The 57671-nt window shown below is 59.7% G+C and carries 51 protein-coding genes and 3 pseudogenes (1 of these 54 running past the window's edge); 28 read left to right on the top strand and 26 right to left on the bottom strand.

All coding sequences use genetic code 11. The annotated features are described in order from the left end of the window. From BSG20_RS38865 to lhgO, 3 genes and pseudogenes are all read left to right on the top strand, one after another. A pseudogene (locus BSG20_RS38865) lies at window positions 1-162 on the top strand (IS1182 family transposase); the annotation flags it as partial. 121 nt (window positions 163-283) lie between these two features. Continuing rightward, the gene (locus BSG20_RS18070; RefSeq protein WP_280142197.1) at window positions 284-505 is read left to right on the top strand and encodes an Lrp/AsnC ligand binding domain-containing protein; all 222 of its coding nucleotides are present in this window, start codon (window positions 284-286) and stop codon (window positions 503-505) included. A gap of 130 nt (window positions 506-635) precedes the next feature. Then, window positions 636-1868 (top strand): L-2-hydroxyglutarate oxidase, encoded by a 1233-nt coding sequence (gene lhgO, locus BSG20_RS18075; protein WP_072377554.1) that lies wholly within the window; start codon window positions 636-638, stop codon window positions 1866-1868. A 75-nt stretch (window positions 1869-1943) separates the two neighbouring features. On the opposite strand, the pseudogene BSG20_RS18080 reads toward lhgO, so the two are convergent. Beyond that, window positions 1944-2668, bottom strand: a pseudogene (locus BSG20_RS18080) (SDR family oxidoreductase). Between the two features lie 232 nt (window positions 2669-2900). Here BSG20_RS18080 and BSG20_RS18085 point away from each other — a divergent pair. From BSG20_RS18085 to BSG20_RS18115, 7 genes are all read left to right on the top strand, one after another. Beyond that, window positions 2901-3797, top strand: a complete 897-nt coding sequence (locus BSG20_RS18085) for a helix-turn-helix domain-containing protein (protein ID WP_072377556.1) — start codon at window positions 2901-2903, stop codon at window positions 3795-3797. Window positions 3798-4027: 230 nt separating this feature from the next. Continuing rightward, window positions 4028-5113 carry an ABC transporter substrate-binding protein gene (locus tag BSG20_RS18090; protein WP_072377558.1) on the top strand — a complete coding sequence of 362 codons (1086 nt, stop codon included), beginning with the start codon at window positions 4028-4030 and terminating at the stop codon, window positions 5111-5113. An 84-nt stretch (window positions 5114-5197) separates the two neighbouring features. Next, the gene (locus BSG20_RS18095; protein WP_072377560.1) at window positions 5198-6019 is read left to right on the top strand and encodes an ATP-binding cassette domain-containing protein; all 822 of its coding nucleotides are present in this window, start codon (window positions 5198-5200) and stop codon (window positions 6017-6019) included. Beyond that, the gene (locus tag BSG20_RS18100) at window positions 6016-7275 is read left to right on the top strand and encodes a sugar ABC transporter permease (RefSeq protein WP_072377562.1); all 1260 of its coding nucleotides are present in this window, start codon (window positions 6016-6018) and stop codon (window positions 7273-7275) included. The genes BSG20_RS18095 and BSG20_RS18100 overlap by 4 nt, the downstream gene beginning before the upstream one ends. 26 nt (window positions 7276-7301) lie before the next feature. Further along, window positions 7302-8030, top strand: a complete 729-nt coding sequence (locus tag BSG20_RS18105; protein WP_072377564.1) for an SDR family oxidoreductase — start codon at window positions 7302-7304, stop codon at window positions 8028-8030. A gap of 2 nt (window positions 8031-8032) precedes the next feature. Next, window positions 8033-9652, top strand: coding sequence for an FGGY-family carbohydrate kinase (locus tag BSG20_RS18110; RefSeq protein WP_072377566.1), 1620 nt, complete (start codon window positions 8033-8035; stop codon window positions 9650-9652). A 309-nt stretch (window positions 9653-9961) separates the two neighbouring features. Continuing rightward, entirely contained in the window at window positions 9962-10450 is a 489-nt protein-coding gene (locus BSG20_RS18115) for an RrF2 family transcriptional regulator (RefSeq protein ID WP_024314638.1), read from the top strand. On the opposite strand, the gene BSG20_RS18120 is transcribed toward BSG20_RS18115, so the two are convergent. From BSG20_RS18120 to BSG20_RS18135, 4 genes are all read right to left on the bottom strand, one after another. After that, complete coding sequence (locus tag BSG20_RS18120) at window positions 10433-11443, bottom strand: mechanosensitive ion channel family protein (RefSeq protein WP_072377568.1); 1011 nt, start codon at window positions 11441-11443, stop codon at window positions 10433-10435. The genes BSG20_RS18115 and BSG20_RS18120 overlap by 18 nt on opposite strands. Before the next feature lie 75 nt (window positions 11444-11518). Next, window positions 11519-11938: a cupin domain-containing protein gene (locus BSG20_RS18125; RefSeq protein WP_072377570.1), complete on the bottom strand. Its 420-nt coding sequence runs from the start codon at window positions 11936-11938 to the stop codon at window positions 11519-11521. A 62-nt stretch (window positions 11939-12000) separates the two neighbouring features. Continuing rightward, on the bottom strand, window positions 12001-12753 hold the full coding sequence (locus BSG20_RS18130; protein ID WP_072377572.1) for an SDR family oxidoreductase: 753 nt from the start codon (window positions 12751-12753) through the stop codon (window positions 12001-12003). A 60-nt stretch (window positions 12754-12813) separates the two neighbouring features. Continuing rightward, entirely contained in the window at window positions 12814-13293 is a 480-nt protein-coding gene (locus tag BSG20_RS18135) for a carboxymuconolactone decarboxylase family protein (protein ID WP_072377574.1), read from the bottom strand. 124 nt (window positions 13294-13417) lie between these two features. Between BSG20_RS18135 and BSG20_RS18140 the strand changes: the two genes are divergently transcribed. From BSG20_RS18140 to BSG20_RS18175, 8 genes are all read left to right on the top strand, one after another. After that, complete coding sequence (locus BSG20_RS18140) at window positions 13418-14317, top strand: LysR family transcriptional regulator (RefSeq protein ID WP_072377576.1); 900 nt, start codon at window positions 13418-13420, stop codon at window positions 14315-14317. A gap of 62 nt (window positions 14318-14379) precedes the next feature. Next, complete coding sequence (locus BSG20_RS18145) at window positions 14380-15405, top strand: hydroxyacid dehydrogenase (protein WP_072377578.1); 1026 nt, start codon at window positions 14380-14382, stop codon at window positions 15403-15405. A gap of 193 nt (window positions 15406-15598) precedes the next feature. Beyond that, on the top strand, window positions 15599-17734 hold the full coding sequence (gene scpA / locus BSG20_RS18150; RefSeq protein ID WP_072377581.1) for a methylmalonyl-CoA mutase: 2136 nt from the start codon (window positions 15599-15601) through the stop codon (window positions 17732-17734). 259 nt (window positions 17735-17993) lie between these two features. Next, on the top strand, window positions 17994-19151 hold the full coding sequence (locus BSG20_RS18155) for a Gfo/Idh/MocA family protein (protein ID WP_072377583.1): 1158 nt from the start codon (window positions 17994-17996) through the stop codon (window positions 19149-19151). A 13-nt stretch (window positions 19152-19164) separates the two neighbouring features. Next, a complete protein-coding gene (locus BSG20_RS18160) occupies window positions 19165-20049 on the top strand; it encodes a carbohydrate ABC transporter permease (RefSeq protein WP_024314629.1) in 885 nt (294 codons plus the stop codon). Further along, the gene (locus BSG20_RS18165) at window positions 20046-20906 is read left to right on the top strand and encodes a carbohydrate ABC transporter permease (protein ID WP_072377585.1); all 861 of its coding nucleotides are present in this window, start codon (window positions 20046-20048) and stop codon (window positions 20904-20906) included. The genes BSG20_RS18160 and BSG20_RS18165 overlap by 4 nt, the downstream gene beginning before the upstream one ends. A gap of 61 nt (window positions 20907-20967) precedes the next feature. Beyond that, window positions 20968-22170, top strand: a complete 1203-nt coding sequence (locus tag BSG20_RS18170; protein ID WP_093041276.1) for an ABC transporter substrate-binding protein — start codon at window positions 20968-20970, stop codon at window positions 22168-22170. An 84-nt stretch (window positions 22171-22254) separates the two neighbouring features. Beyond that, entirely contained in the window at window positions 22255-23391 is a 1137-nt protein-coding gene (locus BSG20_RS18175) for an ABC transporter ATP-binding protein (protein WP_072377586.1), read from the top strand. A 17-nt stretch (window positions 23392-23408) separates the two neighbouring features. On the opposite strand, the gene BSG20_RS18180 is transcribed toward BSG20_RS18175, so the two are convergent. The 4 genes from BSG20_RS18180 to BSG20_RS18195 form a co-directional block, all read right to left on the bottom strand. Continuing rightward, a complete protein-coding gene (locus tag BSG20_RS18180) occupies window positions 23409-23705 on the bottom strand; it encodes a hypothetical protein (RefSeq protein WP_024314626.1) in 297 nt (98 codons plus the stop codon). Window positions 23706-23811: 106 nt separating this feature from the next. After that, complete coding sequence (locus tag BSG20_RS18185; RefSeq protein WP_072377587.1) at window positions 23812-24912, bottom strand: D-TA family PLP-dependent enzyme; 1101 nt, start codon at window positions 24910-24912, stop codon at window positions 23812-23814. 16 nt (window positions 24913-24928) lie between these two features. Further along, the gene (locus BSG20_RS18190) at window positions 24929-26389 is read right to left on the bottom strand and encodes a M81 family metallopeptidase (RefSeq protein ID WP_072377588.1); all 1461 of its coding nucleotides are present in this window, start codon (window positions 26387-26389) and stop codon (window positions 24929-24931) included. A gap of 21 nt (window positions 26390-26410) precedes the next feature. Continuing rightward, a complete protein-coding gene (locus tag BSG20_RS18195; RefSeq protein ID WP_072377589.1) occupies window positions 26411-26896 on the bottom strand; it encodes a hypothetical protein in 486 nt (161 codons plus the stop codon). A 111-nt stretch (window positions 26897-27007) separates the two neighbouring features. Between BSG20_RS18195 and BSG20_RS18200 the strand changes: the two genes are divergently transcribed. The 6 genes from BSG20_RS18200 to BSG20_RS18225 all read left to right on the top strand — a co-directional run bounded on the left by BSG20_RS18200 (window position 27008) and on the right by BSG20_RS18225 (window position 33769). After that, entirely contained in the window at window positions 27008-27397 is a 390-nt protein-coding gene (locus BSG20_RS18200) for a RidA family protein (RefSeq protein WP_072377590.1), read from the top strand. Window positions 27398-27417: 20 nt separating this feature from the next. Beyond that, entirely contained in the window at window positions 27418-28281 is an 864-nt protein-coding gene (locus BSG20_RS18205; protein WP_072377592.1) for a MurR/RpiR family transcriptional regulator, read from the top strand. A gap of 28 nt (window positions 28282-28309) precedes the next feature. Next, on the top strand, window positions 28310-29086 hold the full coding sequence (locus BSG20_RS18210; protein WP_072377594.1) for an SDR family oxidoreductase: 777 nt from the start codon (window positions 28310-28312) through the stop codon (window positions 29084-29086). A gap of 25 nt (window positions 29087-29111) precedes the next feature. Then, complete coding sequence (locus BSG20_RS18215; protein WP_072377596.1) at window positions 29112-31031, top strand: beta-N-acetylhexosaminidase; 1920 nt, start codon at window positions 29112-29114, stop codon at window positions 31029-31031. 8 nt (window positions 31032-31039) lie between these two features. Next, window positions 31040-32476 (top strand): M81 family metallopeptidase, encoded by a 1437-nt coding sequence (locus BSG20_RS18220; protein ID WP_072377598.1) that lies wholly within the window; start codon window positions 31040-31042, stop codon window positions 32474-32476. 90 nt (window positions 32477-32566) lie between these two features. After that, complete coding sequence (locus BSG20_RS18225) at window positions 32567-33769, top strand: MFS transporter (protein ID WP_072377787.1); 1203 nt, start codon at window positions 32567-32569, stop codon at window positions 33767-33769. 98 nt (window positions 33770-33867) lie between these two features. Here BSG20_RS18225 and BSG20_RS18230 read toward each other — a convergent pair whose 3' ends face one another. The 12 genes from BSG20_RS18230 to melA (BSG20_RS18285) form a co-directional block, all read right to left on the bottom strand. After that, on the bottom strand, window positions 33868-35193 hold the full coding sequence (locus BSG20_RS18230; protein ID WP_072377789.1) for an ABC transporter substrate-binding protein: 1326 nt from the start codon (window positions 35191-35193) through the stop codon (window positions 33868-33870). A gap of 85 nt (window positions 35194-35278) precedes the next feature. Next, a complete protein-coding gene (locus tag BSG20_RS18235) occupies window positions 35279-36130 on the bottom strand; it encodes a carbohydrate ABC transporter permease (protein ID WP_072377600.1) in 852 nt (283 codons plus the stop codon). Next, complete coding sequence (locus tag BSG20_RS18240) at window positions 36127-37062, bottom strand: carbohydrate ABC transporter permease (RefSeq protein WP_072377602.1); 936 nt, start codon at window positions 37060-37062, stop codon at window positions 36127-36129. Before BSG20_RS18240 ends, BSG20_RS18235 begins: the two co-directional genes overlap by 4 nt. After that, on the bottom strand, window positions 37055-38155 hold the full coding sequence (locus tag BSG20_RS18245; RefSeq protein ID WP_072377604.1) for an ABC transporter ATP-binding protein: 1101 nt from the start codon (window positions 38153-38155) through the stop codon (window positions 37055-37057). The genes BSG20_RS18240 and BSG20_RS18245 overlap by 8 nt, the downstream gene beginning before the upstream one ends. A gap of 242 nt (window positions 38156-38397) precedes the next feature. Beyond that, window positions 38398-39909: an arabinosylfuranosidase ArfA gene (gene arfA, locus BSG20_RS18250; RefSeq protein ID WP_072377606.1), complete on the bottom strand. Its 1512-nt coding sequence runs from the start codon at window positions 39907-39909 to the stop codon at window positions 38398-38400. Between the two features lie 106 nt (window positions 39910-40015). Further along, complete coding sequence (locus BSG20_RS18255) at window positions 40016-40942, bottom strand: ArsR/SmtB family transcription factor (protein WP_072377608.1); 927 nt, start codon at window positions 40940-40942, stop codon at window positions 40016-40018. A gap of 160 nt (window positions 40943-41102) precedes the next feature. Beyond that, the gene (gene melA / locus BSG20_RS18260; RefSeq protein ID WP_072377610.1) at window positions 41103-42473 is read right to left on the bottom strand and encodes an alpha-glucosidase/alpha-galactosidase; all 1371 of its coding nucleotides are present in this window, start codon (window positions 42471-42473) and stop codon (window positions 41103-41105) included. Between the two features lie 21 nt (window positions 42474-42494). Next, a complete protein-coding gene (locus BSG20_RS18265; protein ID WP_072377791.1) occupies window positions 42495-44162 on the bottom strand; it encodes an ABC transporter ATP-binding protein in 1668 nt (555 codons plus the stop codon). Window positions 44163-44172: 10 nt separating this feature from the next. Beyond that, window positions 44173-45306, bottom strand: a complete 1134-nt coding sequence (locus BSG20_RS18270; protein ID WP_072377612.1) for an ABC transporter permease — start codon at window positions 45304-45306, stop codon at window positions 44173-44175. A 1-nt stretch (window position 45307) separates the two neighbouring features. Then, window positions 45308-46315, bottom strand: a complete 1008-nt coding sequence (locus tag BSG20_RS18275; RefSeq protein WP_072377614.1) for an ABC transporter permease — start codon at window positions 46313-46315, stop codon at window positions 45308-45310. 112 nt (window positions 46316-46427) lie between these two features. Beyond that, window positions 46428-48515, bottom strand: a complete 2088-nt coding sequence (locus BSG20_RS18280; RefSeq protein WP_072377616.1) for an ABC transporter substrate-binding protein — start codon at window positions 48513-48515, stop codon at window positions 46428-46430. Window positions 48516-48638: 123 nt separating this feature from the next. Further along, complete coding sequence (gene melA / locus BSG20_RS18285; protein ID WP_072377618.1) at window positions 48639-50105, bottom strand: alpha-glucosidase/alpha-galactosidase; 1467 nt, start codon at window positions 50103-50105, stop codon at window positions 48639-48641. 201 nt (window positions 50106-50306) lie between these two features. Between melA (BSG20_RS18285) and BSG20_RS18290 the strand changes: the two genes are divergently transcribed. Beyond that, entirely contained in the window at window positions 50307-51197 is an 891-nt protein-coding gene (locus BSG20_RS18290; RefSeq protein ID WP_072377620.1) for an AraC family transcriptional regulator, read from the top strand. A 25-nt stretch (window positions 51198-51222) separates the two neighbouring features. Here BSG20_RS18290 and BSG20_RS18295 read toward each other — a convergent pair whose 3' ends face one another. Next, window positions 51223-51936 carry a DUF899 family protein gene (locus tag BSG20_RS18295; protein WP_072377793.1) on the bottom strand — a complete coding sequence of 238 codons (714 nt, stop codon included), beginning with the start codon at window positions 51934-51936 and terminating at the stop codon, window positions 51223-51225. Window positions 51937-52265: 329 nt separating this feature from the next. Between BSG20_RS18295 and BSG20_RS18300 the strand changes: the two genes are divergently transcribed. Then, entirely contained in the window at window positions 52266-52601 is a 336-nt protein-coding gene (locus BSG20_RS18300; RefSeq protein WP_072377622.1) for a hypothetical protein, read from the top strand. A gap of 35 nt (window positions 52602-52636) precedes the next feature. Here BSG20_RS18300 and BSG20_RS18305 read toward each other — a convergent pair whose 3' ends face one another. Beyond that, entirely contained in the window at window positions 52637-53383 is a 747-nt protein-coding gene (locus tag BSG20_RS18305; protein ID WP_072377624.1) for a histidine phosphatase family protein, read from the bottom strand. A 190-nt stretch (window positions 53384-53573) separates the two neighbouring features. On the opposite strand from BSG20_RS18305, the gene BSG20_RS18310 reads away from it, so the two are divergent. Next, window positions 53574-54989, top strand: coding sequence for a right-handed parallel beta-helix repeat-containing protein (locus BSG20_RS18310; RefSeq protein ID WP_072377626.1), 1416 nt, complete (start codon window positions 53574-53576; stop codon window positions 54987-54989). A gap of 21 nt (window positions 54990-55010) precedes the next feature. Here BSG20_RS18310 and BSG20_RS18315 read toward each other — a convergent pair whose 3' ends face one another. Further along, window positions 55011-55892, bottom strand: a complete 882-nt coding sequence (locus BSG20_RS18315; protein ID WP_072377628.1) for an NAD(P)/FAD-dependent oxidoreductase — start codon at window positions 55890-55892, stop codon at window positions 55011-55013. Between the two features lie 13 nt (window positions 55893-55905). Then, entirely contained in the window at window positions 55906-56340 is a 435-nt protein-coding gene (locus BSG20_RS18320) for an RrF2 family transcriptional regulator (RefSeq protein WP_072377630.1), read from the bottom strand. A gap of 54 nt (window positions 56341-56394) precedes the next feature. On the opposite strand from BSG20_RS18320, the pseudogene BSG20_RS18325 reads away from it, so the two are divergent. Beyond that, window positions 56395-56933, top strand: a pseudogene (locus BSG20_RS18325) (SOS response-associated peptidase family protein); the annotation flags it as partial. Window positions 56934-56980: 47 nt separating this feature from the next. Here the strand turns inward: BSG20_RS18325 and BSG20_RS18330 are convergent. After that, window positions 56981-57671, bottom strand: partial view of an ArsB/NhaD family transporter gene (locus BSG20_RS18330; RefSeq protein ID WP_083539948.1) — the 3' portion only. Its footprint extends 521 nt past the window's final position; only the last 691 of its 1212 coding nucleotides appear in the window; the start codon falls outside the window, past its right edge; its stop codon occupies window positions 56981-56983.

Raw genomic sequence — 57671 nt, forward strand, 5'->3', positions numbered from 1 at the left:
CCGTTCGGCACGATCAAGCAATGGATGAACCAGGGCGCGTTCCTGATGCGGCGGCTGGAAAACGTCCGCGGGGAGTTCAGCCTGACGGCGCTCGCCTACAACATCAAGAGGGCCATCTCCATCATCGGTGTGCCGGGCCTGATCGCCGCGTTGCGGACATAAAACGCCCCATTTTGCGTTGTTCTCAACCCAAAATAAACGCCACTATGCCCATGAACGCCACCATCGCACCCGAAAACGGAAAAGCTGGAAATTGGACAAAACGCCGCCGTCCACGCCGAAAATCAACTACTTTCCATCATTCGAAGAGTTCTCGGACGGTCTGCCGGAGATTCGCGAGTGCTTTTTGATGACGGGTGGATCGGATTATCTGCTTCGCGTTGACGTCGAAAGCGCCAGTGCTTTCGAACGGATTCACAAGGAGATACTTTCAGTCCTGCCGGGTGTGCTGCGGATCAATTCCAGCTTTTCGATCCGCAACGTTTTGTCGGTGCGCCAGAAATAGATGCGCGGGGTACTCAGCAAAGGCGTTTGACGACGGCACCTGGAGCGACTTACGCCATAAGGATTTCAAGACGGCGAGCCGCGCGAATGCTAACCTTGACAGTGGGGATCACTCACAACCGGATAGTGGCATGTATGACCATTGCATCATTGGAGGGGGCATCGTCGGCTTGGCGGTCGCCATGGCGTTGCAGGAAAGGACACCTGGCGCCAGAATCGTTGTCTTGGAGAAAGAGGCAGAGCTTGCCAGACACCAGACGGGTCGCAATAGCGGCGTCATCCACGCCGGAATCTATTATGCTCCCGACTCCCTGAAGGCAAAGCTCTGCCGCGAGGGTGCGGCGGCGACAAAGCGCTTCTGTACTGACAATCGCATCCCATTCGAAACCTGCGGAAAGTTATTGGTCGCCACCAACGATACGGAGACTGAGCGCATGGATGCGCTCGAGGGAAGGGCACGGCAGAACGGCATCGACTATAGGCGGCTGACGACCGCGCAACTGAGAACCGCCGAGCCTGGTATCGCCGGTCTCGGCGCTCTTCTGGTCCACTCCACCGGGATTGTCGACTACGCGGTGGTATGCCGCGCCATGGCACAAAAGATCGAGGCTCGGGGTGGCGAGATCAGGCGCGGAGTTGCGGTCAAAGCCATTCACGAACAGGAAAAAAGCGTGCGCATCGAAAGTCCGTCCGGTTGCGTCGACGCCAGCAAACTGGTTGCCTGCGCCGGTCTCCAGTCGGACCGAATAGCGTTGATGGCCGGCTTGAAGATCAATCATCGGATCGTTCCGTTCCGTGGGGAATACTACGCATTGCCGGCATCGAAAGCGAAGGTCACGCAGCGCCTCATCTATCCGATCCCCGATCCCGACTTGCCGTTTTTGGGAATTCACCTGACGCGAACGATTGACGGCGGTATGACTGTGGGTCCCAATGCGGTGCTTGGTTTTGCGCGCGAAGGCTATGCCAAGGGCAGTTTTGCTATCGCTGACATCGGCAACATGGCGACGTTTCCAGGCTTTTGGAAAATGGCTCGGAGGTATTGGCGTTCGGCAATTTCAGAATTTGCCAATTCCGCGTCGCGCGCACGCTATCTCAAGGAATGCCGGAAGTACTGCCCTGCGCTGACGATCGATGATCTGCAACGCCCGCAAGCCGGCATTCGCGCGCAGGCGGTGATGGCCGACGGAAGCCTGGTTCATGATTTTCTGTTCAAGCAGACCGAACGAATGCTGCATGTCTGCAATGCCCCCTCACCGGCGGCAACCTCCGCCATCCCGATCGGACGCATGATCGTCGATCGACTGCTTGAAGGCACCAGGGCGACAAATGTTTCCCCCGCCCTGCAGGGGGCTGAGGCTTAGGTCTTCGGTTCGATTGTTGCCCAGGAGAGATGTGCGTGGACCATCTCGATCCACCTGTGAAAATGGGCGTGCCGATCAGGAGATGGCAAGACCGCCGTCCACGGGAAGCGATATGCCGCTGATCATGGAGGCCTCATCGCTCAACAGGAAGAGAATTGCCTCGGCGACCTCATCAGGATCGAGAAAGCGTGCAAGCGGGATGCGAGCCTTGACCGGGTCGGCCTTGGCCGGGTCGCTCCAGGCAAGTTCACCCATGGGGGTCAGCGTGACGGTCGGGTTGACGCTGTTGACACGGATGCCGGCGGCGCCGAGATCTACCGCCATGACGCGCGTGATCGCATCGAGCGCCGCTTGGAAGCGCAGTAGGCGGTGTGATTGGCAACGCCGCGACGCGCCGCATCGCTTGAAACATTGACGATCGAACCCTTGATGCCGCGCTCGATCCAATCGCGTACGACCGCCTGTGCCAGCACCACCGGGGCAAGGGTATTGACGTTGAGAACATGGCTGAAGTCGACCACTTCGGTCTCCACGAACGATTGCAGCACGGTCGTGCCGGCGCAATTGACCAGCATGTCGACAGGAAACGCCGGCGTGACGGCCGCAGCAATCGCGCCGATCTCAGCAAGGTCGGCACAGATCGGTTCGCAAACGATCTCTTGCGCGAGCACTTCCAGATCGCGCCGATCGCGTGTCAATGCGACGACCGTAGCGCCTCGGCTCGCCAGCATGACTGCCGTTGCGCGCCCGATCCCCTTGCCCGCCCCGGTGATAAGAACGCGTTTCCCATTCCAGTCCATTTTCACTCCCTCGGCGAACTGCGCTGTTGACACAGACCTACTCGGAAATGCGCTGCGGGGCATCTAGGCAATCATCAATCGGATGACAAAAAAGTATCGGTCTGCGGGGGCAAATGTGGTGGAGCGGTCGGTCACATCCGGCTAAACTTCTTTCATGTCTGCGGGAGGGAACCGGGAGAGCTCCTCCGCGGATGGCCGAGTAACAGAATGTATCCCTGGGAGGGGTAGTCGTATGCGGGATGTATCAGAGCCCGATCTGGAAGTCGTCCAGATACGATCCGGCGAGTCCTTCAAAATGTGGTCGCACGGATATCCCTATCATACGGTGCGGTGGCACTTTCATCCCGAGTACGAGATCCACCTCATCACCGAAACCTCCGGCTGCTATTTTGTCGGCGACTTCATCGGCGATTTTCAGCCGGGCAATTTTGTCATGACCGGCCCGAACCTGCCGCACAACTGGGTGAGCGAGGTCGTCGACAACAGGCGCATCGAGCAACGCTGCCTGGTTTTGCAATTCTCCGAGGCGTTCATCGATGGCCTGCTTGCCATCCTTCCGGAGCTCAAGGGTTTCCGCTCGGTGCTGGCCGATAGTCGTCGAGGCGTTCTCTTTTCGCTCGAGGCAGCCGCGCTCGCAAAGCCGATCATGCAGGAGATGCTGGACGCCACAGGTGCGCGTCGCATCGCGCTTTTCATGCACCTCGTCGAACTTTTGACCGGTGCAAACGATCACGTGGCTCTGACCACATCCGATTATCAGCCCGATCCCTCCGGTTATATGTCGATCGGCACCAACAAGGCGTTGGCATTTATCCGCGAGCGACTGACGGAACCGTTTTCCGAGACCGATCTTTCGGCGATTGCCGGTCAAACGCCAAGCGCGTTCTCCCGGTCGTTTCGCAAACATACCGGCTTCTCGGTGATTCAGTATGTCAACCGCTTACGCATCAATCTTGCCTGCCAGTTGCTGATGAGCAGCGAGGACATGCCTGTGATCGATATCTGCTACGCATCCGGGTTTAACAACCTTTCGAATTTCAACAGACACTTTCTCGCACAAAAAGGGATGCCGCCCTCCAGGTTCCGAGCATTGAGGGCACAAAACGAAAAAGCGGTGGAGGCCGCCTAACCAGGGAGGACAGGGAGGAGACAGGAGACATTGGTGGCAAGTGCGAACCGGAGACCGTGGCGGGCCTCCGCGAGGGATCGCGTGTCGTCAAATTTGGAACAGATGCGCCTTAGCAGTGCGGCCGACGTTACCGTGAGTTTCGGCGCGCGGCTTTGTGCACGTTAACTCAGGCCAGCCACACGCCTGAGACGGTAACCGCAACAATCGATCTCTTTAAGGGAGAAACCGAAATGACGCAATTCTCAATGAAACTCGCAGGCGCTGCCCTACTGGCTGTCGGCCTTCTTAGCGGAACGTCCGTTTTTGCACAATCGGCCAAGGTCACAGACGCAACGGTCGCTTTCCTGATGCCCGACCAGAGCTCGACGCGTTATGAAGAGCATGACTACCCAGGCTTCCAGGCTGAAATGGCAAAACTCTGCGCCGGCTGCAAGGTGATATACCAGAATGCCAATGGCGACGCATCGCGCCAGCAACAGCAATTCAACTCAGCGATCTCACAGGGTGCGAAAGCGATCGTCCTCGACCCGGTCGATTCCACCGCCGCTGCCTCGCTGGTGAAGATGGCCCAAAGCCAGGGCGTCAAGGTCATCGCCTATGACCGCCCTATCCCGTCTGCGGCCGCTGACTACTACGTCTCCTTCAACAATGAAGAGATCGGCAAGATGATTGCCGTATCGCTTGTCGAACGTTTGAAGAAGAACAATGTCAAGCCGGAAGACGGCGGTCTGCTGGAGATCAACGGCTCGCCGACCGATGCGGCTGCCGGCCTGATCAAGAAGGGCATCCATGCAGGCATCGCTGAAGGCGGATATCAGGTGCTGGCCGAATACGACACGCCGGAATGGGCGCCGCCGAAGGCACAGCAATGGGCAAGTGGGCAGATCACCCGCTTCGGCAAGAAGATCATTGGCGTCGTGGCGGCCAATGACGGTACCGGCGGTGCAGCCGTCGCCGCCTTCAAGGCTGCCGGCATTGATCCGGTCCCGCCGGTGACTGGCAATGACGCAACGATTGCCGGCCTGCAGCTGATTATCGCCGGCGATCAGTACAACACGATCTCCAAGCCGAGCGAGATCGTGGCTGCAGCCGCCGCCAACGTCGCACTGCAGCTGCTTTCCGGAGAGACGCCGAAGGCGGATACGAAGCTGTTCGACACGCCCACGCAGCTCTTCACGCCGGCGCTCGTGACTGCGGAGAACCTGAAGGCCGAAATCATCGACAAGACGGTCAACGGTAAGCCGATCCAGACGCCTGAGCAGCTTTGCGGCGACCGTTACGCGGACGGTTGCAAGAAGCTTGGTATCGGCAGCTAAGCGCTCCTCCCGGGGGCCCTCCGGCGCGTGTCGTCGGGGGGCTCATTGCAAATCGCATGAGGTCATACGGAAAGGCTTGCCTCGATGACGGACACTCAACACGATACGCCCCCGATCGGCGAGCTCGTTCTCAGCCTGCGTGGCGTTTCCAAGAATTTCGGTGCCGTATCAGCCCTGACGGATATCGATCTCGATGTGCATGCGGGCGAAGTCGTGGCGCTGGTTGGCGACAATGGCGCGGGAAAGTCGACACTCGTCAAAATTCTTGCCGGCGTGCACCAGCCGACGTCGGGCGCGATCACCTTCGCGGGCAAACCGGTGACGCTCGCTGACCCAAGTACGGCACTTAATCTCGGCATTGCGACGGTTTTCCAGGATCTCGCACTTTGCGAAAATCTTGATGTGGTGGCCAACATCTTCCTTGGCCGGGAAACCAATCCTCTGAAGCTCGACGAAGTGTCGATGGAGGTGCGCTCATGGAAGCTCCTGAATGAGCTCTCAGCGCGCATTCCCAGCGTTCGCATTCCGATCGCGTCGCTTTCCGGTGGGCAGCGTCAGACGGTGGCGATCGCCAGATCGTTGCTGTTGGAGCCGAAGCTCATCATGCTCGACGAGCCGACGGCCGCACTTGGCGTTGCGCAGACGGCGGAGGTCTTGAACCTCATCGAACGGGTCCGTGATCGCGGCCTCGGCGTCATCATGATCAGCCACAATATGGAGGACGTGCGGGCCGTTGCAGACCGCATCGTGGTCCTGCGGCTCGGCCGCAACAACGGGATATTCTATCCCGACGCAACAAACCAGGAACTCGTCAGCGCCATCACCGGAGCCGCGGACAATTCCGTCTCCCGCAGGGCAAGCCGACGCCAAGCGTCGGGCGATATCACAGAGGGCGGAAACCTATGAGCACCAACTCCAATCAGAACGCCCCATCCCCACCCCTGCTCGATCGAAGCGACGTTCGCGTCAAGCATGAAACCGGCGTCAGCGGCGCCATCCGGGCCTTTGGCGATCGCGTGCGATCGGGCGATCTCGGGTCGTTGCCGGTCGTCGTCGGCCTGGTTCTAATCTGGACGGTGTTTGCGTCGCTCAATCCGGTCTTCCTTTCTGCTAACAACCTCGTCAACCTGCTCTTCGATGCGTCGACGGTCGGTGTTATCTCGCTTGGCATCGTCTGTATCCTGATGGTCGGCGAAATTGACCTGTCTGTTGGCTCGATCAGTGGCTTCGCCTCGGCGCTCGTCGGAATGCTGTGGGTCAATGAAGACTGGCCGGTCGCCCTGGCGATCGTCGCCGCCCTTGCAGCGGGTGGTATCATCGGTGCGCTCTATGCATTGCTGTTCAATCGACTGGGAATGCCGAGCTTCGTTTCGACGCTGGCCGGCCTACTCGCCGTTCTCGGCATGCAACTCTACCTTCTTGGCGCGACCGGTTCGATCAACCTGCCCTACGGCTCTGCGGTCGTGAACTTCGGACAGCTGCTGGTCATGCCGGATCCTGTTTCCTATGTTCTCGCCGCCATTCCAGGGTTCGTGCTGTTCGTGAGCGGTTATCGCACTGTCGTACGCCGCCGCGCCGCAAGCTTGTCCTCGCAGTCGCTTGGCAGTCTGATTTTTCGTGCTGTCGTAATCACCTTGGTGCTCGAGCTGATCGTGTTTTATCTCAACCAGGACCGCGGCATTCCGTGGATGTTTGGTCTGTTTGTCGGCTTGGCCGTGGCCATGAGCTACGCGCTGACCCGCACCAAGTGGGGCCGCTCGATGACGGCGGTCGGCGGCAATCGCGAGGCCGCACGCCGCGCCGGCATCAATGTTCGCATGATTTATGCGAGCGCCTTCATGCTCTGCTCGATGCTGGCTGCACTTGGCGGCGTGTTGTCTGCGGCACGTCTTGCGTCGGCAAGCCAGCAGGCCGGCACCGGAGATGTGAACCTCAATGCCATCGCGGCTGCCGTCATCGGTGGTACCAGCCTGTTTGGCGGTCGCGGCAGCGCCTATTCGGCCTTGCTCGGCATCATTGTCATCCAGTCAATTGCCAACGGCCTGACCTTGCTCGATCTGTCATCGTCGCTTCGCTACATGATAACCGGCGCCGTTCTTGCCATTGCCGTCATTGTCGACTCGCTCGCACGCCGTTCGAGGGTGTCCCACGGACGCGCGTAAAACCCAGACAAAAGGTAAGGAATGCTATGAGACAGGAACTTTCTGGAAAGGTCGCTGCAATCACCGGCGCGGCCTCGGGGATCGGCCTTGAATGCGCAAGGGCGCTGCTCAGTGAGGGCGTCAGCGTCGCCCTCATCGATCGAGCTGAAGAGTCATTGAAACGAATTTGCTCCGAACTCGGACCGCAGGCATTTCCTCTGGTTGTCGATCTGACCATCCCGAAAAGCGTTGCGACGATGATGCCGCAGATTCTGCAAAGGTTCGGCAAGCTCGACATCTTCCACGCCAATGCCGGTGCCTATATCGGCGGAGACGTCGTTGAGGGAGATCCCGATGCCTGGGACCGCATGCTGAACCTCAACGTCAATGCTGCCTTCCGCTCTGTTCAGGCCGTGTTGCCGCACATGGTTGAACGGCAGACCGGCGACATCATCATGACCAGTTCCATCGCGGGTCTCGTTCCCGTCGTTTGGGAGCCGATATACACTGCCTCCAAATTTGCGGTGCAGGCTTTCGTTCACACGGTTCGGCGACAAGTGATGAAGCATGGCATTCGCGTCGGTGCCGTCGCGCCGGGACCCGTTGTCACGGCCCTGATCAGCGATTGGCCGAAGGCAAAGCTCGAAGAAACCATCGCTGCAGGCGGGCTGATGGAGGCAAGCGAAGTGGCCGATGCCGTCATGTTCATGCTCTCGCGGCCGCGCAATGTGACAATCCGCGACCTCGTCATTTTGCCGCACAGTACGGATCTTTAGACATGGCACGTCACTTTCTCGGAATCGATGTCGGCACCGGCAGCGCCCGCACGGGAGTTTTTAACGAGAGCGGTGATCTGCTGGCATCGGCAAAACAACCCATTGCCATCTGGCACGAGGCCGGCGGCGTCGTTGAGCAGTCGAGCGAGGATATCTGGCGGGCAGTTTCCAGCACTGTTCGCAAGGCGGTTGAGGATGCGGCGATCGATCCGGCCTCCATCGCCGGCATCGGCTTCGACGCCACCTGTTCGCTCGTTGCTCTCGGCGCGGATTGGCGTCCGACCAGCGTCAGCGGTTCAGGCGATGCCAACAGGAACATCATCGTCTGGATGGATCACCGGGCCGTCGCCGAAGCCGACGAGATCAACGGCGGCGGGCACGCGGTTCTGCGCTATGTCGGTGGCCGCATCTCGCCCGAGATGGAAACGCCGAAGCTCCTGTGGCTGAAGAGGCACCTGCCCCGGCAATACCGGGCAGCGGCCCACTTCTTCGACCTCTCCGACTATTTGACATGGCGCGCCACGGGAAGCCAGGCGCGATCAGTCTGCACGGTGACGTGCAAGTGGACCTATCTCGCCCATGAGGGGCGCTGGGACGCCGACTATTTTCGGGCCATTGGCCTTGAGGACCTCACTGTTGAGGGTTTCAAGCGGATTGGCAACGAGATTGTCGCTCCGGGAACGGCACTTGGCACTGGGCTTTCCGCCCAAGCGGCCGCCGATCTCGGCCTGTTGGTCGGCACGCCTGTTGGTGCTGCCCTCATCGATGCGCACGCGGGCGGCATCGGAACACTTGGCGCAGTTGAAGCTGGAACGTCGGGTGGCGCCGACATCGCCCGCCGCCTGGCCTATATTTTCGGAACCTCGGCCTGCTCGATGGCGACGACGCAGCAACCAACTTTTGTCGACGGCGTCTGGGGGCCCTATTTCTCAGCGATGGTCCCGGGCCTGTGGCTGAACGAAGGTGGGCAGTCGGCGGCAGGCGCGGCAATCGACCATCTGGTGCGTATGCATCCGGCATCCGGCGAAATCGAGGCGCGTGCAAAGGCAGAGGGTCTGTCACTCGTCGGCTATCTGGAGCGGGCAGCTGCTTGTGCCGGCGACACTGCCGCCGATCTGGCCAACGGTATCGTCGTGGTGCCGGAGTTCCTCGGCAATCGCGCGCCCTTTGCAGATCCGGATGCACGCGCACTGATCGCCGGACTGACCCTTGACGAAAACGAGGAGTCGCTTGTTTCGCTTTATGTGGCGGGGCTTGCCGGTCTCGGCTACGGTCTGCGGCAGTTGCTCGACGCATTGGCTGGCAAAGCGATCGACATCGACCTAATCGTGGCCAGCGGCGGGGCGGCAAACAGTCCCCTCGTCCTGCAGATGATCGCCGATACGACGGCGAGGCAGGTCGCCAGCGTATCCAGCCCGGAGCCGGTGCTGCTTGGCGCTGCGATGCTCGGAGCCGTCGCCGGTGGCTGTCACGCCGACATTTCCAGCGCAATGAGTGTCATGTCGCGCATCGCCAGGGTCTATCGCCCAGCCTCGGGTGCGATGCGCGAAAGACATGGTCGTCGGTATGCGGCCTTCAAGCTGCTTCAGGAAACCGGTCGAAAGCTTCGCGACATGATCTGACAAGGCTCTGTTCCACCTTCCGGTCGGATGTTGCGGCGTAGAAGGACAAAGCCGGTACGCCTGTGGCCAACGGCTCCAGGCAAGATCGATTGAACGCGGCACGACGGTGCTACTCGCCGGGCCCGATCGCACTCGAATGAGGACACTGGTTGGTGTCCAATCCATCCCGCGCTTCAGCTGCCTGTCGTGAATATAAGCGATCGGGCCGCGGTTGACTGTCACAACGGTCAGTCTGTTTACATCGTCGCGAAATAGGGATACTTTATATCCTTAATAGATGCTTTCGGGCGTCGAACCCGGACTGAATTGATGATCCTGAAAAGCCAAGTCGAATGGGCGCTGCATTGTTGCGCCATCCTTGCCGGTCTGCCTGAAGGCCGTTACCTGTCAACCAAGGCATTAGCGGAGTTCCACGGGCTTCCGAAGGAATATCTTTCTAAGGCGCTGCAGAGCCTTTCCCAAGCAGGTCTCGTTCATACGACGCTCGGTCCATCGGGCGGCTACCGATTGGCAAAGGCACCGGCCGAGCTGACCTTTCTTGACATCGTCGAGGCCGTTGAGGGTAAGGCGCGAACCTTTATCTGCAACAACATCAGAGCCAACAATCCCTGTCGGCCGCTTGGCTATTGCGAAAGCGGTCCTTGCGCCGTAGCAGGCATCATGTGGGAAGCCGACGAAGCGTGGCGGCAGAAGCTGCGCAGCGTCAGATTATCCGATCTGATAGAGACCCTATCCAAGGATATTCCCGCCGATCTTTGGAAGAGCAGCTTCGAATGGGTCCTAGAGCGAGCCGGATGAGCGTAGCTTGACCTCGCCCGCGCCGGGCATTGCGTAGAGGTAGCTCTGGGGCGGCATTGCAAGGGATAGGCCGCTTTCCCGGCACTGACGATGGACAAGATCGATCACTTCGTTCCTCGCCGGCGTTCTATCTGCCGGACTGGTCACGCGAAACTGCAGCTCGGTCTCGATTGCGACAGCGTCGATCCCCTTGAGGGCGACGATCGGCGGTGGGTCTTGCACGATCCCTGTGCAGCCTTGCAGGGCGGTTCGCATCGCCTCCTCGACGAGTTGCGGCCTATGGCTTGCCGCGATGCGGACGAGCAGCGTGATCTGATGCGTCTCGTCGGGACGGCTGAGATTCGTCAGCCCCACTTTCGCCAGGGCGCTATTGGGTAAAACAACAACGTTATGAGCGCCGGTGAGCAGAAATGTGGAGCGCCAGTTGTTCTCGATGACACGTCCCTCGGTCCCATCGCCGAGCACGATCCAGTCGCCAATGACAAAAGGCCGCCCCAATGTCAGCGCGATGCCTGAGAAGACGTCGCCGAGCGTATTCTGCAGCGCAAGGCCGAAGATGATGGCGACCACGCCGGAGGTCGCGACCAGGGTGCCGATCGGCGCTTTGAAGACGAAGCCGAGGATGGACAAGGCCACTCCGAGATAGACAACGGCAACGATCAGATCCTGCAGCAGCCGGGCTTCTCGCGGCCGGCGCTCCAGAACGATATAGATGCGCACGAAGCCGATCAGGGTCCATGCAAGGTGTGTCCACCATAAGACCCGGGCAGTGATGGACAGGAATGCCGTGGTGCCGGTCAGATGTGTCTCCTCGACGCGATGCGGCAGGATGCCAGCAAGGGCGAGGACAGCGGTCATGCATGCGAAAAACAGAATCTGAACGACCAGCCTGGCGGTCGGGCGGTCACGGCCCTGGAGATGCCATACGATAATGCCGGCAACACCCAGAAGATTGATCAGAACAAGCGGCAACGAGAGTTGTTCGTTGAACATGGCAGGCTCCGATCGCGAGGTTGCGGCCCTGTGCGGAGGGGCCGTGTGCGCGATCAACACCCGGCCCGCCCTGACTTACTTCTTCAAGGGATAGGTCAGTTCCTTCTCGCCGGTGTCAACCACGAAGACCGCAAGCAGCTTTGCAGGCTTTGCCTTGCTGCCGTTTGCACTGACACCATGACGGTCGCCGGGCATCTCCGAAAAGCTCTCTCCAGCTTGATAGGTTTTCACCGGCCCGTCATTGACCTGGCTGCGGATGGAGCCTTCCAGCACCGTTGCATAGATGAAGGCGGAATTCGGATGGGTGTGGCCCTCGGAAAAGCCACCTGGACCATATTCGACCAGAACACCCTTGATGCTCTTGCCCGGAACGTTCGGCAGCGCGTGCTCATAGACGAGCGTGACCTTGGAAGCCTTGCCGCCGGCGTCATCGGCGAACGCTGCGTTGAATGATAGCGCTGCGAGGGCTGCTGCGACAAAGATCGACTTCATCATATCGAGATTCCTTTCATGGATTGGCCGCTGCGCCTTATGAATTATAGCGCAGCGGCACTCTGTTATTTCCGCGCGGAGGTTGCGAACCATTGCTCGAAGGTGATCCGTCCCAGGCGTGGGTTGTTGTCCGAGACCAGCGAACCATCCGCCAGCCGGGCGCCGAAGTAACGTGCCTCAGGATCCGGCTCGACCTTGCGGGCATCAGCCGTGGCCTTGAGGTAGCGAGCAACGAGTTCGTTGAGCCGGAAGCGCTCCGGGCCGGCGATCTCGATCGTGCCATTGACCGGTGGAGCGAGCGTAACGTCGGCCATGGCATCGGCGACGTCATCGGACGCGATCGGTTGCACATAGGCCGGTGACAGGTGAACCGTATCGCCGACCGTGCCGGATTGCGCGATGCCGCTCAAGAACTCCATGAACTGCGTCGAATGAACGATCGTGTAAGGAACGCCCGAGGCCTTGATCAGCTTTTCCTGGGCTAGCTTGCCGCGGAAGTAGCCGCTCTCCTGCAGCCGTTCGGTTCCGACCACCGAAAGCGCGATATGGTGTTTGACGCCGGCGGACTTCTCTGCCGCGAACAGATTGCGGCCCGAGGTTTCGAAGAATTCCAGCACCGCCTTGTCCTCGAAAGAGGGCGAGTTGGCGAGGTCGACAACGACCTCGGCGCCGGCGAGCGCCTCGGCCAGCCCTTCACCGGTGATCGTGTTGACGCCGGTATTCGGAGAGGCGGCAATCACCTCATGACCTTGCTTGCGCAGGCGTTCGACTGTCTTGGACCCAATAAGGCCGGTCCCGCCAATGATGACGATTTTCATCGGACTTCTCCCTTCAGGGCGGCCATCGGCCGCTGTGTTGATGGCTCTGAGGTCGTAAGCTTAGTTGAGGCCGGCCTTGTCGAGACCGTAGGCCTTGTCTGCGGAACCGGGGACTGCCTTGAACGCGATGCTGGCGCGGTTCCAGGCATTGATCACCATGATCGAGAAGGTCAGGTCGGAAACTTCCTTCTCCGAGAGCTGGCCGCGGACGCGCTCGTAGAGTTCGTCGGGGATGCCGCCTTCGGGAAGGTTCGTGACTGCTTCGGTCCAGGCAAGTGAAGCCCGCTCGCGCGGGACAAAGAGGTTGGATTCATGCCAGATCGCCACGTGATAGAGGCGCAGTTCGCTCTCGCCGTGGATCTTGGCTTCCTTGACATGCATGTCGAGGCAGAAGCCGCAGCCATTAATCTGTGAAGCGCGGATGTTCACGAGGTCACGAATTTTCTGTTCGACGACGCTGTCCTTCAGGCCCATGCTGAGGTCTGAGAGCTTCTTGAAGAACTCGGGTGATTGCTGTGCGTAGTTGAGGCGCTGTGTCATGTCTCTCTCCTATTAAGGATATGCTGTATCCTTATGGATATAAGATATCCGTAATATCTGGACAGTAAAGCTCTTCCGACCTAAACTGCGACATAAGGCTTATGTCGAAACGTATGGGGGACAGATGGACATCGTATCTGCGCTGAGAGCCTTTCTGCGCGTGGCAGAAACAGGCTCGTTTTCTGCAGCGGCAATCGATCTCGATCTCACACAGCCAGCAGTCTCCCGGCAGGTTTCCGCACTGGAAGGACATCTCAACACGCGCCTGCTGCATCGTACCACAAACGCGCTTGCCCTGACCGTCGAAGGTGAACAAATGATCGCGATGGCGCTGCGGGTGGTCGAGGCAGTGGACGCTCTTAACGAAGCCTCCTGCGTCGAGACAGCCATGGCGTCCGGCCGAGTGCGGCTTACCCTGCCCGCGCCTCTTGGTCTTTATGTCAGCGAGCGCCTCCCGGGACTGCTCGAACGCCATCCCGGACTGTCGGTCGAACTGATGTTCCGCGAGGAGCCGTCCGATTTGATCGGCGATGGCATCGATCTCGAAGTGCGGCTTGGCGCGGTGTCAGACAATACCTTGATGTGCCGGCGGATCGGCTGGACGACCGCCTTTCTCGTCGCGGCGCCCTGCTACCTGGAACGACACAGTATGCCCAAAACGCTGGATGATATTGGTGGCCATGAATGCATCTGCTACAGCCGCGCCGGAGATGGACGGTCGTGGTGGTTTTCCGATGGATCGGAGGAGATTTCCGTGCGCATCGCACCGCGTCTGGTGGCCAACAATGCCGTGGCGGTACATCGCGCAGTATTGACCGGGGGCGGTCTTGCCGTGCTTTCGCATCTCCTTGCCAGCCCAGACATCGAGGCTGGCAGGCTGATGAAGGTGATGCCAGAATTTCCGCCCGCGCGCCTGCCGATCAATGTCGTCTATCCGTCGCGCAAAAACCTGCCGTTGCGGGTCCGCACGGTCCTCGATTTCCTGGCACAGGTGGTCAGGGAGGACCCATTGATGGCATCCTAGAGCACAAAGCGCTTGCTAAAATCTGCGCGCATTTTCATTCTGCGGGCAACTTGGGAGGAGCCATGAAGCGCAACATTGTCCTTGTTGATCCGCTGCCGCGGACGCTCGATCTCATCATGACGCCGGATGTTCGCCGCCGTCTGGCACAGCTGGGAGAGGTCGTCGTTTGCGAAGATCGCCAGATGCCGGCAGAACAGGTCGAAGCGCTGTTGCCGGACACGGTGCTGATTTTCGGCCAGACCGACATGCCGAAGGAGCGCCTGGATCGTGCGCCAAGGCTAAAGGCCATCATCAATGTCGAGTCGAACTTTCTGCCGAATATCGATTACCAGGCCTGTGTCGAGCGTGGTATCTGGGTGATCACACCGGCATCCGCCTTTGCGCCGCCCGTGGCCGAAGCCGCGCTTGGCATGGCGATTGATCTTGCCCGTGGCATCACCAAGGCGGATAGACAGTTCCGGGCCGGCGTCGAAGACTATGGCCTTGCCGGAAACGGCGAGACATTTCGTTTCGCCGGCGCACCGGTCGGCCTGATCGGTTTTGGAGATCTGGGGCGCCAGTTGCGGGATCTTATCCGGCCGTTTCGCAATAGCGTGCGCGTCTTTGATCCTTGGCTGCCGGCCGAGATCGTCGAGCGGCTCGACTGCATGCCGGCATCACTGGATGAAGTGCTTTGCGAAAGCCGCGTCGTCTTCGTCTTTGCCAGCGTAACCAGCGAGAACGAAGGGTTTATCGGCCGGCGTGAATTCGCAATGATGCAACCGGGCTCCGCCTTCCTGCTGATGAGCCGTGCGGCCGTCGTCGATTTTCCTGCCATGCTCGAGGCAGTGAGATCTGGCCATATCCGCGCCGCGACGGATGTCTTTCCAGATGAGCCGGTCGCTCCCGACGATCCCGTCCGCAAGGTGGAGGGGTTGTTGCTATCTGCACATCGCACCGGCGGTACGAGAGATGCCTTCTACGCGCTCGGCTCGATGGCTGTCGCTGATGCGGAGCTGATAATGAAAGGCTTGCCGCCGCAGCTTTGCCGAAGGGCGGATCCGGCGACCGCAAGCCGGTTGCGTTCCAAGCCGGTCAGCGTTTCATGAGCCGCGGGCCATTCGCAACGGCAGCGCCAACCCGTATCGGTCAGTTGATCGGTGAACTGGCCGCCCTTTTGCGAAGGGTCCCCTGGATGCCGCGGAAGCTCAGAAATTCCTCAATAAATTATCTTAAGGCTCTATCGCGCCGCAGGCGGTTAAAATGCTAGCCTGAGGCAAAAGAAGAATGCCGGAGGATAAAATGACGAAGAAAACGCTTGGCGACTGGCAGGCTCTTGCCGAGAAAGAGCTGAAGGCCTCGCCGGAGACGCTCGTCTGGAACACGCCAGAAGGGATCGACGTCAAGCCGCTGTATACCGAGGGCGACATAGCGGATGCTCAACACCTCGGATCGCTTCCTGGCTTTGCACCCTTTACGCGCGGCCCGCGCGCGACGATGTATGCAGGCCGCCCTTGGACAATACGGCAATATGCCGGCTTCTCCACTGCGGAGGCCTCCAATGCCTTCTACCGCAAGGCGCTCGGCGCCGGGCAGCAGGGCGTTTCGGTTGCCTTCGACCTTGCGACCCACCGCGGCTATGACAGCGATCATCCGCGCGTCGTCGGCGACGTCGGTAAGGCAGGGGTTGCGATCGACAGCGTCGAAGACATGAAGATCCTGTTCGACGGCATCCCGTTGGAGAAGATCTCTGTCTCCATGACCATGAACGGCGCGGTTATCCCGATATTGGCGAGCTTCATCGTCGCCGGCGAGGAACAGGGCGTGCCGCGCGCGGAGCTTTCAGGGACCATCCAAAATGACATCCTCAAGGAGTTCATGGTCCGCAACACTTATATCTATCCCCCCGAACCTTCGATGCGGATCGTCGCCGATATCATCGAATACACCGCAAGAGAGATGCCAAAGTTCAACTCGATCTCGATCTCCGGCTATCACATGCAGGAAGCCGGCGCGACGCTGGTTCAGGAACTGGCCTTCACGCTCGCCGACGGGCGCGAATATGTTCGGGCTGCGCTCGCCAAGGGATTGAACGTCGACGATTTTGCCGGCCGCCTCTCCTTCTTCTTTGCCATCGGCATGAACTTCTTCATGGAGGCAGCAAAACTGCGCGCCGCGCGGCTCCTCTGGACGCGGATCATGGAGGAGTTCAAGCCGGCCAAGGTCTCGTCGCTGATGCTGCGCACCCATTGTCAGACCTCGGGCGTGTCGCTGCAGGAGCAAGATCCCTACAATAATATCGTTCGCACCGCCTTCGAGGCGATGTCGGCAGTGCTGGGCGGCACGCAGTCGCTCCATACCAACTCCTTCGACGAGGCGATCGCGCTGCCGACGGAGTTTTCGGCGCGCATTGCTCGCAACACGCAGCTGATCCTGCAGCACGAGACGGGCGTGACGAAGGTCGTGGACCCACTTGCCGGCTCCTACTATGTCGAGAGCCTGACAAAGGAACTCGCCGATAAAGCCTGGGCCTTGATCGAGGAGGTCGAGGCGCTCGGCGGCATGACGAAGGCCGTCAACGAGGGCTTGCCCAAGCGGCTCATCGAGGAAGCGGCGACGCGACGCCAGGCGGCGGTCGACAAGGGTGACGAGGTCATCGTCGGCGTCAACAAGTACCGGCTCGAGACAGAGGAAGAGATCGAGACCCTGGCGATCGACAATGCCGCCGTGCGCACTGCCCAGATCAAGCGTATCGAGGAGACGAAACGTCGCCGCGACGGCACCGCGGTACAAGCTGCCCTCGACTTGCTTGCGGAGGTTGCAGATAGCGGCAAGGGGAATCTGCTTGCGGCAGCGATCGAAGCGGCTCGCGCGCGTGCGACCATTGGCGAGATTTCCGATGCCATGCGTCGCGCCTTCGGTGATCACGCCGCCGAGCCCGAGGTCATCAAGGACGTCTATGGTCAAGCCTATCGTGACGAACCCGAGCTGGCGGTGCTGAAAGACCGCATGAGCGATATCGGCAAGATTCTCGGCCATAGGCCGAAGATCATGGTTGCCAAGCTGGGCCAGGACGGCCACGACCGCGGCGCGAAAGTGATCGCCTCCGCGTTTGGTGACATCGGCTTCGATGTGTTGGCCGGGCCGCTCTTTCAGACGCCGAAGGAAGCAGCCGAGCTCGCCGTCGCGAACAAGGTACACGTGGTTGGCATGTCGTCGCTGGCTGCCGGCCACAAGACGCTGGCGCCGCAACTGGTCGACGAGCTCAAGGCGCAAGGCGCTGGCGATGTCATCGTGGTCGTCGGTGGTGTCATTCCGCGGCGGGATTACCAGTTCCTGATAGACCACGGGATCGCCGCCGTATTTGGGCCCGGCACGAATGTTCTGGATGCGGCAAATTCGGTTCTCGACCTGCTCGAGGGCAAGCGGCGAAACTAGATTTCGGGTGGTGTGACAACGGTTCGCGGCCAAGCTTTTCACCGTCGCCGTTCCGTTCTGCCTGAACGGAGACCGGCGTCAGCTGCTCCTGTGCAGCGAAAACGATTCCTATTCTCGCCTGAAAACCCATGAGCCTCGAAATCGAGCGGCTATGAAAATTAATTTCATAGTTCCAACTTTTCGCGGGATTCGTGTTGACGAGTTCGAATTTTTGTCTCAACTTGACGAAAATAAATTACGTAATGGGAACGAGAACGGCATGAAAGTGGGAATTATCGGGCTGGGTTTCCGGCTCGGCTACCTTGGCTACGTCTTCAAGTCTGTGGATGAAAGCTTCGAGATCGTCGGTTACGTCGACCCCGATCCTGCAGGCCTTCCTGGACTTGTCGAGAAGGGTATTTCCGCCGGCACGGCCTATGCTTCCCCCGAAGAGCTGATCGCCAACGAAAAGCTCGATCTTTTGATGATTGGTTCCCCGAACCACATGCATCTCGATCACATCAGGCTCGGTCTCGAAAGTGGCCTTAAGGTCTTTTGCGAAAAGCCGATCGTCACGACGATCGCCGAGAGCATCGAACTGGCACGGCTGATGGCAAAGTTCGGTCACGAGCGCCTGATGGTCGGCCTCGTGCTTCGTTACTCCCCACTCTACAAGGACCTGCGCGCCATTCAGGCTGCAGGCAAGCTCGGCCAGATCGTCTCGATCGAAGCCTCGGAGCACATCGAGCCTTATCACGGCGCTTTCTTCATGCGCGACTGGCGCCGCTACGAGCGCTATTCCGGCAGCTTCATGCTGGAAAAGTGCTGCCATGACCTCGATCTCTACAACGGCGTCGTCGGCGCCCGGCCTGAGCGCGTTGCAAGCTTCGGCGGTCGCAAGAGCTTCACGCCGGCCAACGATCCCGCTCGCGAAGGCATCAACGACCTGGAGCTGTTCCATCGCAAGCCAAGCGGCTGGATGGGCTCCGACAAGGTGTTCGATAGCGACGCCGACATTATCGACTATCAGGTGGCGATCGTCGAATACGCCAATGGCGTCGGCATGAACTTCCATACCAACCTCAATGTTCCCGACCAGTTTCGCCGCTTTGCCATCATGGGATCGCGGGGCATGGCAGAGGGCGATTTCGTCCGCGGCTATCTCGACGTCCATGAGCAACTGACAGGCAAGAAGGTGATCGAGAACAAGTACGCGGCGACCGAGCTGTCGCAGCACTACGGTGCCGACGAACAGATGGCCGCGGACCTGCTCGACAGTGTGCGCACCGGCACCGAACTTCCCGTCTCTACACTTAACGCCCTCGAAGCCGGTATTCTCGCCCTGTCCATGGACGAGGCGCGCATGAAGAAGGCTGTCATCGATCTGCGCCCGATATGGGACAGGTTCGAAGAAGCCCTGCACGCAAGAGCGGCTTGAGGAGGGCGGCAAGATGAGCGTCCAACGCAACGCAGTCATCTTCGCCTGGATCCTTCTCCTTCCGGCAGTGCTCTACGTGGCGGCGATTGTCGCCTATCCCCTGGTTGACACATTTATCCTGTCCTTCACCGATGCGTCGCTGAAAAAGACGACGAATTGGGTCGGCTGGGTCAACTACAGCAAGATCTTCAATGCGACCTTCGCCGAAGTCATCCTGCGGACATTCATCTGGACGTTCTTTTCCGTCTCCATAAAGATGATCATTGGCGTCTTCGGCGCGACGATGCTGAATTCCGCTGTACCAGGCAGGGCGCTCTTTCGCGTACTGACTATGCCGCCCTGGATTGTCCCCATGGCGATCGGCATCTTCATGTGGGGCTGGATGTATAACGGCCAGTTCGGGATGATTTCCGGCATGCTACAGCGCTTTGGTCTGGTGGACGCTCCGGTTGCGTTCCTCGCACAGGGTTCCACGGCGTTCTGGGCGACGATTATCACTGACGTCTGGATCGGCGTCCCGCTGGTCACGCTCTATATGCTAGCGGCCATGCAGGCGATTCCGCAGGATCTTTACGAGGCCGCCTGGACGGACGGAGCCGGCCGTTTCTACCGCTTCCGGCGCATTACCCTGCCGTTGATCGTCCCTTCGCTGATTACCATGTCGATGCTGTCACTCATCGCCACCTTCAACTCTTTCGATATCATCTGGATCCTGACGCGCGGCGGTCCGAGCGGCGAAACGACGACGATGATCATCGACACGTACCGCACGGCGATTGGTTCGAACAAATACGGTGAAGGGGCTGCACGCGCCGTGCTGATCTGCATCTTCCTGTCGATCTTCTGTGTTTGCTACTTCCGACTGACCAGCCGTCTTGCTTCCGGAGACAAGCGATGAAACAACCCCATCTGCTGATCAATCGGTACAAATGGTACGAGATCATCGGCATCTATGCCGGCATTCTGGTGTTCCTTACCTTCGTGCTCGCTCCCTTCGTTGAGGGCTTCCTTGTCTCGCTGAAACCACTCAGCCAACTTTTCTCCTCGCCTTATCGTTTCATTCCCGAGAACGGTTCCTTCGAAGCGTACCGGACGATGTGGATCAGCGTGCCAGGCTTTGCGCGCTACATCTTCAATTCCTTCTTCATCTCGACCGTCGTGACCGCTGTCGTTCTGGTCCTCGTCATCCCTGCCTCCTATGCGTTCGCACGGTTTGAATTCAGAGGCGCTGGGCTGTTGCTCGCTGCGTTCCTGGCGGTCAACATGTTTTCGGGAGCGGTGCTGCTCATTCCGCTCTTCCGGTTGATGCGATCGCTCGGCCTGCTCAATACCTATTTTGCAATCATGGTTCCGGGTGTCGCCTTCCTCATTCCGTCCGCGATCTGGCTGCTCAGAACCTACATGATGCGCATTCCAAGGGAGTTGGACGAGGCGGCCTTCGTCGACGGCGCCAGCCAATTCTACACGCTTCGCCGCGTCATCTTGCCGATCGCGATGCCCGGGATCATGGTGGTTGCAATCACCACCTTCATTGGCTCCTATGCCCAGCAGTTCATCTTCGCCCTCACCTTCAATTCCAAGACCGAATATGCGCCTTTGCCAGTCGGGTTGTTTGCCTATTTCGGCCGCCAGGAGGTGGTCTGGAATGAGCTGATGGCCGCCAGCTTCGTCGGCATTGCGCCGGCCATGATCGTGATTTTCTTCCTTCAACGGTATCTCGTCAGCGGGCTAACCGCGGGCGCGGTGAAACAGTAAGTCAACCACCAGAGAAAAAACGGGAGCTAACAAAGTGACGATTCAATTCAAGACCGGGCTGATGGCCCTTGCCCTGCTCGGCTCCACCGCGCTCGGCGCCATGACCGCGCACGCCGCTGACCAGGAGATCAGCTGGATCTATTGCGGCGACAAGATCGACCCGATCCATGAGAAGTACATCAAGGAGTGGGAAGGCAAGAACCCAGGCTGGAAGGTCACGCCTGAGGTCGTCGGCTGGGAGCAGTGCCAGGACAAAGCAACGACGCTTGCCGCCGCGGGCACGCCTGTCGGCATGGCCTATGTCGGCTCGCGCACGCTCAAGGAATTTGCCCAGAACGACCTTATCGTGCCGGTGCCGATGACCGACGAGGAGAAGAAGAGCTACTATCCGAACATCGTCGATACCGTCACCTTCGAAAACACCCAATGGGGCGTGCCGGTCGCTTTTTCGACCAAGGCTCTCTACTGGAACAAGGATATCTTCAAGCAGGCCGGTCTCGACCCGGAAACACCGCCGAAGACCTGGGCTGAAGAAATCGCCGCCGCCAAGCAGATCAAGGAAAAGACCGGCATCGCTGGATATGGTCTCCCGGCCAAGACTTTCGACAACACGATGCACCAGTTCATGCATTGGGTTTACACCAATAACGGCAAGGTCATCGACGGCGACAAGATCGTTATCGACAGCCCGGAAGTGCTGGCAGCGCTCCAGGCCTACAAGGACATCACGCCTTATTCCGTCGAAGGCGCAACCGCCTATGAGCAGAACGAAATCCGCGCCATCTTTCTCGACGGCAAAGTCGGCATGATCCAGGCAGGCTCGGGTGCTGCTGCTCGCCTCAAGGACACCAAGATCAACTGGGGCGTTGCACCGTTGCCGCTCGGCCCTTCGGCCAAGGGTGAAGGAACGCTGCTCATCACCGACAGCCTGGCCGTCTTCAAGGGCACGGGTGTGGAAGACAAGGCGATCGAATTCGCCAAGTTCATCACCTCACCGGGCCCGCAGGGCGAATACGAGCTTCAGGGCGGTGCAGGCCTCACGCCGCTGCGTCCGTCTGCGAAGGTTGACGAGTTCGTCAAGGCTGATCCGTCGTGGAAGCCGTTCATCGACGGCATCGCTTTTGGCGGCCCCGAGCCTCTCTTTACCGACTACAAGGGCTTCCAGAATTCGATGATCGAGATGGTCCAATCCGTCGTGACGGGCAAGGCCCAGCCGGCCGATGCCATCAAGAAGGCTGCCGGCGAGATCGAAGCGTTCAAGTAAGCCTTTGTCGGGATCGCGGGCGCAACAACCGCGATCCCCCACTTGCAGTATGCATGCCGCAGGGGCGGCAACCGGAGACAGGTTTTGGGACAGCTTCTTCTCAACAATGTTCAGAAGTTCTACGGCGACTTCGAGGTTCTCAAGGGCATCCAGCTCGAAGTGAAGAACGGCGAGTTCGTGGTCTTCGTCGGGCCGTCCGGCTGCGGCAAGTCAACGTTGCTGCGGATGATCGCCGGCCTCGATGCCACGACGGCGGGCGACATCGTCATTGACGGCCTCAGGGTCAATGACCTGCCCCCGGTCAAGCGCGGTATCGCCATGGTGTTCCAGTCCTATGCGCTCTACCCGCACATGAGCGTTTTCGAAAACATCGCTTTCCCGCTGCGCGTGGAAAAGATGGAAGAGGCGAAGCTGAAGGCCAAGGTCGAGCATGCCGCGCGCATCCTTCACCTCGATCAGCGCCTGCAACAGAGGCCCGGAATGCTCTCGGGCGGTCAACGCCAGCGCGTGGCAATCGGTCGCGCCATCGTACGCGAGCCGAAGATCTTCCTGTTTGACGAACCGCTGTCCAACCTTGACGCGGCGTTGCGCGCCGATATGCGTATCGAGCTCGCCAAGCTGCATCGGCAGTTGAAGGCAACGATGATCTACGTCACCCACGACCAGATCGAGGCGATGACCATGGCCGACCGGATCGTCGTACTGAACGCCGGCGAGATCGCGCAGACCGGGGCTCCGCTGGAGCTTTATCACAAGCCGGCCAATATTTTCGTCGCAAGCTTCATCGGCAATCCGAAGATGAACTTCCTGCCCGTCACCTGCACCGCTGTCAGCGATGCCGGTGTCGAAGTCGCCTACGAGGGGCAAAAGGCGTTGATCCCCGTCACGCCCCGTCAGGGCGCTGTTGGCAAGACACTGACGCTCGGCGTGCGTCCTGAGCACATCCAGATCGGTTCCGGCGACATCGCGCTGACCGTTGCGCCAACGGTCATCGAGCGACTTGGCGCACAAACCGTGGCATACGCATCGCTCGACGGCGAAGCCGAGAATTTCTGTGCGACGCTGCCGGGCAGTGCCGGCGTGCGCCCAGATCAGCCGCTGGTAGCCGGGATCAACGTCGCCGACTGCCATTTGTTCGATGATAAGGGCATATCGTTTGAACGCCACGTCGAGCTGACCGACATCGACATGAACCTGCTCAATCCCACGGCAGCCGCTTGATCAGCGGCGTCGCCACCTCAATACAGAGGATAGAAGAGCCTGTTGGCGGGGTACGAATAGGCGCCTCGGTCGACGATCCCCAACCGGTACATGCAGCTTCTGAGCGCCGTGACGTGCCAAGGATTGGCCGGATAGGGTGAACCGCGGTGGACGGCCTCGGGCTCGCAATAGCGATAGGCCCTGTCAAACCGCGCTAGAAGCACGGGATCGGAATCCATCCGTACGCCATGATAGGTCTGCCATTGCGCCGGCGGTTCCGCCGCCGAGATCGCCAACAGGCTTGCTGCTATTCCCATTGCAACAGAGACTCTCATCGACTTGACCTCCCGCGCGCCTAACGCCCGCGCAAAAGAAGATGCTTTTCAATTGCGTAAGGTCAAGAGGCGTACATCAAAGGAAGGTGCTACGGGCAACGGGCTCCTACCACACCAGTCCACGTGCGGCAACATCCTCGACGCGCGTTACGACGCCGTCGCGATGAAAAACCATCGTGTCAAACAGATTGGAAACAACGCATGTGTGGTTGGGAATGATCCGGATCTTCTCTCCGATCTCAGGACGCTTATCGCCGCATTTCGACAGCTCAATGACGCCGTGCTCCTCAGACAATCCGGTGATCACCGCCTCGGGATAACCGACCACCGTTCCGAAGTCGCTAAAGCCGAGCAGATCGGAGGTCAGGGCCTTTGATCCGGCGTCAATGACGGCGCGATCCGCCGTCGGGCGGGACACGACTGTTGCCAGCACATGCATGGCGCAGTCGGCTTCGCTGCAGTGGCCAGCACGGACCATGGAGCGATCGTTATAGATATATGTACCTGCGCGGTGCTCGGTCGCGGCGCCGACGAGATGCGCCTCGAAGAGGCTTGGCGTGCCGCCGTTGCTGACGATCGGGCAAGCGATCCCATCAGTCTCTAGGAGCAAGAGTGCTTTGCTGAGGAAGGCTTGCACCGCTTCGGCCGAGCCGGGCTTCGGGTAGTTGAGGAGACCACCGAACGAAAGGCCCGGCGCGCCGCTTATGCGCTGTGCCAGGATCGTTGCGTCTTCGGGCGTCTGGACGCCGCAGCGCCCGCCGCCGGTGTCGCATTCAACCAGAACAGTCAACGGTTTGCGGGATGCGAAGTAGGAGGATAGGCCATCGATGGTCACCGTGCTGTCGGCAACGACTTTGAGATCAGAGATCCGGTCGTTGAGCGCGCCAAGGCGCTCGAGCTTTTGCGGGCCGACAATGTTGAAGGTGATCAGGATATCTTCGAAGCCGGCGGCAGCAAAAACCTCCGCCTCGCTGATCTTCTGGCAGTTGATGCCTTTCGCACCCGCCGCGATCTGCTCGGCGGCAAGCGCCGGGATCTTATGCGTCTTGATATGTGGCCGAAAGTCCAGGCCGTGCTTATCCATGTAGGCCTGCGTGCGGGCAATGTTCGCCGCCAGGCGATCCTCGTCGATGATAGGCCGCGGCGTCGCAAGATCAGCGACCCTGTCGCCCGGTTTGGCGACGACGGCGAACGGATTTTCCTGCATGTGACGCTGCTCCGCGTTAGCGGCCGTGGGGATTGGCGACCATCGGCCAGATGTTCTTCGGCGCCCGACGATAGGGTGTCTTGACCGGATTGTTGGGATAAGGCGTTCCGGCCGAGCAGTAAATGATCTCAGCGGCGATTTTGGAGAACGATGCGAAGAAATGATTGGTCGATTTGATGACCAAGACCTTCTTCGACAGCGGATCGATGCCCATCACGGAGAACAGGCTTGGATCGAAACTCTGCGCGCGCGTCGAATTCAGAATGATATCGATGCCGTCAAGCACGATATGGGCTGCGTCCCCGAATGGCGCAAAGCTTTCGCCAAACCGCATCTCTGCATTGGTGACGAGCTTGACGATCTTGACGACGCCATCCACCGGATTGCCGGTGCCGGGCGCGGACTTGGCGCCGAAGCGCAGTGGGATCTCGGCCCCCTCGCCCGCTGCCATACAGATCTGTACGGCCATCGGATCCCAGATCGTACCGATCGCGACACCTGTGGCGCCCCGGGCGAGGAGTTCCTGCAAGACAACAGTGGCATCCCCCGCGGTACCGCCGCCAGGATTGTCCCAGACGTCGGCGATGACGACGGGCCATGACTTTGATGCCATTGCCTGCGCAACGGCCTCCATCTCGTCGATCTGTGGCATGATGAAGGTGCCGCGCTTGGAAAACAGCTCAAGACCGAGTTCGCGCGCCAAGGTATTGCCCTTCTCCAGCTTGTCGTTGGTGACAACAAGCATCTTGGTGCCCATTTCCGGTACGTCGCCCGCCATGAAACCATGGATCACCGAGATCGACAGGATATCAGCATCTTCCTTTTCCAGGCGCATGATCTTGTCGACGAAGGAGCGCATCGGATCGCGCGAGGTGGGATAGACGTCGATCATGCGGCAGTCAAAGACAGACATGACAGGCTCCAATCGACCTTCCAGCGTCTCTACGGCGATCCGCCAGAGATCCTCGGCGCGATCGACGAAGTCCGTGTGCGGGAACTCCTTGAAGTAGACGAAGAAGTCTGCTGCCCCTAACCGCTTCGCGGTAAGATGGCTATGCGGATCGAGCTCGGCACAGACGAGGACGTCCGGCCCAACAATCTCGCGCACGCGCACGAGTATGTCACCCTCTGTATCCTCGTGGCCGGCCGCGACCATGGCGCCATGCAGGCCGAGGACAACGGCGTCGACCGGCATCGCAGCCTTGAGCTGGGTCAGCACCTCGTCGCGCAGCCCTTCATAGGTCGAGCGGCTCACAAGTCCGGCTGGATCCGCCCAGGCGGCCGTTCCCTCGATCAGTACCCATCCCTTCTCGGCGCAGACGCGGCGTCCAACCGTGATGGGTGCCGTGCACAGCGTCGGGGTTTCCGGGTGCTGGCCAGGAGGCGCATAAAGAGACGCCTCGAACGCGCGCCGGTCGACGCAGATGGGAGAAAAGGTATTGGTCTCGGTTGCGAGCGCCGCCGTGAAAATGCGCAAGGGTTCGGCCTTTGTCGTTGATCAGCCCATCGGGTTCGGCAGGTAGCCGGTAAAGCCGCATATCTTCCAGCGGCCTTCATGCAGGCGGCAATAATATAGCGTTTGCCACTGCATGACATCACGCGTCCCGTCGGCTTTGGTGAGCCCGCCGTCGAACTTCTTGCGCACGAGCGCCATGTCGCCCTCAACCTCGATGTCTTCAAGCGTCGTGGTCGTGAAGATGGCGGTGCGGGCATCTTCAGCGAAAGATTGCGTTGCAAAGTCCTTTGCCTGGCGCAGCCACTCGTCGCGATAGGCCGATAGCGTCGGAAATGCCAGACGCCAGTTGTCGGGGCTTGCCTGCTTGCGCCCGTCTATGCCGATGAAGCCGTCTTCGACGAAATCATGCTTGACCATCGACCAGTCGGCGGCGAGGAATGCATCGATGTCGCGGGGAACCAGCATCTCCCAGATCGAATGCCGGGCCACGTCGGAGGCGGGAAAGGGGTTTTTGAAAGGATTGCGCATTATCTCCCCGGATTGAAATTCTTTTCATAATTGGTGTTTTTCACTGGTCAAATTCTGCTTTCTATGGTCACTTGTCAACTTAATACGAAAATAATTTGCAAGGATCGATCGATGTCCATCAAGCGTTATGGCACGGTTCAAACGGGTGCCGGCGGCAAGCCCCTGCCCTTTGCGCGCGCCGTGGAGGCCGACGGCTGGCTTTATGTCTCGGGTCAGGTCGCCATGGAAAATGGCGAAATCATCGATGGAAATATCGTCGCGCAGACGCATAAGACGATCGAGAACGTGCTGGCTATTCTCAAAGAGGCCGGCTACGGCGTCGAGCACGTGGTTCGTTGCGGTGTGTGGCTCGATGATCCACGCGATTTCTGGACATTCAATAGTATCTATCAGCAGTATTTCGGCGAACACCCGCCGGCGCGGGCCTGCGTTCAATCGTCGATGATGGTCGACTGCAAGGTTGAGATCGACTGCGTCGCGTTTAAGCCGAAGGATCGATAGCGCAAACGACGGGGGCTGGGATGGACATTTTCTCGACACTGCAGGAAGAGAAGGCCCGGCTTTCGCCCTCGGAAAACCGTATCGCCGATATCCTTCTCAACGACTTCGAGTTTGCGGTGAACGCCTCGATCATCGAGCTTGCCGAAAAGGCAGATGTATCACCGCCGACGGTCACGCGCTTCTGCCGCCGGCTCGGTTGCGAGAGCTTTTCCGATTTCAAGGTGCAGCTCGCCAGGACAGCCTATGTCGGGATGCGCTACCTAAAACCGGAGCCGAAAAGCACCAATCCGGGGGATGTCGCGCAGGATATCATCACCAAGGCGCAGAACGCGCTTTTCCTGCTTCATCGCTCCCTTGACCTTGCAGCAATCGAGCTTGCGGCCGAGCGGCTTTCGCGCGCCGATATGATTTATGCCTTCGGCTCCGGCGGCAATTCGTCAATGATTGCCAACGAATTGCAGAACCGACTGTTTCGCTTCGGCCTGCATGTGACGGCAAGTTCCGATCACGGCATGCAGTTGATGATGGCCGCCGCCGCCAAGCCGACCGACGTACTGATTGGCTCCTCCTTTACCGGGCGCAACGCCGAGCTCGTGCGCGCCTTCACCCTTGCACGCGAGTCCAGCGTGACGACGATCGCGCTTACCCAGAGCAATAGCCCGGTCGCGCAAGTGGCAAAGATCGTCGTGCCCATCGATCTGCAGGAAGGAAACAATATCTTCCGGCCGACTTCGACGCGCATCGCCTATCTGGCGGCCATCGATATTCTCGCCAGCCTCGTTGCCTACGCGATCCAGCCAAAGGCGGCAGTGGCCCTGCGCCGCATCAAACAACAGCTCGTCGCCCACCGCGATGGCGATGACCGGCAATTGCTCGGGGACTAGAGATTTCCATGCCAAAAGGGGACGCAGAATGACACAGACGGTAGCGATCGTGACCGGTGCTGCGGGCGATATAGGGCGCACCATTGCTGAGCGCCTTGCACAGGATCACGACGTCATCCTTTTGGTCGACATCGACGTTGCCGCCGCCGAGACGGCCGCACGCACGCTGGGCTCCGCCGATCGCTTTGTTGCCTACGGCTGCGATGTAACCAACGAAACAAACGTCGCCGAGATGGCAAAGCGGGCCGCCTCGCTCGGTTCCGTGAGGACGCTGGTCAACAATGCCGGCGCTGCGCGTGCCGTCAGCCTGCACGATACGACCCCGGAAATCTGGCGCATGGACAATGCGCTCAATCTCGAGGCTGCCTTCCTGTGCTTCCGGGCCGTCGAGGATCTGCTCGCAGCGTCGAAAGGCTCTGTCGTCAACATCGCATCCGTCAACGGCATGAACGTCTTCGGCCACCCGGCCTATAGCGCTGCAAAAGCGGGACTGCTTCATCTCACCAAACTGGTCGCGGTGGAATATGGCAAGTTCGGTATTCGTTCGAATGCTGTTGCCCCCGGCACGGTGCGCACGCAGGCATGGGAGGCGCGCGCTGCCGCCAACCCGAACGTCTTCGAGGAAGCTCGCCGCTGGTATCCGCTGCAGCGCGTCGTCGACCCCGCGGATGTTGCAAATGCCGTCGCATTTCTCGCCGGACCGCAGGCCGCGGCCATCACCGGCGTCTGCCTGCCGGTGGATTGTGGTCTGACCGCCGGTCAGGCGGAACTTGCGCGCACATTTTCGCAGTCCGAGCACTATTGAAAGCCACACCAAGAGAGGAACAGATATGACTGAGGCGCCTTATCGCCTGGAGAACTCGTGGCATCCTCTAGGCGGCCAGAACGGCCGCTTTACCTTTTCCCTTTTCAACCTTTCCGACGTCGCGCTTACCGGCTTTACGCTGGTCTATACGGCGCTGACACGCGTCATCGACCCGAAGGCCTGCGAGAACGCAACGTTTCTGCGCCGCAATGCCAATTTCCATGAATTTGCTCCGCCAAAAGGCTTTTCCCTCGAACCCGGCAAGAGCTGGACCTTCACCGTCAGCGGCCTTCACAGGCCCGCTCGCCACTGCACGGATGGCGCAAAGTCAGCCTATGTGACGTTGGCGGATGGGAAGCATGTGACGATTGCTGTTTCCGATCTGCTTCTCGAAGGCCGTGTCAACGAACCGCCGCCGGTGCTTCTGCCGGAAGGCAGGCTCGAACTTCCATTCTCGCTGCAGCCCTTCCCGGCAGAGATCGATGCCAAACCAGGCGATAGCTTTCCGGTTGTTCTCTATCCGGCGGAAGGATCATCGGGAGACGACCTGCGTGCCTTCTCGACTGTCCTTTCGCTCTGCCGGCGCCTCTTCGAAAGTGATCACACGCCCTTCAATCTCGTCGCCTCGCCGCAGGGCCAGGCCCTGCAGTTCTTGGTGGACGCGACGATCGCCCCGGAAGGCTACAAGCTCGCTTTCTTTCCCTCGCAGATCACATTGTCCTTTGCTGATGCGGCCGGGCGTCAATATGGACTGACGTCGCTTGCGCAGCTGCTGCACGGCGCCCGCAGTCAGCCGCAGATGTTTTGCTTCCCGGTTTCCGGGACGATTTCGGACAGGCCCCGATATGGCTGGCGGGGCTGCCATCTCGACGTTTCGCGGCAGTTCTATCCGACAGCCGATATCAAGCGGCTGATCGACATCCTCGCCTGGTTGAAGCTCAACATCTTCCATTGGCATCTGACCGACGACGAGGCATGGCGCCTTGAGATCAAGGCCTATCCGGAATTGACGGCGAAAGGCGTCCTGCGCGGTCCAGATGAGCCACTCCTGCCGCAACTCGGCAATAGTGCCGAACCGGTTGGCGGCTTTTATTCTCAGGACGATGTGCGTGACATCGTCGCTCACGCGGCGACATTGAGTGTCGAGATTATCCCCGAGATCGACATTCCAGGCCACAGCACGGCGACCTTGACGGCGCTGCCTGATCTGACAGACGGCCAGGAGGCGCCGGAGAGCTACCATTCGGTGCAAGGATATCCGAACAACGCTCTCAATCCGGCGGTGCCACTGACCTACGAATTCCTCGAGAAAGTATTCGACGAGATGGTCGAGCTATTCCCCTCTTCCTACCTCCACATCGGCGGCGATGAGGTGGCGAACGGCTCGTGGCTTGCCTCTCCGCTTGCCAAGACACTGATGGAGAAGGAGAAAATTTCGGGCACGTTCGCGTTGCAGTCCTATTTCCTGAAGCGCGTCAAGGAGATGCTGACGGCGCGCGGCCGCAAGCTGGCAGGCTGGAACGAGGTGGCGCATGGCGGAGGTGTTGCCGCCAGGGACACGCTGCTAATGGCGTGGGAGAACCCGAAGGTTGGCATCGATCTTGCCAAGGAAGGCTACGACGTCGTCATGACCCCCGGCCAGGCCTATTACCTCGATATGGGCCAAGCGGAAGCGTTTCAGGAGCCGGGCGCAAGCTGGGCCGGAACCGTGCCGCCGGCACACACCTATGCCTATGAGGCGGAGGGCGACTTTCCCGAGGAGCTGAAGGACAGGATGAAGGGTGTCCAGGCCTGCATCTGGTCGGAGCACTTCCTGTCGCGCGGCTATTTCAACCGGCTGGTTTTCCCTCGTCTTCCGGCGATTGCGGAAGCCGCATGGACGCCGCGGGCGATGAAGGACTGGCATCGCTTCGCCGCAATCGTGGCCCTGAGCCCGAAACTTTGAGGTCGGCGATGCGGATCGCGGTCGGCGGAATTCACACGGAATGCAGCACCTATTCCCCGGTGCTAATGACAATCGACGATTTCCGCGTCCTTCGCGGAGAGGACCTCCTTGGCGCGGACTATTTCAGCTTTCTCAATGAGCAAGAGATAGAGCATCTTCCGCTTCTGCACGCACGCGCCGTGCCCGGTGGCCCGGTGTCACGGTTCGCCTACGAGGCATTCAAGGCGGAGTTTCTCGGTCGGCTGCAACGTGCCTTGCCAGTCGACGGCCTCTACCTTGCCATGCATGGCGCCATCAATGTCGAGGGAATGGACGACGCGGAGGGAGACTGGATTGCGGCCGCCCGCTCCGTGGTCGGTCCGGACTGCATGATCGCAGCGAGCTACGATCTGCACGGCAATGTCAGCCAGAAGATCGTCGACCAACTCGACATATTCGCGGCCTATCGCACCGCTCCGCATATCGATGTTCGGGAAACAATGGTGCGTGCCTGGTCGATGCTGGTCGACGCCTTGAGGACAGGCAGGCGGCCGGGTGTAGCCTGGGCGCCAGTGCCCGTTCTCTGGCCGGGGGAGCGAACATCGACCGAGGACGAGCCTGCAAGGCGCCTCTACAGGACGCTGCCCGACGTCGATCAGCGTGACGGCATCCTCGATGCCAATCTGATGATTGGCTATGTGTGGGCGGACGAGCCTCGGGCGACTGCCTGCGCCGTCGTCACAGCCACCGACAAGCGGGCGGCAGCGCAAGCTGCAGAAGAGATCGCGCTTTCCTACTGGAATGCGCGCGCCGACTTCGCCCTTGGTCCGGTTACCGGTACGCTCGACGCCATGCTCGACATTGCCGAGAACGCGTCGACGGCGCCCGTGGTGCTTGCCGATTCGGCCGACAATCCGACCGGTGGCGGCGTCGGGGATCGGGCTGATGTCCTTAAGGCATTGCTGGCCCGTAGATTTGACGGAGCGCTGCTTGCCGGTATTGCCGACCGGCCGGCCGTCGAGGCATGCTTTGCCGTCGGCAAGGGCGCAAGGATCGGGCTGGACATCGGTGCAACGCTCGACCCATCGAGTTCGCCTGTCCACATTGAAGCCGATGTCGTCTTCCTCGACGACCCTGGCGCTGGCGCCGAGCGTCAGGCGGTGGTGAGGACCGCAGGCATTACGGTCGTGCTCGCAGCGCGACGGCGCCCCTATCACAATATCACCGATTTTACGCGCCTCGGGCTCGATCCGAAATCGGTGCGCATGCTGGTGGTGAAATCCGGCTATCTTTCTCCGGAGCTGGCGCCAATTGCCAATCCGAACCTGATGGCTTTGACGCAGGGCGTCGTCAACCAGGACATCGAAGGCCTGGTGAGCCGGCGACGCGCCCGACCGGCCTTCCCGTTCGATCGCGACTTTGACTACGCACCGCGGGCGCGCCTTTCTGCACGCTGGCAAGACTGATTCGTTGTCCTGGCAGGTTTCGGCGTTGCGCCGAACCTCTAAGGCGCCCTTCATCCGCACCACCGGGTGTTTGCCACCCTGATCCCAATCATGACCCGTTTCCTGCCCGATATATTCCGCAACCCGACAATCCGGGTGAGCATGCTTTCAATCTTCGCCTTTGGCTTTTCCGGGGCGGCGACCTCGCCATATCAATCCGTCATTGGCATGCGCGAACTGGGTTTGAGCAATAACCTGTACTCGGCGCTGATCTTTGCAGCTGCAGCCGTCAACGTCACCGTCAGCATCCTGCTTGGCAATCTTGCCGACCGACTTGGCGAGTATCGCCTGCTGATGCTGACGGTCGCCGTTTTCGGCATCTTCGGTTACGGCGCGGTCTATCTCTTTCCCGCGCAGGCAACGTTCATCGTCAGCGCGCTGTTGCTGCTGCCGATCTATAACGCGCTGAATTCCTTGCTCTTCGCCAATGTGCGCGCGACCACCAACGGCATGGCACGCGGTGACGTTGCCACGGTCAACTCAGGCGTGAGGGCGATGATCTCGCTTTCCTGGGTGCTCGTGCCCGGGTTTGTCGGTGTCCTCCTGGCGCGCTCGACAAGCATGCTGCCGGCCTATCTCTTTGCCACCCTCGCCTGCATGGTGTGTCTTGGCCTGATCGCGGCATTCCTGCCGCGCCAAAGCGGCACCGACAAGGCGGCAACGCGCCATCTTTCCTATCTCGCCGCGCTTGCAGAAGTCATCTCGCCGCGCGTCTTCATCCGCGTCATTGGAGTGTCGCTGATCAGCAGTACTCTTCACGTGAACGGTGCCATCTTGCCGCTGATCGTGACTGGATCCGCGCACGCCGCCGTCGGCGATGTCGGGATCGTGGTCGGCATCGTCGCCCTTCTCGAAGTCGTCTTTATCGTCGTCTGGGCGCGCGCCCAACGGATCATGAACCACGTCACGGCCCTGGCGATCGGCACGATCATCTACGTTGTGTACCTCGTGTTGCTCGGTTTTGCCTCGGCGCCGTGGCATGTCTATGCGTTGACCCTGATCAGCGGAATCGGCGCCGCGGCCCTCATCAGCATCCCAATCACCTATCTGCAGGATCTGATTGTCGAGCGGCCGGGTCTCGGCAGTGCGCTGATATCCGTCAACATTTTCCTGAGCGCGGGGCTGAGCGCGCTTCTCTTTGCGATCGGCACCGGCCTCAGCGGCTATTCCGGAACGGCCATCATCGGTGCCGGGGCGGGCCTTTCAGGACTTTTCCTGCTGCTCTTCTTCGATGGAGCCAAACGACGGCGCTGAGACGGTCAATGTTTTCAACGCCAGCCACGTAACCGAAAATGCCCGCCGCGAGACCGGCGGCGGGCATCTGCTCTCAGGCTCGGGAGAGAGTATGAGCCTCAGATGTTGGCGAGCAGCTCGTTGATGCGCTGTTCCATGTCGGCAAGGGCTGCATCGATCTCCTTCTGACCGGTGACCGCCGCACTCATTTCCTGGCCAATAATGTCCTGGATCGCAAACTGGCGCTGGACGGTGGACGGAAGCGGCGTGCCGAGCGTGGCGATCGCTGAAATCGTGTCGCGATGCGGCAGGGCCTTGAACTGATCAGAATCCAACACCGCCTTGACCGCGGGCAAATGGCCAGTGCGCGACCAGTCGAAATCGTTGTCATGGAAAAACTTCAAGAACTTCCCGATGGCAGCGGTCTCATCCTCGGATCGGTCCTTTTGCGAGACGGCCCAGCTGTGGCCGTCGGCGTATTGCGCCTTCTTGCCCGGGAAGAGCTGCGGATAGGGATAGACGGCATAGCCGCCGGCGTTGAGCGCGGTACCGGACTTTTCGGACGATGCCGTGTAATCACCGATAACCCAGGTGCCGTTCAGGTGAACGCCGCCCTCGCCAGCGAGAAAGGCGTTGATGCCGGCCGCATAGTCCAGATCCTTGGTGGTGTAGCCATTGTCGTAGATCGCCTTGTACATCTCGAGGACCTTTTTGGCCTCGGGCGTATTGATCTTGACCTGCTTCGGGTCGGCAAAGAAGGTCGAATCCTGCTGGAACAGATACGTATAGAGATTGCGGGTATAAAGCGCGACTTCATTTGCCAGGTTCTGGACGAAGTAAGGCTTGCCTGTCTTTTCCTTGAACTGCTTTGCCTGCGCCAAGAGCTCATCGACGCTGGTCGGCAGCTTCGGCGTGCCGTCGGCATTGACCAGATCGGCCTTTTTGAAGAGGTCCATGTTGATGTGGTACAGCATGGTCCAGCTGTCGATCGGCAGGCCGTAGATCTTTCCGTCCTTGGTGACGCCGTTCAAGCTGGCGTCGGTAAAGTCGGTGGCGGCGACACCGACAGACTTCAGCACGTCGTCGAGTGGCATCAGCAGACCCTTGGACTGATAATCGGTGAGCACCGACTGGTGGATGGTGACAATGTCAGGCGGGTCGCCGGCGGCGAACTGTGCCGTCAGCTGATCGTAGCCCGACCATTCGACGGTCGTCACCGTCACATGCACATCCGGATTGTCCGCGTTGAACTTGTTGATGAGCGAGGTGATGATGCCGCATTCGCCGACGGCCTTGCTGACGTCGGTATTGGTGCCGAAATCTGCATCGCAGGCGCCAAAGAAGCGCTGCACGGTCAGTTCGGTGGCAGCATAAGCCGGGCTTGTGCCGGCAAGGGCAATCACCGAGGCCGCCGCCAGCATGTATTTTCTCAAGGTATGCGTCATTTCCATCTCCTCCTCATTTGGGTCTTCGACCCTTGGCTAAGCCCCCTCCCCGGGAGCCGGTTGCAACGTCATCGCAAGGTCAGCGTCAGCGCACGGCGGCGCCGGACACTGCCGTCACGATGTATTTCTGGAAGAACAGGTAGAGAATGAGGACCGGGGCACCGGCAAAGACCGCCTGCGACATCAGGAAGCCGAGACCTTCCGACTGTGCAAAGTTGGTCTGCGATGAGGCGATCCCGATCGTCAGCGTATACATTTCCTTCTTGGTGCCGGAGATCAGCGGCCAGAAGTAATCGTTCCAGGCGCCGAGGAACGTGAAGATGCCAAGCGTTGCCTGGGCGGGAACCGTCAATGGTAGGAGCACTTTCCAGAAGATCTTGAAGCGGCTGGCATTGTCCAGCAGGGCCGCCTCGTCGAGTTCCTTGGGGATGGCGCGGAAGTACTGCGTCATTAAGAACACGCCGAAGGGTGCCGACAATCCCGGGAGGATCAGACCGTGATAGGTGTTGTGGAACTTCAGCCAGCTGAAGATCTGGTGGCGAGCGATGAGGACCGCCTGCTCGGGGATCGCAAGGCCGAGCAACACGATGATGAAAAGCGTGTTGCGGAACGGAAAGTTCAAACGCGCGAAGCCGTAGCCGGCAAGCGAGGACAGGATCAGCGTGAATATCGTCAAGCCGCCGGCGACGATGACACTGTTCAAGATCCAGCGGAATACCGACGAAGTCGCCAGGATGTTGATGTAGTTGTTGATCGTGTAAGGCGCACGGAAGACGGAATTCATGTCCGCCATCAGTTCCTTGTTGTCCTTGAGCGAGAGGGCAATCACCCAGAGCACCGGCGCCATCATGATTAGTGCGCAGACGACTGCCAGGATGAGGATCACGCGATCGCCGGTCGAGCGACCGACCATGCTGCCACCGGAAACAGCACTCATCCTTCCTCTCCTTTGCGGCGCGAAATGAAGTACTGCGCCATCGCAGCAATCAGGATCAGTATGAAGAGGATTTCGGAGGCGGCGGCACCAAGGCCGAGATCCCACTTGGTGAAGGCGGCTTCGTAGATGTAGAGCACGATCGGCTTTGATACGTTGTTTGGGCCGCCGAGTGTCATCAGCTTCGCCTGGCCGAACAGTTGGAATTGCAGCACGACCTGAATGATGAGGACGAGCACGAAGGTACGCCGGATCGATGGCAGCGTGATGTACCACAGCGTGCGCCAGCGGCTGGCATTGTCGAGGGCAGCGGCTTCATAGATTTCGGCCGGCACCTGCTGCAGTGCCGACAGGAACAGCATCATCGGCAGGCCGATGCACCACCAGACGGTCGCAACCGCGATGCCGATCATCGCAAGGTTCGGATTGGAGAGGAAGGCGGGGGCCGGCAGGCCGAACCAGCCATAGATGGTGGCAAGCAGGCCGAAATTGCCGATGAAGACGATGCGCCATATCAGCGTAACGATCGTCACTGACAGGACGGAGGACGAGAAGTAGACGGCGCGCAGTGCCGCTGCCACCTTCGTCTTGCGGTTCAGGGCAAGCGCCAGAAGCAGGCCGATGATAGCGAGCGTCGGGACCGTCAAAAGCACGAAGTAGAAGGTATTGCCGACGGCCTGGATGAAGATCTTGTCCCTGAAGAGCCTGGCATAGTTGTCAATCCCGACGAAGCGGCCGATACCGAAGGCGTCCGCCTTGTGGAGGCTGAGCCAGATGCCCCAGAACAGCGGCACGACAAGCAGGGTCACGAAAAAGAAGAGGTAGGGCGCGACGAAGAGAGCGTTGCGCCAGAGCGGCGCATTGATATTCTGCACCTTCTGCCGGGCGGCGATGCCGGCGACAGGCCGGGCGGAGGAAAGTGCCGCCTCAGCCATGACCTGCCTCCTCGTTGTGCCAGGCGTGACCGGCATCGTCGAAGAGATGCGTGCGCGTCCCGTCGAGCGTCAGTGCCACCTCGTCGCCGATCGCGACGCGGCTGTTGCCGATATCCTCGGCAACGATGACGCTGCCATCCTTGAGACGGCTATAGAGAAGCGTGCGGTCGCCAAGGCGTTCGAGTACATCCACCTTGCCTGTCGTCGTCGCGGCAACGCCGTTTGCAAGCTTGACGGCCTCGGCGCGGATGCCGAGCGTATGTTCGCCCGCCTTCACCCGATTGGCACGGATTGCTGTCTGCAGTTCGGTACCATCAGCCAGCTTGGCGCGCACGAAGCCGTTGTCTTCCGACAGGTCTGCGGACAGGAAGTTCATCGTCGGGGATCCGACGAAGGTGGCGACGAAACGGCTTGCCGGACGCGAATAGATCTCCATCGGCGTGCCGATCTGCTCGATCTTGCGATTGTTCATGACGACAATGCGGTCGGCGAGCGTCATCGCCTCGATCTGATCATGCGTCACGAAAATCATTGTCGATCTGACGCGATTGCGCAGCTGCGCCAGCTCGACGCGGGTACGAACGCGCAACGCCGCATCGAGGTTCGACAGCGGTTCGTCGAAGAGAAACGCTTTCGGTTCCTTGACGATGGCGCGGCCGATGGCAACGCGTTGGCGCTGACCGCCGGACAGCTGACCCGGCTTGCGCTCGAGCAAGTGGCTGATCTCCAGCATGCGGGCGGCTTCCGCGATGCGTGCCGAGATCACATCGCTGGACACGTTGATGTTGCGTAGTCCGAAGGCCATGTTGTCGGCCACCGTCATGTGCGGATAGAGCGCGTAGGACTGGAAGACCATGGCAATGTCGCGCTGCCCAGGGGGCAGGGTATCGATGCGCTCGCCATTGATCGAGATCGTGCCCTCGTCGACGCTTTCCAGCCCTGCGATCATGCGCAATAGCGTCGACTTTCCGCAGCCGGATGGACCGAGGAAGACCATGAACTCATTCGCCTTGATCGACAGCGACAAGCCATCAAGGACGGTCATCGAGCCGTATCGCTTGCTCACATTCTGAATTTCGATATTGGCGGTCATCCGACTGCTCCTGTGCAGTCAGAACCCGAAAATCCGATACGAAAACGTGGCTGGCATGTTTCCGCCGAGAATGCGCCCGCTTTGAGAAACGGACTGCCCTCAGTCAGTGATAGTGCCAAAACAGAAGCGTTCGCTTCCATCTCTTCCTCCCAGTGGCACGTCAAAACCGGTGCGCTGACGTTAAATCATACAATTGGATTGTCAACATATCTTTTGATATGTATCAAAGATACGGATTTGAATCAGGCCTGAAGCCGGATCATACGGTAGGAGAGCGGCGCGATCCTTGCGCTGAGCTTGCCATCCACGACACTCGTTCCCGTAACCGCCTTGGCCACCACATTGTCGGGCGTGTCGGCGGTGTTGGTGATGTCAAGATCACTATGAGCGACGACCTGATCGTCGATGACCCGCAAGGCGCCGAATTCGAGCAGGCTTGCGTCGAGATCGAGTGTTTCGGAGCCATGGCGGTTGACGATGAAGAAGGTGACCGTGTCCTTCTTCGCGTCATGCACGGCTGAGACATCAAGGTAGGGAACGTCACCGAGGTCGTCGACCTTGTAGGTCGGGCTGTCGACCATCAGCTTCAACGCTGTGCCGCGTCCGTAGACGGAGGCGAAATAGTAGGGATAGAATATCGTCTGGCGCCACGCCGGACCGCCCGGGACCGTCATGATCGGCGCAATCACGTTGATGAGCTGCGCCAGGCAGGCGATCTTCACGACATCGGCACGATTGATGAAGGTATTGAGGATGCAGCCCACCTGCAGAACATCCTCGAAATTGTAGTCGTCTTCCAGCAGTGCCGGCGCATGCGGCCAGCCGTTCGCGCCGGCGAGCGTCGCCTTGTCGCGCTCCTTGGAGTGATACCAGACATTCCACTCGTCGAAGGAGATGTAGACATTCTTGGAGGAGCGCTTCTTCGCCTTGATGTAGTCGATCACACCCGCGACCGTCCCGATGTAATTGTCGAGTTCGATGCTGCGGGCAAGATAGTTGGCCGTGTTCTTGGCGCGGTTTTCGAAATACATGTGGAGCGAGATGTAATCAACCTCGTTGTACGTATGATCGAGGACGGTCGCTTCCCATTCCGGATAGGTCGGCATGTGAGCATTGGACGAGCCGCAGACGACGAGTTCGAGTGAGCTGTCGAAGGCACGCATGGCCTTGGCGGTTTCGTGCGCCAGCCGGCCATATTCGTCGGCCGTCTTGTGGCCGATTTGCCAGGGTCCGTCCATCTCGTTGCCAAGGCACCATAGCTTGACATCCCAGGGCTCGGTACGGCCGTTGGCGATGCGCTTGTCGCTCCATTCGCTGCCGCCGGAATGATTGACATATTCGAGGAAGTTACGCGCCTCATCAAGGCCACGCGAGCCGAGGTTGACGGCAAGCATCATCTCGGTCTTAGCCGAGGCGCACCAATCGGCGAATTCATGGATGCCGACCTGGTTGCTTTCGGAGGTATGCCAGGCAAGATCGAGGCGCGTCGGGCGGCTCTCCTTTGGGCCGATGCCGTCTTCCCAATTGTAGGCGGAGACGAAGTTGCCGCCGGGATAGCGTACGATCGGGACGTTCAGCTCCTTGACGAGCTCGATGACGTCCTTGCGCATGCCGTTTTCGTCAGCCGTCGCGTGGTCAGGCTCATAGATGCCGGTGTAGACGGCGCGGCCGAGGTGCTCGATGAACGAGCCGTAAAGGCGCGGATCGATGTCAGAGATCGTGTATTTGCTGTGCGCTGTGACCGCGGCCTTCATGCTATCCTCCATCGTATCGTCTTTTGTGATGTGTATCACAATTTGAGATGAATAAAGCGGAAGCCTAAGGCATGGTCAAGCGTAAAATTTACAAAATCGGATGGACTCACCGGGTCTTGAGGCGCATCAGGATGTCCTGATCGTAGTTGCCAAAGCCACGGCCAAAGATGTTGATGCCGCCCGGATGTTTGGCGTCGTCGTGGACGCCGATGCGCAGCCGGATCGAGTGATGTTGCGATAACCTGAGATCGTTCAGCGTCGTGTTGGAGATGCGCAAACCGTCGACGAAAGCGCCGTCGTCATTGATGCGAAAATTCTTCAGCTTGCCGTATTGCGAGCCCTTCAGCTTCCACCAATCGGGGGTGAAGACCCCGCGTTTGTCGCCAAAATCGCCAGGAGATGTCCAAGTTCCAATCTCAGCGCCATTGACCGAAAGCGTGATATCGGAGGGCCAGTCGGCACTGGTGCCAGGAACTTCGGAGCTCAACTCCATGACGAATTCGATCTCGCGAATGCTGGTATTCGTCAGTCGCGCATTGTTGGGAAACTGATACTCGACATAGCCCCGCGTGAACCAGATGAGCCCAGCCTTCATGCGGTCCGGATCAAGGAAGGTATTGGGGACATCGAGCAGCCCAATGATGCCATCGGCTGAACAGAGCCCGCAAGGTGCCGTTACCTCGAAGCTCGTATAAAGCCCGAGCGGCATCGACACCTCGATCGCGTCCGGTTCGGTTTCCTTGATTTCATTCTTGAAGACGACGAGGATTTCATCGTAAACGCTGCGGCACACCTTCTGATTGCCCTTGCGCGCCTTCAGGGTTTCCGTTTGGATCAGCCCCGCCTCTTCCAGCATCTGCACGTTGGTCGAGACGCTGGACTGTGGCAGATCAAGGATATCAGCGATTTCATTGACGTTGAGCGCGCCCTTCTCGTGCAAAAGCATCAGCACCGCCACCCGTGCCGGGGAGGCGAGACCCTTGAGAATAGGCATGCCTGCTTCGGGGTCGACGACAAGAAAATTGCGGCTCATGGGGCTCCGATCGGCAGAGATTAAGAATGCGTGATCTCGTTCTATATCAGAGATATTGATTTAATCAATTGCGCGGCGAAGAAGCTGGGACGCCCGGACGTCAAAAGTCCCGCGGCGGTTGCCGCGGGACCTCTTGGGGCCGTGACCGGGAGAGAGATGGTCAGGCGGCCTGAACCTTTTTGCCGGTGCGGGCCCATGCCGGCAACCAGTCGCCGTGGGCGGCCAGCAGATCGTCCACCATGGACCAGATCTGGTCAAGGTCGAGTTCGGCTGCGGTGTGCGGGTCCATCATTGCGGCATGGTATATGTGCTCGCGGTTCTCGGTCATCAGCGCCTGGACCGTCAGTTCCTGGACGTTGATGTTGGTACGCATCAGCGCCGTCAGCTGCGGCGGCAGGTCGCCGATAAAGGTTGGCTGGATGCCTGACGCGTCGACCAGGCACGGTACTTCGGCGGCGCAGTTGTAGGGCAGCGAGGTGATGCAGCCATTGTTGCGGACGTTGCCATAGATCACCGAGGGTTCGCCGGTCCAGACCGAGTTGATGATCGAGGAGGCATATTCTTTCGACTGCTTGACCTCGATCTTGTCGGCCGAACGATAGGCTTCCGCCTGCCCCTTCCAGCGCTCGATCTGTTCGATGCAGCGCTTTGGATATTCATCGAGCGGAATGCCGAACTTCTCGATCAGATCCTCGCGGCCATCCTTGATGAAGTATGGCGTGTACTCGGCAAAATGCTCCGAGCTCTCCGTGACAAAATAGCCAAGCCGCGTCAGCATCTCGTAGCGCACCTTGTTCGGGCAGCGCGGGTTCCAGCCGGGCTTCGGCGCGCGGCCCTCGCGGTAGGCGCGCACCAGATCTGGATAAAGATCCTTGTAGGAACCGTCCGGCTGGCGATGCTCGAACTTCAGGTAGAAGGCCATGTGGTTGATGCCGGCGGAACGATAACGGATATCGTCGTAGGGAATGTCGAGGTCATGTGCCAGTTCCATCGCGGTGCCCTGCACCGAGTGGCAAAGGCCGACCTGCTTGATATCAGGATACTTCTCCGCAATCGCCCATGTGTTGATCGCCATCGGGTTGACATATTGCAGCATGATCGCCTCAGGGCAGACGGCAAGCATGTCCTCGCAGATCTTCCACAGATGCGGCACTGTGCGAAGGCCGCGCATGATGCCGCCGACGCCGAGCGTGTCGGCGATCGTCTGGCGCAAGCCATACTTCTTCGGGATCTCGAAATCGGTAACGGTGCAGGGTTCGTAACCGCCGATCTGGAAGGCGACGACCACGAAGTCGGCACCGGCAAGCGCCTTGCGCTGGTCCGAATAGGTCTCGGCCTTCGCCTTTGCCCCAAGTGTCGAGATCAGCTTGTTGACGACGATGGCGCTTTCTTCAAGCCGCTGCGGATTGATGTCCATCAGCGCGATGGTCGCACCCGACAGCGCCGGGCGCTGCAGCACGTCGCCGATGATGTTCTTCATGAAGACTGTGGAGCCAGCTCCAATGAACGTGATCTTGGGATTTCTTGCCATTATAACCTCCGGCATGTGCAATCAGGCGACCTCGAAAGCGGCTTTGACGAGCCGTTCCGTGTAGGCGGTCTTGGGATTGGTGAGAACTTCGTTGACGGGTCCCTCTTCCATGATTTTGCCATGCTGCATGACAATCACGCGGTGGCAGAGGGCACGCACGACCTTGAGATCGTGCGAAATGAAGAGGTAGCTGAGGCCTCGTTCGTCCTGCAGCCTGCGCAGCAGGTCGATGATCTGCGCCTGGACCGACAGATCGAGCGCCGAGGTCGGCTCGTCGAGCAGGATGAACTCCGGCTCGAGCGCGATGGCGCGGGCAATGGCAATGCGCTGGCGCTGGCCGCCCGAGAATTCATGCGGAAAGCGAGACAGGATATTGCCGGGCATGCCCGCCGCAATCAGCGCCTCGCGGACGCGGTCGAGCCGTTCGGCCTTGGTCGCACCGAGCTTGTTGACGACGAGCCCTTCTTCGATGATCTGTCCGATCGTCATGCGCGGATTGAGCGAGGAAAACGGATCCTGAAAGACGACCTGCATGCGCGAGCGTAGCGGTCGCATTTCCGAACGCGACTTGCCATGGATCGGCAGCTTGTCGAAGAAGATTTCGCCGCCATCCGGATCGTTCAGCCTGAGCAGTGCCTGGCCGAACGTGGTCTTGCCGGAACCGGATTCACCGACCAGACCCAGCGTCTCATGGCGACGAAGCGTGAGGTTCAGGCTATCGACGGCAACGAGTTCCTTCAACTGTGGTTTGAAGAAGCTGCCGTGGCGCATCATGAAGGAGACGCGTACGTCCCTCGCCTCCAGGATGACATCCGATCCTTCCGGTAGCGGATTGGCCTGGCCGCGAGGCTCGGAGCCGAGGAGGTGCTTGGTATAGGCATGCTGAGGATTGGCAAAGAGCTTTTCCGTGGTGTTGTGCTCGCGCATCTCGCCGTCCTGCATCACGTAGACATAGTCGGAGAACTGCCGCACCACCGTCAGGTCGTGGGTGATCAGGATCACCGCCATGCGCAGCTCTTGCTGGAGGTTGCGGATGAGGTTGAGGATCTGTGCCTGCACAGTAACATCGAGCGCCGTGGTCGGTTCGTCGGCAATGAGCACGTCCGGGTCGTTGGCAAGCGCCATGGCGATCATCACGCGCTGACGCTGACCGCCCGAAAGCTGATGCGGATATTGCATAAGCCGTGCTTCCGGATCCGGGATCTGAACGTGCTTCAGCAGTTCCAAGGCGCGGGCTTGCGCCTGCGTCTTGCTCATCCTGCGATGAACGCGGATTGCCTCGACGATCTGGCTGCCGATCGTGTAGATCGGGTTCAACGAGCTCATTGGCTCCTGAAAAATCATCGAGATACGGTCACCGCGAAGCTTGCGCCGTTGCCGCTCGGAGAACTGAAGGATATTGGCGCCGTCATATTCGACGGTCGATTTCTGCGCGACCACCGCCCGCTTGGATAACAGCCCCATGACGGTGCGGGCCGTCACGGATTTACCGGAACCGGATTCGCCGACGATCGCAATCGTTTCGCCACGATAAAGCTGAAAGGAGATATCCTTCACGGCTTCGACCGTGCCATGCTCGACCTTGAAATTCACGGCGATGTTGCGGGCGTCGATGATCGGGCTTTCCGTGCGCCCCTCGTGATCGAGGCGAACCGGCGGGGCGAAGGAGTTGACGAGTGCAAGGGCCATGTTCTTCACCTCAATAAGGATCGACTGCGTCGCGCAGACCATCGCCCAGCGCATTGAAGGCAAAGACGGTGATCAAGACGAAACCGACCGGCGCCAGAATCCAGGGATAGGTGCCGATCACCGAGTAATTCGCGGTGTCCTGCAGCATCAGGCCCCAGGAAATCAGCGGCGGCTTCACGGCAAAACCGAGGAAGCCGAGGAAGGATTCCAAGAGCACGACGCTTGGGATATGCAGCGTGACAGCGACGATGACGTGGCTCATCACGTTCGGGAAGATGTGCTGGAAGATGATGCGCCGGTCTGTGGCGCCAACCGCCATGGCGGCGCGCACATAATCAATGCGGGCAAGCGCCAGCGTCTTGCCGCGCACTTCGCGCGACATCTGTGCCCAGCCGAGCGCCGACATGACGATGATCACGAAGCCGAGGAAGACATTGGTCGGCGCCGTCACTGGGATCAATGAGGTCAGGGCGAGATAAAGAGGCAACTGCGGGAAGGCGAGCACCACTTCGACGAAGCGCTGAACCCAGGTGTCGAAGGTGCCGCCGAAATAGCCTGATACCATGCCGACCGTCGTGCCGATCATCGTCACGATGAAGACGACGGTGAGTGCGATCGTCAGTGAAATCCGCGAACCGATGATGGCGCGTGAGAGGACGTCACGGCCGAACTTGTCGGTTCCGAGAAAGTGCACCGGCTGGCCGTCCACCGAACCGAAGAAGTGCCGGCTCGCCGGGATGAGGCCAAAGAGCCTGTATTCCGCACCCTTCACGAAAAAGCCGAGGAGGCGCGGATTGTCGTAGTCAGGGCCGACGATTGGCTGGAAGGTGACGGGATCGAGCTCTTCGGATTCACCGAGCGCATAGACACGCGGCGGATAGGTGAGATTGCCGTCCCTGTCATGGAAGCTCATGACCTGCGGCGGCGCGAAGCCAACATCGGTGGCCTTCGGGTCCATGGGCGCAAAGAAATCGGCAAAGATCGCCATGACGAGCAACAAGCCAACGAGGACGAGGCCCATCACTCCCGTCCAGGAGCGTCTTAACCGCCGCCAGACGAGCGCCAGGTAGCTCTCATTGCCGAGCGGCGCATTGTTGACGGCTTCTTCATGTGGCGGCGGGGGAGCGGAATCGAAGGCGAGCATATCAGGCTCCTCCGTACTGGCGGACACGTGGGTCCAGCATGGCAAGCAGCATGTCGGCGATGATGTTGCCGACGATCAGTGTGGCAGAGAGCACCATCATGAAGGTGGCCGTCACGTAGACGTCGCCGATCGCCATGGAGCCCACGATCGCCGGTCCGACGGTTGGAAGCGAGAAGATGATCGCGGTCTCGATCTCCCCGGTCAGCATGTAGGGAAGGACGACGCCCTGGTACATGACGAGTGGATGGAGCGCGTTCGGCACCGCATGACGCATGACGACCGCGGCGCCGGACAGACCTTTGGCGCGGGCCGTCTCAACATATTGCGCATTCAGCGTATCGAGCAGATTGCCGCGCATGACGCGCATGTTGTAGGCGAGCCCGCCGAAGGTGGCGATGGCGACGACTGGCCACACATGGCTGACGAGATCGACGAATTTTGCCCAGGACCACGGCGCTCCGCCATATTGCGGCGAGAAGAAGCTGCCGATCTCCGAGACGTTGAACTGGAACACGAGCAGGTAGACGATGATCAGCGCCATCAGGAAGCGCGGCACCGTCATGCCGAGGAAGGAGACGCCCGAAAGCAGGCTGTCGATCCAGGAATATTGCCGGGTTGCCGCCCAGATACCAAAACCGATGCCAAGCACGGATGCGAAGATGTGGCAAACCAGGGCAAGCGCTAGAGTGCGCGGCAGGCGTTCGCTTACGACATCGGCAACCGGCTTGTTATAGAACATGCTGTAGCCGAAATCGCCTTGTGTCACGATACCCTTGATCCAGTTGAAATACTGGACGACCATCGGCTGATCGAGGCCGTGCTCGACGCGATACGCTTGAGCCTGTTCCTCGGCCTGGGCAAAAGAGGCCCCACTCTGATTGATCAACTGCGAACGGATGTAGTCGGCATAGTCACCGGGCGGTGCCTGGATGATCGCGAAGGTCACGATGCTCAAAATGATGAGGACGGGTATCGCAGAGGCTATGCGCACGAGCAGGAATCGTAACATCGGACGGTTCGCTTCTCCTTGCCGCCAGTCGCGCCTGTCGGTGCGGCCGGCTTGTTGACGTTGCCCGGCCGCGCTTCACGCGCGACCGGAGTCCTCGGTTGGGAGGGAACGCTTAGTTGACCGGGCCTTTTTCACCAGGCTTGCCGGGCAGCTGTTCGGGGAATAGCTCGTACTTGCCCTGCTTGTCGGCAGCCACCCACAGGCGTTCGCGGATGACGGAGTCCTCGGCCCAATTGAACATGAAGATCGGAGTCCCTTCCGGCACGTTCGAGAAGCGCTTGTTGATGATCAGCGCTCCCGGATATTCCGTGAGGCCGATGGTATCGACATTCTCTGTCGCGATCTTCTGATACTGCTTCATCAGGTCGACGCGCTCGTTGTTGTCCTGGCTGGTCTGGAACTTCGTGATAATACCCACCAGCTTCTCTTCGTAGGGCATCAGGTCAACTTTGCCGTCGGTGCCGGCGCGATGCTGCCAGCTCGTACGCGGACCGACGGGCGCAAGCTGTTCGGTGTTCTGCACGACCGAGGCAAGTTCCGGCGAACTGCGCTGGATCAGCCAGTCGAAACGGCCGGCGTAATGGGCATCGTCACGCTTTGGACCATCCAATGCATTGAGGATGACCTTCAGGCCAAGTTTTTCCATCTGTCCGATGACGCCTTCTGCAAGGCTTTTGTCCGTTGCGTAGGCGTTGTTGACGAGAAGCACGATCTCGACATTCTTGCCGCCTTCTGTTCCAGCGGGGAAGTTTAAGAAGCCGTCGCCGTCCGTATCCTTGAGGCCGGCCTTGGCAAGCAGCGCCTTGGCGCCCTTCAGATCGAAGGGGTAATAAACGACGGAATTGCGATCGTAGAAGCTCGTGCCCGAAGACAGGCCGCCGGGATAGATCGCCGTGAACGGACCCTTGACGAGAGAGTCGCCGATCGCCTTGCGGTCGAGACCCATGGTGACCGCCTTGCGGAAGTCTTCATTGCGGTTCAGCTCGCGCACCGCCTGACCGCGCGCATCAGGATCGCCCCAGCCGTTGCCGGACAGGTTCATGCGCATGTTGTAGCCGATCAGGCGCGGGCCGAAGGCAAGACGTGCCGGCGCGGTCTTCTCAGCGGCGCGCTTCAGCGACGCCACGAAGTTCTCCGGCTGTTCCAGGTTGGAAATGTCGCCGGAACCGGCAACAGCCTGCACGTCTCGATCAGCCCAGGTCGACAGCTTGTAGTGCAGCTCGTTGAGGTAAGGCAGTTGGTTGCCCTTCTCGTCGACCTTCCAGTAGTAGGGATTACGGCGCAGCACGATGATGTCATCCGGACGGTATTCGACCGGCACCCAGGCACCCATGACAGGCATGTTCATGAATTCCGGAGGGAAGGCATTCTTGAACTGGTCGTAGGTGTTCTTCGAATACTTCGGATGCTGCGGCTTCAGGATATGCGCCGGACCCGGGCAGAAGCTCGGATAGGACATCGTATAGAGATATTGCTTCGGGAAGGCTTCCTTGAAGGTCCATTCGACGGTGTAGTCGTCGATCTTCGTCAGCGTCGTTCCCTCACCGAAAGCTTCTGGCGATGCGCCGCCGCCGAGGGGCGAGACATTCGGGTCGATGACCTCATCGTCCCAGTAGAACATAATGTCGTCAGCGTTGAAGGGCACGCCATCCGACCATTTCGCGCCTTCGATCAGGTGCATGGTCAGCTTGTGGCCATCCTGCGACCAATCCCAGCTCTTGGCGAGGTTCGGAAGCGGTTCGGTGTCCTTCGCCTGAACCTGGAAGAGCGGTGCGGTGCGCGTCAGGCATTCGGAGAGGCCGATATCGATGCCGCCCCAGCCCTGTGTCTGGCCAGCACCATAGTTCCAGCCTTCCGGCCGGCCGCCGATGACATGCCGAAGAGTATCACCGTAAACGCCGGGACCATCCACCATGTTCTCTGTCTTGAAGACAAGAGGTTCCTTGGGCAGGCGATCCTTGACGGGCGGCAGCTTGCCGGCAGCGACAAAGTTCTTCGTCACCCAGTCTGGCTCGTGATATTCAGGCAGCGCCTTGAACTCTTCGATCGAATCTCTCGCGACGTATTTGATCTTGCCTTCCGCCGGAAACTGCGGCGGAACGGGCGGTGCTGTCGGCTCGGAAGCATAGGCGCTCAAAGCCGAGACCGAGACGCTCAGCGCCAGTCCGGCAAGGATGCCAAGGTTGCGGTAATTTCTCATCGTCTCTCCCTTTTTGTTTCGAGGCGCTTGCGGCTGCCCCGGTTCTCCTCAAACGATCCGGCGACGGTTTTGCGGCGATGGGGTCCCTCCCGGAGCCCCATCGCCACCCGTCCTCCGGGAAATTCAGACAGCCTGCTTGAGCGCCGCCTTTTCGGCACGCAGCTCGTCGATCGAGCGGACGCTGCGGCGAGCCGCACCTGCCCAGTCGCGGGTCTTGACGGTCGATTTCGCCAGCCGCTCCTTGGCGGCGGGAACGGCATCAGCGTATTGCGGCAACCAGCGCGCCTGGGCGACGACCATCTCGTCGACCATCTGCCAGACTTCTTCCGGTGTTGCGACAGCACCGACCAGCGGGTCGTGCAGCACGGCAAGCTTCAGGAGGTCGATATCACCACTGATGGCTGCATGTACCGACATGCGCTGCACGTTGATCGACGCAATGCAGGTGGCAGCGCAGGCTTCCGGAATGGTGATGCCGGAGACCATGTTGATGCCGAAGCGATCGACAAAACCGGGCGACTCGATGATCGCATCCGACGGCAGGTTGGTGATGACCCCATTGTTCTTGAGGTTGAAGTGGCCGCGGTAGACGCGCCCCGTTTCCAGGGCCTCGAGGATATGGCTCGCATGCTCGTTCGAACGCTTGGCCGGATCGATCGGCTTGGATGCCGATTCCAGGAATTGCGGGAACTCGGTCTCGAACCAGTTGCGGGTTTCGGTGGAGTGGCGCAGATAGCCGCCAGTCTCGCCGTGGATCCAGTCCGACATGTCGATCCACTTGGTGATCTCATCCGGCCGCTTGCGGTACCAGGGCAGGTATTCCGACAAGTGGCCGTTGCTTTCAGTCGAGTAGACCCCGAAGCGCTTCAGCACGTCGATGCGCAGCTTTTCCTGCTGTGAGAAGATCGGATGGGCCTCGAAAGCTGCAACGAGCTCGTCCTTGCCGATCTTGCGGCCGTTCAAACGCAGATCGACGAACCAGGTCTGGTGGTTGATGCCCGAGCAGATATAGTCGAGTTCGGAAGGCGACTTTGCGCCAAGCACTTCGGCGATCTGTTCGGCCCCATGCTGGACGCCGTGGCAAAGACCGACCGTGTCGACCTTGCCGTATTCAATCGCAGCCCAGGTGTTCATCGCCATCGGGTTGGCATAGTTCAGGAACTTGGCACCCGGCTCGGCAACCTCGCGGATATCCTTGCAGAAGTCGAGGATGACGGGAATGTTGCGCTGGCCGTAGAGAATGCCGCCGGCGCAGATCGTATCGCCGACGCACTGGTCGATACCATACTTGAGCGGAATGCGGATGTCGTCCGCATAGGCCTCCAGGCCGCCAACGCGCACGCAGCTGATGATGTAGCGCGCACCCGTCAAGGCTTCGCGACGGTTGGTTGTCGCCGTCACCTTGGTCGGCAGCTTGTTGGAGGAGACGATTGTGTCGAGGATCTGCTTGATCATTTGAAGATTGTGTTCGCTCATGTCCGTAAGAGCGAATTCCACATCCCTAAACTCCGGAACGCAGAGGATGTCAGTGAACAGTTTTTTCGTGAAGCCGACGCTGCCCGCGCCGATGATAGCGATTTTGAAACTCATGATCTTTGCCTCAATGCAATCAAATTGCCGGCGTGGAACGATGAGAAGAAGAATGCGACGCGGGCTTGCGCACGACGTCGAAAAAGGCCAAAAACTCGGCTTATTCTCCTCCCCGCCGCTCCTCGGTGCTGGCGGTGTTCTCTCTCTTGAGGCGGATTATGCGCAAATTCGGCGGCGCCGCCAGAGAAGGATTATGCTTTCATGGGTAATATTGTGCTGCAGAATTTGATTGACAAGGGTCCTGTCATGCGGACGGTCTCGCTGCCGCGCGGCCGCCAGAGCCTACACACTATGCCAACCAGCACTGGCTACGAGATCCGCGAGAATTCCACATATGACTGGGACGGCCGAAAGCGCGGGCAAACGCCCTTTACCGTCCTGCAGCATACGATCAGCGGTGCAGGGAATTTGCGATATGAGAATCGCCAACTTCGGGTAAAGGAGGGCGAGACGCTGCTGGTTCTGGTGCCGCACAATCACCGCTACTGGCTCGAGGATGGCGAGCGCTGGGAATTCTTCTGGATCTCGATGAATGGCGAGGAAGCACTGCGCATCCACCGCTCGATCCTCGCCGTGACCGGTCCGGTGCTGAGGCTGCAACCAAGGACGATCGAGCATCTGGCCGATTGCAGCCTGCGACTGATTACCGGCGCGGAGACGCCGGGTCTTGCCTCCGCGATCGCCTACGAAGCGGCCATGGCGCTTTATGACGACGTCTTCGGGTCTCATCCGGTCTTCAGTGAGGAGTACCGGACGATGCAGCATGTGATCGATTACATTATGAGCAATCTTGAGCGCCCACTGCCGGTGGAGGACCTGGCAAAGATCGCCGGTCTCAGCCGAGCGCATTTTTCGCGGATGTTTGCCGCCAACGAAGGGCTGCCGCCGGCAGAGTTCGTGTTGGAAAAGCGGCTGAAACGCGCCGTGAAGCTTCTGACCAAGACGGACAACATGCCGGTCAAGGAGGTGGCGATCCGCTCCGGCTTTACGGACGCCAACTATTTCTCGAAGGTGTTCCGGCGGGTCTACGGCACGAATCCGACCGAATTCCGCACCACGGGCATGTATGCAAGCGTCGGCAGGCAACGCTGACGCTCGCGTCCATGTCGGCCTCACCCTACCGCGCGGTGTTATAGGTGAGACTGGGGTACCAGGTCGGCGGTCGCCCTTCCGGCGTCGTGTCAAGCACGGTCCAGAGCGGCATGAAGTCCGGCGCGCCGCGTGGATCCTGGCCGGGATCGGCGGTCGCGGGCCCCATTTCCGGGTTCCAGAAGTGATGGATACTACCATTCCGGATCGTGAAGACGTTGTAGGCGGCATCATCACTGCCATCAGGGCCGATGGCATGGTAGTCGCGGCTAAACTCGTCGGTCGTGTCGCAGTAGAGCGGCAAATGCTGCCAGCCGCGCTCCTTCTTGAAAGCCAATAGCCGCTCGATCGGCGAGCGCGCAACGACGGCGAAGGCGACCTGCTGGCGAATATCAGGGATCTCACCGTCAAGTGCCGACAGCATCGAGGTGCACATCGGGCATGGTCGCTCACGCTGTGGCCCGTACATGTAATTGTAGATCACCAGTGTCGGCTTGTCCGCAAACAGGTCTTTCAACGTCATCTCGCCGTCCGCTCCCTGAAAGCGGTAGTCCTTCGTCACCTGCCCACCAAGCGGCAATGACCGGCGTTGCTCTGCAACACGCTCAATATGCCGGCGCAATTCGATTTCCTCGGCGAGCAGATCATCGCGTGCCTGTCGGTACACGGGACTTTCGTTCGGAAAACTGAGGCCGTTTCTTCTGGCCAGTTCTTTTGCAGAAACAAGGTTATGTGCGTCCATCGCAGGATCCTCCTCTGAAGCGTTGCCGATCGGACTTGCGGCGGCATGCGTGAAGATGTCAGCCGTCCAGACAAGGAACGTTTGACGACCGGGAAATTCGACAGGATGACCAAAAAATATGACTGCGGCACCTTGCGGGCGCATAGTTTCTGGCATCGCTATCGCCCGTTGCAGCCACTTGGATAATCGTTCACCTCAGACTTTCATCCCTCTTTCCTGACCCGTTTTGAGACCTATTTCCCCTTCATCCTTCATCTCCTGGAAGGACGAGGGAGGCCTCAAGGCATCGTGGCAACCGGTGTTTCGAGCCTCCCTCCATGGAGGAAGCAATGAGATCCTTCATATCCCTGCTCGAGGCAGCCGTCGTCGCGGCCGGCTCACCCGTCGCTTCTGACGATGGCAAGGGCTATGAGCGCGCACAGGCTGTGTGTTCGTTTCTCGAGAATACTGGCTTAAACGGCAATTGCTCCGTCGATGCCGGCCAGACGATCATCGAGGTTTCTCTGGCAGGACAATATGACAGTCCGGCCGACTGTCCCAAGGTCGTCGACATGTTGCGGGCACATGGTTTCCAACTGGGGCCGAACTGGGAGCTTCGCATCAAGGCGAGTATCAAGGACGAGCCGGAGATCATGGAGTGCGGTCTGGCGCCAGTCAAGCAGTAGCCGATTTTTCACAAGGGCCGCTTACGCCCGTTTGGCTATGTCTCGGCCTTCGGTGTGAGTGTCAGTTCAGACCCATAGGCATCGCGCAACTCATCCTCCCCGGCCCTGCGATCGCTAGCCTTGTGGAGGAGGATTGATCTATAGCCTTGGAGGCGCGTTCCTTCGATCAATGTCACGTCCGAATTTCCAGGATTGTCGGAGCGCTCGAACCAATCGACGGGGTGGTGGAGAAAGTTCATTTCGAACGCTCTGTTGGTGACGCCGTGACCGACGATGACCAGGTCGTTGTTGCCATCGCGCTCGTCATGGGTCACGGTTTGCAGGAACAGACGAAGCCGCTGAGCCACATCCGCCCTGCTCTCGCCGTCCGGCGGCCTTGCATAGAATTTGCCGCTGTTGCTGCGCAGTCTTGCCCATTTCTGGAACTCATCGGGAAATTTCTGCTTGCGCTCAGCGTGATCGTAGATGTCGGTAAAGAGGCCGAAATCCTGCTCGCGCAACAAATAGTCTTCCCGGACACTCGCCACCATGTGAGGAGGCAAGACCTCCACCAATGCGTCCTTGCTTTGCCGCGTGCGCAGATAGGGAGAGTACCAGATATCAAGTTGCTGGATCTCTGCGCGCGGCAATTCGGCGAGATAAGCAACGATCGCTTGTGCGGCCGCCAGCGCCTGTCGATATCCCCACTTTGTCAACGGAACGTTGTGGTCGCCGAACTGCCGGTATGCTTGTTCATTGATATTGCCCAGCGATTCGCCATGCCGGACGAGAAAGATACGCATTGGCCGCCGCGTTTTCCGGTTAGAGATGTGACCATCATGGAGTGAGAGCGGGGTGGCTGCAACGTTCCTGCCGTCGGAAATTTATGAGCGTTTTGCAAAGCAGCGAACCGGCGAAGACAAATGGAGCAATTGAACCAAATATTAGGTCATGCTTTTATTGTGCCACGCGTCCACCACCAGGGGTATTCCCATGACCTGCGAGATCTGGAAGGCATGCATGTGTCATCATCTGATGGCGACCATGCTGGGGTTTGCCGGGTTCCTCGGCAGTGTCGACCTAGCCCACAGCGCAACGATCAACGTTGCGCCAAAAAATGATGGCCGAGATGAAGGGCTCACAATCCAGCAAGCACTCCGTATGGCACAGCCGGGCGACACGATCGCGCTTGCGCCTGGAACCTACATGCAAGATTTCCGGTCGGTCCGCGATGGCAAACTCGGTAAGCCGATCACGATCGAGGGATCTCTGGCATCTGTCGTCAAAGGCGGTGGTCAACCGAGGATCGTCGAGGTCAACCACAGCTATATCGAGCTCCGGAATTTCACCATCGACGGCCATTTCGAGAGCGCGAATACCAAAAAGAGCTATCGGGACAAGCTGCTCTATGTGATCGGAAGCACGCCGGGAAAGGCGTTGACCGGCCTTCGCGTGCTGGGGATGGACATCCGCAACGCGGGCGGCGAGTGTGTTCGTCTGCGCTATCAGGCGAGGCAGAATGAAATCGCTTATTCCAGAATAAGTTCGTGCGGCCGCTTCGACTTTTCCTTTAATGACGGCGGCAAGAATGGCGAGGGTATCTATATAGGGACCGCGCCGGAGCAGTTGGGCGGGCGCGGCGCGCCAGACAGCGCAATCGACCACTCCGATCGCAACCGTGTCCACGACAACGTCATCGCGACCGCCGGCAACGAATGCGTCGACATCAAGGAAGGCTCAAGCGGCAACATCGTCGAGAAGAACAGTTGCACGGGGCAGAAAGACCCCAACTCAGGCGGCTTTGACTCGCGCGGCAACGGCAATGTCTTTCGTTACAACCTGGTCTACGACGTGGTCGGAGCAGGCGTGCGTCTCGGCGGCGATGAGGAGACTGACGGCATCAACAATGACGTCTACGGCAATACCTTCCGCAACGTCGGCGTCGGGCTGATTCGGGCACAAAGGGCGCCTCAGGGCAAAATCTGCGAAAACATTTCTCAGGACAACAAGGTGGTCAGCACCAATTCGATCGGGAAGACGCTCCACCCGACCGGGCCATGCAACGGACCAAAGACAACGGCAGACCTGCGGACCAAATCCACGGTCGCTACAAATCAGACCAAGGTGGCGAAGAAGGTCGAGAAGGGGGACAAACCTTTGAGCTGTGGCCCATCCGTGGCCGGCTGTGTGATTGGGCGCCTCGAAGGCGACGATCGCAACAGAATCAAGATCGTTGATGCGAGCGACGTTGTTCTGCGCGGCCACCACCTGATTCTGGCGGATGCGATTGGGCCCGACGGCAAGAATGTGCCTCTAAAGGCGCTCGCGGGAAAGCTGGTGAGGATCGAATATACCAGTATCGAGAAGAAGCGGTTTGCCGGGGCCAGGATCATAGAGGTGGTGAATTAGGCCGGACCGGGGCATTTGCGGCTAAAAGACCAGTGATCGATGCACCTGTGCGCCTGCCCACGCTCCGTCGGCCACAGCCAGCGAAACTGAGTGCGGCACGCGTGCAGCGTCGCCGCATGCAAAGGCACCGGGTGCTGTCGTTTCCTTGGTGGCGTCGGTGCGGATCTGGCTGCCGAACGGCGTCTCTTCCAGCTCGCAGCCCAGAAGGCCCGCGATTGGTGTGGCGGGGGCGTTGCGCGAAGCAGTGAAAAGGCCGGCGAAGGACAGCGTGCGCCCATCGACGAGAATGACGTCGGCATGCCCCTCGATGCGCGCGATTGGCGTCGCCTCCGTCGTCACTCCTCGGGCGGTTAGATCAGCTTGGCTATCGGGATCGAGTGCCACGGCAGCATTGGTCAGGAAGGTAACGGCACCCCATTCCGGGATCAGTTGCGCCTGGTGAATCGACATCGCTCCGCACGCAATCACCCCGATCGTGCCCTGGCTCAATTCGTAGCCATGGCAGTAAGGGCAATGAAAGATGCTCTTGCCCCAACGTTCGGTCATTCCTTCGATTTCAGGCAGTATGTCTGTCACGCCAACGGCGAACAAAAGTCGCCGTCCTTCATGTCGACGCCCGTCCGCGGTGGTGACGACGAATGCGTCCTTGACGCCGGCCGCGGCCTGTGCAGTTTCATCGATCCACGTCAGTGTCGGATAGGCGTGCAATTGTGCCCTCGCCGTCGCAGCGATTTCGGCCGGGTCCGCACCATCCTGCCCAAGAAAGCCGTGCGAATGGCTGGCAAATCGGTTGCGCCTCAGGCCGGCGTCTATCACGAGGACGGAGCGGCGGGCACGGATGAGCTGGAGCGCGGCAGCCATCCCGGCATAGCTGCCGCCGACGATGATGACGTCATATTTCATCGGGCATTTCCTTTCAGCGTGAACCCTGTGCGTGCCGACGGGCGAAGTCCGTGGCGAGGTCGGCGATGGTGACGCTGGCGAAACGTTCCAGCAGGAGCGCTTCAGCCTCGGCGAAGGCCTGGTCTAGCGCAGCGTTGACCGACTGCTCGACGAGGCACTCCGGCATTTCGTTTCGATTGCCAATGGCGAAGATCGCGGGCTCCCCCAACACCCCGTGCAACTGGAAAAGGGTTACGGCGCCCAGATCTTTCGTGATGCTCCAGCCTCCGGAATGTCCCCGCGCCGAAGCCACGATCCCGGCCTCGCGCAAGAGCGCCATCGTCCGACGCACGACAACGGGATTGGTGTTCATGCAGAGCGCGAGGGCTTCTGAAGTCATGGTGCCACCATGCTCTGCCATGTGGAGCAGCGCGTGAAGGACTGAGGAGAGTCGGCTATCGCGTTTCATGTAACTTCAATTATTACGAATAAGAGCGCAAGGCAAGCGGAAGGCTAGATCCACATGTGTAGTCTGAACCGCATGGATGACCGCGACTGGATCAGCAAGTGGGCTCAAGATATCGAAAGCTTGGTCAACCTGATGCCCGAATACCAGGTCCATCCCGACCAATCGGCACCCGTGTCAGGAACACGGCCGACGGCAAGCGGCACCTAGCGAATTGCCGGTAGGGCCTTCCCTTTCCGCTCTACGTGCAGAAGAAGGAGGCGGAAGCGCGGGCGGAGAAACTCCGGAAAAAGGGCTTCCCGTCGACATGGACCAACTCCTCCGGATGGAGCCAGACTACGGCACCAACGTCAGAAACCTCGCCCTGCCTCATTGGAAGAGCTGGTTCGGCGTCGAGCACAGATGTCTCGTGCCGGTGACATCGTTTGCTGAGCCTGATCCAGCTAGCAAGGAAGAAGGCGGCAAGACGCCGAAGCTGGTTCTCTGCGAATCCGGAGAAGCCGCTGATGTTCTTTGAAGGACTTTGGGTGCCGCAGTGGAAGAGCGTCCGAAAGGTGAAGGATGGCCCGACGACGGACGGCCTCTTTGCCTTCCTGATTCCTTGCAGGATGATTTTGCGCAAGTCTTGTTGTTGTCATATCAGCTACCGAAGCACGAACCAGAGCGCGAATACCGAAGATACAAGCGTCAGCGGGACGCAGACGAGGCCGAACGCCAGGAAGTAGCGCCAGGTCACGTCGACCCCCTCCTTCTTGCATCGATCCCACCAGAGAAGGGTTGCCAGCGAACCGTGCATCAATATCCCCGGTCCCGCATTCACGCCGATAAGGACGCCGAACAGCTGGTCGCTGGCTTCCGCGGGCAACGCGGTTTCAAGCAGCAAATACGCAGGCAGGTTGTTGAAGACGTTTGCTACCAACGCGGACACTCCGGCCGTGCGGAGCAGCCCCACCAGATCGTCGGACGAGCCGAGGGCGGAAGCCACAAGGCTTTCCGCGCCGACCTTGCTCAGGCCCGCCATCGCGATGAACAGCGAAACCGTGAGGACGATCAATCTCCACGGCAGCAGATGCCAACCGAGCGCGGATCGATCCCTGACCGCGAAAACTACGAACAGCACCGTCAGGGCGATGACGGCGATCCCCTCGACGGGAATTCCCGCCACGATGGCCGGCAGCATCGCCAGAATCACCGCGCCGCATATCCGAACTAGAATCGGATCACGGGGCGCACCCTTGAGCGGCGGGTCGTACGGCCGCAGGAGGGTCTTCCTATAGCCGATAGCTAGCAGCGCAACCGGCACCAGCGCCGCGATAAGGCCGGGCAGCCACATG

Source organism: Rhizobium tibeticum (assembly GCF_900110205.1).
Classification (GTDB): Bacteria; Pseudomonadota; Alphaproteobacteria; order Rhizobiales; family Rhizobiaceae; genus Rhizobium; species Rhizobium tibeticum.

Excerpts from the sequence above, each read along its gene's own strand:
- BSG20_RS18185 (WP_072377587.1), bottom strand. The coding sequence starts at position 24,912 with ATGCAGGAAAATCCGTTCGCCGTCGTCGCCAAACCGGGCGACAGGGTC.
- melA (WP_072377618.1), bottom strand. The coding sequence starts at position 50,105 with ATGAGTTTCAAAATCGCTATCATCGGCGCGGGCAGCGTCGGCTTCACG.
- BSG20_RS18265 (WP_072377791.1), bottom strand. The coding sequence starts at position 44,162 with ATGGCCCTTGCACTCGTCAACTCCTTCGCCCCGCCGGTTCGCCTCGAT.
- arfA (WP_072377606.1), bottom strand. The coding sequence starts at position 39,909 with ATGAAGGCCGCGGTCACAGCGCACAGCAAATACACGATCTCTGACATC.
- BSG20_RS18165 (WP_072377585.1), top strand. The coding sequence starts at position 20,046 with ATGAAACAACCCCATCTGCTGATCAATCGGTACAAATGGTACGAGATC.
- BSG20_RS18090 (WP_072377558.1), top strand. The coding sequence starts at position 4,028 with ATGACGCAATTCTCAATGAAACTCGCAGGCGCTGCCCTACTGGCTGTC.
- BSG20_RS18130 (WP_072377572.1), bottom strand. The coding sequence starts at position 12,753 with ATGAAAATCGTCATCATTGGCGGGACCGGCCTTATTGGGTCCAAGACA.
- BSG20_RS18205 (WP_072377592.1), top strand. The coding sequence starts at position 27,418 with ATGGACATTTTCTCGACACTGCAGGAAGAGAAGGCCCGGCTTTCGCCC.
- melA (WP_072377610.1), bottom strand. The coding sequence starts at position 42,473 with ATGGCAAGAAATCCCAAGATCACGTTCATTGGAGCTGGCTCCACAGTC.
- BSG20_RS18230 (WP_072377789.1), bottom strand. The coding sequence starts at position 35,193 with ATGACGCATACCTTGAGAAAATACATGCTGGCGGCGGCCTCGGTGATT.
- BSG20_RS18125 (WP_072377570.1), bottom strand. The coding sequence starts at position 11,938 with ATGATGAAGTCGATCTTTGTCGCAGCAGCCCTCGCAGCGCTATCATTC.
- lhgO (WP_072377554.1), top strand. The coding sequence starts at position 636 with ATGTATGACCATTGCATCATTGGAGGGGGCATCGTCGGCTTGGCGGTC.
- BSG20_RS18280 (WP_072377616.1), bottom strand. The coding sequence starts at position 48,515 with ATGAGAAATTACCGCAACCTTGGCATCCTTGCCGGACTGGCGCTGAGC.
- BSG20_RS18215 (WP_072377596.1), top strand. The coding sequence starts at position 29,112 with ATGACTGAGGCGCCTTATCGCCTGGAGAACTCGTGGCATCCTCTAGGC.
- BSG20_RS18100 (WP_072377562.1), top strand. The coding sequence starts at position 6,016 with ATGAGCACCAACTCCAATCAGAACGCCCCATCCCCACCCCTGCTCGAT.
- BSG20_RS18320 (WP_072377630.1), bottom strand. The coding sequence starts at position 56,340 with ATGAAACGCGATAGCCGACTCTCCTCAGTCCTTCACGCGCTGCTCCAC.
- BSG20_RS18145 (WP_072377578.1), top strand. The coding sequence starts at position 14,380 with ATGAAGCGCAACATTGTCCTTGTTGATCCGCTGCCGCGGACGCTCGAT.
- BSG20_RS18155 (WP_072377583.1), top strand. The coding sequence starts at position 17,994 with ATGAAAGTGGGAATTATCGGGCTGGGTTTCCGGCTCGGCTACCTTGGC.
- BSG20_RS18095 (WP_072377560.1), top strand. The coding sequence starts at position 5,198 with ATGACGGACACTCAACACGATACGCCCCCGATCGGCGAGCTCGTTCTC.
- BSG20_RS18140 (WP_072377576.1), top strand. The coding sequence starts at position 13,418 with ATGGACATCGTATCTGCGCTGAGAGCCTTTCTGCGCGTGGCAGAAACA.
- BSG20_RS18195 (WP_072377589.1), bottom strand. The coding sequence starts at position 26,896 with ATGCGCAATCCTTTCAAAAACCCCTTTCCCGCCTCCGACGTGGCCCGG.
- BSG20_RS18135 (WP_072377574.1), bottom strand. The coding sequence starts at position 13,293 with ATGACACAGCGCCTCAACTACGCACAGCAATCACCCGAGTTCTTCAAG.
- BSG20_RS18210 (WP_072377594.1), top strand. The coding sequence starts at position 28,310 with ATGACACAGACGGTAGCGATCGTGACCGGTGCTGCGGGCGATATAGGG.
- BSG20_RS18170 (WP_093041276.1), top strand. The coding sequence starts at position 20,968 with ATGGCCCTTGCCCTGCTCGGCTCCACCGCGCTCGGCGCCATGACCGCG.
- BSG20_RS18245 (WP_072377604.1), bottom strand. The coding sequence starts at position 38,155 with ATGACCGCCAATATCGAAATTCAGAATGTGAGCAAGCGATACGGCTCG.
- BSG20_RS18200 (WP_072377590.1), top strand. The coding sequence starts at position 27,008 with ATGTCCATCAAGCGTTATGGCACGGTTCAAACGGGTGCCGGCGGCAAG.
- BSG20_RS18105 (WP_072377564.1), top strand. The coding sequence starts at position 7,302 with ATGAGACAGGAACTTTCTGGAAAGGTCGCTGCAATCACCGGCGCGGCC.
- BSG20_RS18180 (WP_024314626.1), bottom strand. The coding sequence starts at position 23,705 with ATGAGAGTCTCTGTTGCAATGGGAATAGCAGCAAGCCTGTTGGCGATC.
- BSG20_RS18110 (WP_072377566.1), top strand. The coding sequence starts at position 8,033 with ATGGCACGTCACTTTCTCGGAATCGATGTCGGCACCGGCAGCGCCCGC.
- BSG20_RS18120 (WP_072377568.1), bottom strand. The coding sequence starts at position 11,443 with ATGTTCAACGAACAACTCTCGTTGCCGCTTGTTCTGATCAATCTTCTG.
- BSG20_RS18300 (WP_072377622.1), top strand. The coding sequence starts at position 52,266 with ATGAGATCCTTCATATCCCTGCTCGAGGCAGCCGTCGTCGCGGCCGGC.
- BSG20_RS18305 (WP_072377624.1), bottom strand. The coding sequence starts at position 53,383 with ATGCGTATCTTTCTCGTCCGGCATGGCGAATCGCTGGGCAATATCAAT.
- BSG20_RS18290 (WP_072377620.1), top strand. The coding sequence starts at position 50,307 with ATGGGTAATATTGTGCTGCAGAATTTGATTGACAAGGGTCCTGTCATG.
- BSG20_RS18255 (WP_072377608.1), bottom strand. The coding sequence starts at position 40,942 with ATGAGCCGCAATTTTCTTGTCGTCGACCCCGAAGCAGGCATGCCTATT.
- BSG20_RS18160 (WP_024314629.1), top strand. The coding sequence starts at position 19,165 with ATGAGCGTCCAACGCAACGCAGTCATCTTCGCCTGGATCCTTCTCCTT.
- BSG20_RS18085 (WP_072377556.1), top strand. The coding sequence starts at position 2,901 with ATGCGGGATGTATCAGAGCCCGATCTGGAAGTCGTCCAGATACGATCC.
- BSG20_RS18315 (WP_072377628.1), bottom strand. The coding sequence starts at position 55,892 with ATGAAATATGACGTCATCATCGTCGGCGGCAGCTATGCCGGGATGGCT.
- BSG20_RS18295 (WP_072377793.1), bottom strand. The coding sequence starts at position 51,936 with ATGGACGCACATAACCTTGTTTCTGCAAAAGAACTGGCCAGAAGAAAC.
- BSG20_RS18225 (WP_072377787.1), top strand. The coding sequence starts at position 32,567 with ATGACCCGTTTCCTGCCCGATATATTCCGCAACCCGACAATCCGGGTG.
- scpA (WP_072377581.1), top strand. The coding sequence starts at position 15,599 with ATGACGAAGAAAACGCTTGGCGACTGGCAGGCTCTTGCCGAGAAAGAG.
- BSG20_RS18240 (WP_072377602.1), bottom strand. The coding sequence starts at position 37,062 with ATGGCTGAGGCGGCACTTTCCTCCGCCCGGCCTGTCGCCGGCATCGCC.
- BSG20_RS18115 (WP_024314638.1), top strand. The coding sequence starts at position 9,962 with ATGATCCTGAAAAGCCAAGTCGAATGGGCGCTGCATTGTTGCGCCATC.
- BSG20_RS18310 (WP_072377626.1), top strand. The coding sequence starts at position 53,574 with ATGACCTGCGAGATCTGGAAGGCATGCATGTGTCATCATCTGATGGCG.
- BSG20_RS18270 (WP_072377612.1), bottom strand. The coding sequence starts at position 45,306 with ATGCTCGCCTTCGATTCCGCTCCCCCGCCGCCACATGAAGAAGCCGTC.
- BSG20_RS18220 (WP_072377598.1), top strand. The coding sequence starts at position 31,040 with ATGCGGATCGCGGTCGGCGGAATTCACACGGAATGCAGCACCTATTCC.
- BSG20_RS18275 (WP_072377614.1), bottom strand. The coding sequence starts at position 46,315 with ATGTTACGATTCCTGCTCGTGCGCATAGCCTCTGCGATACCCGTCCTC.
- BSG20_RS18235 (WP_072377600.1), bottom strand. The coding sequence starts at position 36,130 with ATGAGTGCTGTTTCCGGTGGCAGCATGGTCGGTCGCTCGACCGGCGAT.